This window comes from Pseudomonas sp. MHK4 (assembly GCF_054600775.1).
In genome coordinates this window covers 1-46,504 of sequence record NZ_BAAIAK010000021.1, presented here as the reverse complement: position 1 = coordinate 46,504, position 46,504 = coordinate 1, and the positions used below count along the sequence as shown (strand labels likewise).

Here is a 46,504-nt window from a genome sequence, read left to right as displayed (position 1 = left end):
GCGTACTTGAGGGCGCCTTCGCCGGCAAGCCGGGCTCCTACAGGTATTGATTCACAGCCCACCCATCAAGGTGTATTTGAGTTCCAGGTAATCCTCGATGCCATATTTGGAGCCTTCACGCCCCAGACCCGAGGATTTGATCCCGCCAAAAGGCGCGACTTCAGTGGAGATCAACCCTTCGTTGATCCCGACCATGCCGTATTCCAGGGCTTCACTCATGCGCCAGGCGCGGCCCAGGTCGCGGGTGTAGCAGTAGGCCGCCAGGCCGAATTCGGTGTCGTTGGCCATCTGCACGGCCTCGGCTTCGCTGGCGAAACGGAACACCGCGGCGAGCGGGCCAAAGGTTTCTTCCCGGGCGACTTTCATCTGCGTGGTGATGCCGGCCAATACCGTGGGCTGGAAGAAACCGTGACCCAGGGCGTGACGTTCGCCACCGCACAGCAGCTGTGCACCTTGGGCCAGCGCGTCCTGCACATGGTCTTCAACCTTGGCCACGGCGCGCTCGTTGATCAGTGGGCCCTGGGTGACGCCGTCGGCGAAACCGCTGCCAACCTTGAGTTGCGACACCCGTTCGGCCAGTCGCGCGACGAAGGCGTCGTGTATGCCGTCCTGCACCAGGAAGCGATTGACGCAGACACAGGTCTGGCCGGCATTGCGGAATTTGGCGATCAACGCGCCGTCCACCGCTCGTTCCAGATCGGCGTCGTCGAAGACGATAAAAGGTGCGTTGCCGCCCAGTTCCAGCGAGACCTTTTTCAGCGTCGGCGCGCACTGCGCCATCAGCAACTTGCCAATGGCCGTGGAGCCGGTGAACGACAGTTTGCGCACCAGCGGGCTTGCCGTCAGTTCGGCGCCGATAGCGATGGCATCGCCGGTAATCACGTTGAAAATACCGGCAGGAATACCGGCCTGCTCGGCCAGCGCCGCCATGGCCAGAGCCGAGAATGGCGTCTCCGGCGCTGGCTTGACGATGCACGGACATCCGGCGGCCAGCGCCGGGCCGGCCTTGCGGGTGATCATCGCCGCGGGGAAGTTCCACGGGGTGATCGCCGCGACGACACCGATCGGCTCCTTGCTCACGACAATGCGCGCATCGCCCTTGTGGCTGGGAATGGTGTCGCCGTAGATGCGTTTGGCTTCTTCGGCGAACCACTCGATGAAACTGGCGGCGTAGAGGATTTCTCCCTTGGCTTCGGCCAAGGGTTTGCCTTGTTCGAGGGTGAGGATTTCGGCCAGGGCATCGGCGTTTTCCAGCATCAGCGCGTGCCAGCGCTTGAGTGTGTTGCTGCGCTCTTTTGCGGTCAGCGCACGCCAGCTCGGCCATGCCGTGTTGGCGGCGTCGATGGCCAGGCGGGCGTGTTCGGCGCCGAGGTTCGGCACCTGGCCAATCAGTTCGCCGGTGGCCGGGTTGAAGATGTCCTGTCGCGCACCGTTGGGCGCATCCAGCCATTGGCCGTTGATGTAGGCCTGCTGGCGGAACAGTAACGAGGCTGCTGGGCTCATGCCGGCTCCTGGAGAAGAGGGTGATTACCTGTAGGAGCGAGCTTGCTCGCGATGGACGTTAACGATGACGCGGGCTGTCTGAGTGCCCGCGTTGTCTGGACGTTTTTCGCGAGCAAGCTCGCTCCTACAGGGGGTTGTGTGGAACCGATCAGGCCAGGGCGGGCAGGGGGCCCAGTTTGCCTTTGTGGTAGATCATCGGCGTCACCGGTTGCTCGGGCAGGATCAGGTTCTTCACCGCACCGACGATGATGGCGTGGTCGCCGCCATCGTATTCGCGCCACAGTTCGCACTCGATGATCGCCGTGGCCTTGCGCAGCAACGGGTTGCCCAGTTCGCTCAAGTGCCACTCGATGCCATTGGCCTTGTCCTTGCCTTTGCCGGCAAATGCATAGGCTTCGGCGGTCTGGTCGGCGGACAGCAGGTGAATCGCGAATTGCTTGCTGTCGCGCAGGATCGGGTAAGTGTCAGAGGCGTAGTTGGGGCAGAACAGCACCAGTGCCGGATCGATCGACAGCGCACTGAAGGCGCTGGCGGTAATGCCGACGATGCCGCCAGCCGGGTCCAGGGTGGTGACCACCGTGACCCCGGAAGGGAACGAGCTCATGACGTCTTTGTAAATGCCGGGTTCGATCATTTCTCAGGACTCCTAGCGCATCACGAACGGATCAGGCATCGGTGCCTGGGATAGATTGATCCACACCGTTTTCAGTTCGGTGTAGGCCAGCACGGAATCGATGCCGCTTTCGCGTCCATAGCCACTGTTCTTGAAACCGCCGATCGGCGCCATGGCCGACACCGCGCGGTAGGTGTTGACCCAGATGATCCCCGAACGCACGTCCCGGGCCAGGCGATGGGCACGGCCCAGGTCGCGGGTCCAGATGCCGGCGGCGAGGCCGAACTGCGAGTCGTTGGCGATTGCCAGGGCTTCGGCTTCATCCTTGAAACGGATGACCGAGGCCACCGGGCCGAACACTTCTTCCTGCATGATCTTCATCGAGTTGCGGTCGCATTCGAACAGGGTCGGCTCATAGAACCAGCCGTCGCCCAGATTCTCTGGACGCTTGCCGCCCAGGCGCAGTGTTGCCCCTTCGGCAATGGCATCAGCCACCAGTCCTTCAACCACGGCCAACTGCTGCGCGGTGGCCATCGGGCCCATTTCGCTGCTGTCTTCCTGCGGGTTGCCGATGCGGATGCGCTGGGCGCGGTCCACCAGGCGAGCAACGAATTCGTCATAGATTTCGTCCTGCACCAGCAGGCGCGAACCCGACACACAGCTTTGCCCGGAGGCAGCGTAGATCCCGGCAATGGCACCGTTGATCGCGCTGTCGAGGTCGGCGTCGGCGAAGATGATGTTCGGCGATTTGCCGCCCAGTTCCAGGGACAACTTCGCGAAGTTCTCGGCGCTGCTGCGCACCACATGCCGGGCCGTGGCGGCGCCGCCGGTGAAGGCGATCTTGCGCACCAGCGGATGGCGGGTGAGGGCGGCGCCGGTGCTCGGGCCGTAGCCGGTAACAACGTTGACCACGCCCGGTGGGATGCCGGCTTCCAGTGCCAAACGCGCCAGTTCGAGAATGGTCGCCGAGGCGTGCTCGGAAGGCTTGATCACGATGGTATTGCCCGCCGCCAGGGCTGGTGCCAGTTTGATCGCGGTCAGGTACAGCGGGCTGTTCCACGGAATGATCGCCGCGACCACGCCCATGGCTTCGTGCACGGTGTAGGCAAACAGGTCCGGCTTGTCCAGCGGCAGGGTGCCGCCTTCAAGCTTGTCGGCCAGGCCTGCGGTGTAGTGGAAGAACTCCGGCAGATAGCCGACCTGGCCGCGGGTCTCGCGGATCAGCTTGCCGTTGTCGCGGCTTTCCAACTGCGCCAGTTGTTCCTTGTTTTCAGCGATCAGGTCGCCCAGGCGCCGCAGCAACTTGCCGCGGGCGGTGGCGGTCAGGCCACGCCAGGCCGGGCTGTCGAAAGCGGTCTGCGCAGCCTGTACGGCGCGCTCGACGTCGGCTTCGTCGGCATCGGGCAGTTCGGCCCAAGGTTCGGCCAGGGCCGGGTTCAGGCTTTCGAAGGTCTTGCCCGAGAGGGCATCGACCCATTCACCGCCGATGCACATCTGGAAGCGTGCGAGTGTCATGCAACGATCCCCTTGATCTGGTTTTGTCGGGAGTGCGCAGTGTCGAGAAACTCCAGCAACAGCTGGTTGACCAGGCGCGGCGATTCTACGGGCATCATATGGCGCTGCTCGGCGAGTACGGCAACCTTGGCGCCGGGAATGCGCTGGGCCAGTTGCTCGGCCATTTGCGGAGTCGACCCCGGGTCGAGCTCGCCGGTGGCGATCAACGCCGGTACCTGGATGTTGCCCAGGTCCTCGGCGCGGTACATGTCCTGGGTGGCAAACAGTTCATAGGTGGTCAGGTAACCCTGGGGGTCATTGCCCGCCAGCGTCTGGCGAATCGCGGCGATCTGCGCCGGATTGGCCGCCTGGTATTCGCGGCTGAACCAGCGTGACAACGCGGCTTCTGCGTTGGCATCCGGCCCGTGTTCGGCGGCCTGGCTGGTGCGGGCGATCACGCCGGCGCGTTGTTCAGCGGTGCGATTGAACACGCTGTTGAGCACCACCAGGCTTTGCAGGCGTTGCGGGTAATGCAGGGCGAAAGCCCGCGCCACCAGCCCGCCCATGGAGAAACCGATCACGGCCGCCTTGGGCAATTGCAGATGATCGAGCAGCTCGAGCAACTGGTCGGCATAACCGAGCAGCGGCGTGCCGCTTTCAGGGCGAGGGCTGGCGCCATGGCCCAGCATGTCGTAGGCGATGACGCGGTATTGCGTGGCCAGGCCAACGATCTGGCCGCCCCACATTTCTTTGTTCAGGCCCACGCCGTGGATCAAGACCACGGGCTGGCCTTGGCCGGTCGCCAGGTAACTGGTGCCAGCCGGGGTGCGTTCAGCGGTGAGCCGAATCATGGAGCGCTCCTGCATACCTTTTTGTTGTAGTGACCGACCGGCTTACTGGGCTTTTTCGGCAGCCAGTTCTTCCAGGTCGATGTAGCGATTGCCGATGCGTGGGTGCAGGCGGCCGCCATCGGCGCAACCCAGGACCACGACGATTTCATCGGCACGCGGCGCGTCTTCGATCTGCATTTCCAGGGTGATGTAGTGCGAACGCAGGCCTTCATCGTCCTTGTGCATCATCGGGATCTGGATCGAAGTACCCGGGCCGCCGCGCTTGTTGGTGAAGCTCAGGTAGCTCTTGGCTTTCACCGCTTCGCGGTAGTGGTTGCCAAAGCGCAGGGTGTGGATCACCGCGGAGGCGTGTTCGATTTCACCGTCGGCACCGACCACGGCGGCCTTGCCGTAGGCTTCGATCTTCTCGGCACCGCCGATGATGCCGACCAGGCGCTCGACCATCAGTGCGCCGAGATCGGAGCAGTTGGCGCGGATTTGCGGCTTGAGGTCTTCGACGAAGCCGTTGCCCAGCCAAGGGTTCTTGATCACCACGGCCAGCCCGACCATGGTCACGGGCTTGTCGGTGGCCTTGCCGCCTTCGATGAAGGTTTCTTCGACATAGCTGACGATCTTGCGGATTTCGAAACTCATGAGCTGCTCCGTATCAGGGTGAAAGGTGTCTGTGCGTATGATGGTATACCATAATACCGGATGCGCAATAGCCTGATGGGAGTTTCTGGTCGCAAGGCGATGAAAAGAGGGGGAGGGGGATGGCGATGGCCTTTACGGCCGATGGAAATCCTGCGGCTTGTCGGGTCGCCGCATCGCCAGCAAGCCGGCTCCTACGGATGTGCGTACGCCGCAAATTCAACTTACCTGCACAAAACCTGTAGGAGCTGGCTTGCCAGCGAAGGCGGCATCACGGCCACCATCGCATCGCCAGCTAGCCGGCTCCTACGGATGTGCGTTACGCAAATTCAGCTTGCCCCCACTGCGCACCTCTCGGGCAGTACAACCAAAGTGTCGACGAAAGCTGCGGGTAAACTGCGCCTGGTCGCTGAAACCCCAACGCATGGCCAGCTCGCCGATCGACAGGTGGCAGCCAGGGTCGTGCAGCCCCCTGTTGACCGCCTCAAGACGGCGCAGGCGAATCCATTCCCCGAGGCTATGAGGCGTGCTGCTGAACAGCTTATGCAGATAACGCACCGACAACCCACAGGCGTCGGCGATCATCTGCGGCGCCAGGTCGGGGTTGCCCAGTTGCTGGTCGATGTACTGCTCGATCCGTTGCAGATGCAGGGCGGCCAGGTTCGAGCTTTCGCTGCTGAGCACCCGCTCATCGTCACGCAAGGCCATCAACAGTGTCGAAAGGGCCTGCTCGAGCAGCATGTGCCGAGCGGCCGCGTCGCATTCGTCGAAACGGGCGGCGCACATTGCCAGTTGATCGACAAAGATCCGCCCGAGTGCGCGCCTGGCGTCGAAGCACAGGCGCGTGTAGCGCTCGGCGCCGCGCAGTTGGCCATGCAGCGCGCGTTCGGGGAGCTTGAACACCCACAGATCGTTGTCGCTGGCATAGTGAAAGCGGTAGGGCGCGTCGCCCCGTTCGAAGATGAAGCCGCCGGGCTGGCAATGCAGGGCCCGGCCGTCCTGTTCGAAATGCACTTCGCTGCGCCGCGGGACGGTGACGAGGTAGCAGGCTTCGTGGTCTTCACTGACCTGGGCCTTGCTGCGCGAATAGCCCAGTTGACTGGAGCGCAGGCGCGAAAGGGTCAGCGCGGTGCTGCCGGTTTCCCAGATCTGCAGGCTGCCGCTGAACGGGCTGTTGGGGGCGAATTCCAGGGACAACGGAAAATAGGCGCTGCCAATGGCCTGGGCCCAGAGCGGCTGGCGTTGACTGTCTGGCCAGGAGCGGGTGGAGAGTTTGTATGCCATGGCTGCCCTCGTATCATTTTTATTATGAGGACGATGCCGACGCAAACAGCCGCCGGCACCGTGGGTCTGCCATCATTTGCCAATGCTTACGGGCGGTCAATCACCAGGTGTCAGCCGGTAGGTGGCCGATGGCGCGAGCTCGGCCTGCCAGCCAGGCGGCACGACGATGTTGGTGGTCGCCTCTTCGATGACGCAAGGGCCTTGCACCCTTTGCCCCGCTTGCAGCCGATCACCGTTGTACACCGGCGTCTCCTGCCAGGACGACTGGGTGCTGAACAGCATCGGGCGATGACCGCTGGCCCTGGCCGCGACATCCTCGGCAGGTTGCGGCAGCTCAGGCATGGGAGGTCGTTGCAAGCGCGCAATCACCGAGCACTCAAGGTTGACCAGTTCTGCCGGGCTTTGCGGTTCGCTGTAGGAGAACAGCGCCTTGTGCCGGGTGTGGAACGCCTCGCGCAACGCCACCAGGCCGGCCTGATCCAGTTGATCGCAGGTCAGTTCGACGCTGCATTCGTGGATCTGCCCCAGGTAGCGGATCTCCAGGTTGTACAGGCATTCGACGTTATTGCCAGCGCCGAACCCATCTTCACGCAGGTTGTGCATGCCGCGCTCGCGCAGGTCGCGCAAGGTCTGGTTGAGCAACGGCAGGTCGACCAGTTGGTCGTCCAGGCGCATCGGCAAGGTAGTCAACTGGTCGTAGCGGATGTCCGACAGAATCTGCCCGTAGGCGCATAGCCCGGACGCCACTTTCGGGATCAGCACCACCTGGCTGCCGATCTCCTCGGCCAGGCGCATGACGTGCATGCCCGCCGCACCGCCCGCGCCGATCAGGGCAAAGTCCCGGGGGTCATAACCGCGCTCGACCGACACCCGGCGGATGCCGCTGACCATGTTCAGGTTGACCAGGGTGATGATGCCGAGGGCAGCGCGTTCGACGCTGATGCCCAAGGGCTCGGCGATCTTGCTGCGGATCGCCGCGATGGCAGCCTGGCGATCGAGCCGGATGCTGCCGCCCAACAGCGCGCCGTCAGCCAGGTAGCCCAGGGCCAGGTTGGCGTCGGTGACGGTCGGTTCGGTGCCGCCCTTGCCGTAGCACACCGGGCCCGGGTTGGCGCCGGCGCTGCGCGGGCCGACCTGGAGCATGCCGAAGTCGTCGAGGTAGGCGATCGAGCCGCCGCCGGCGCCGAGGGTTTCCACCTGGATCATCGGCACGCCGATGCGATAGCGCAGGAAGTCGGTGTCCTTGCTGAAATTGGTGCGTCCGGCCTTGCTCAAGGTGATGTCGAACGAGGTGCCGCCCATGTCCACGGTGATCACGTTGTCGATGCCGAACGGCTGCGCCACGCACAACCCGGCTTGCGGCGCGGACGCGGGCCCCGAGTTGATCGCATTCACCGCGCGTTCGCGCATCACCACGCCGGGCGCCAGGCCGCCGTTGGATTGAAAGTAGCGCGTGGGCTGCTGCGCGCCGAGCTCTTCGAACAAGGCGTCGATGCGTTCGATGTAGCGGCCCATGACCGGGCTCAGGTAGGCGTTGACCACGGTGGTCGAAGTGCGGGTGTATTCGCGGATCTGCGGGAACACTTCGTTGCCGGTGCAGACGAATACGCCCGGCAGTGCCGCGCGCACCATCTCGGCGGCGCGTTGTTCATGGCGCGGATTGCGCACCGACCAGACGAACGAAATGGCCACGGCCTTGACGTCCTGTTCGCGGAAATACTCGATGGCTTGGACAATCGCGTTCTCGTCGAGCGGCGCGTATTCGCTGCCGTCACTGATGATCCGCCCGCCGATGGGGCGCCGCAGGTGTCGCGGCACCAGCATATAGGCCGGCGGGTAGCTGGCGTCGTAGCGATGGCCGTCTTCCTTGTGGCCCAGGCGGATTTCCAGGCTGTCTTCATGGCCATCCGTACAGAGCAGGCCCACCTTGACCCCGGTTTTTTCGATCAGCGCATTGAGCGCCACCGTGGTGCCGTTGATGCACAGGTCGCAGTCGCCAATGATCTCGGCGGGTGTGCGGCCGATGGCGTCGGCGATCTGCGCCAGGCCGTTGCGGATGGCGATGGTGCCGTCCTGGGGCGTCGAGGGCGCCTTGAACAGCTGCACGTTGCCGCTGCGGTCGGCCAGGATGAAATCGGTGAAGGTGCCGCCGGCGTCGATGCCCAGGCGATATTGTTGTTTACTCATGATCAGGGATTCCAGATTGCTCAGAGGGGCCGGGCTCGGTTAATGGGGCGAACGGCAGGCGTTGGTCGCGGCGTCATCGACCTGGCCGTGGCTGTCGAGCACCACGCCGTACTCCAGGCGGGCGCCTTCGCGGGACACCAGGCCGTTGCGCACGTCGTTGACCACGCTGGCGACCGGGCGGCGCAGAGGGTTGCCATAACCACCGCCGCCAGGGTTGACGTTGATTACCCGTTCGCCCGGTTGCGCGGTGAGCTGGGCGTTGTAGATGAAGGACTGTTCCTCACCGTCGAGCGTGCGGTGAATCAACCGACCCAGCTTCGGTTCGAGCAGAACGTTGGTCGCGCCCGCGGCACCCGAGGTCGGCAGTTGCCGCCCCTCGCCGAACCCGACCACGGTCATGGCGTGGTTCAGCGGTTCGATTTCGATGCGCGTCCCCGAGCCACCGCGAAATTCGCCGGCACCACCGCTGTCGGTCATCAGGCTGTAGCGATGGATGAGGATCGGATAGGAATACTCCAGCAACTCGATATCACCGGACATCAACGCGCCGAAACAGCACAGCGGACCGCACGCCGGCCAACCGTCCATGGCCTTGTTCGCACCGGCACCGGAGATGATCGAGGCGAGCACCATGGTCACGTACTCGTCGTTGCCATTGCGCGGGTCATGGCCGGCGATGTTGATCCCGCTGGCGTGACCCCAGGAGGCGGTGACACGGTCGGGGGCCGCCTGCTCCAGCGCCTGGCGCACCGCGTCGGCCAGGGTTTCCATCGGCGTGGTGGTGCTGTTGACGTGGGGCGCCGGTTCTTGCGCATTGCACAAGGTTCCCGGCGGGCCGAGGTCGACGGACACGCAGCGGTACAGCCCTTCGTTGTACGGCGGCGGCACCTGGGCGAACATCATCAGCCCCAGGTAAACCCCGGACACAGAGTTACCGGCGTAGGAGTTGATGAAGTAGGGCACCTGCGGCGGGCTTTCGATCAGGATGTGCGCCTCGTCGCCGCGAATTTCCACCTGGGCGGTGATCGACAGTTGCCCCAGCCCATGGCCCGAGTCTTCCAGCACGGCGGTGCCGCTGTAGAAGCCATCTGGCACCTCCCGCAGCAAGGCGCGCATGTGCCGGTCCGCCATGTCCTTCAATTCGGCGATACAGGCGCGCACCTGCTCCACGCCATAACGATCGAGCAATTCCAGCAAGTGGCGTTCGCCGACATTGCAGGCGCCGTACTGGGCGTTGAGATCGCCTTCCTGATAGGCCCGGGCGCGCATGTTGGTCAGCAACAGGTTGATCACGTCTTCTCGGCGCTTGCCTTGGGACCAGAGCTTGACCGGCGGGATCCGTAAGCCTTCGGCGTAGATTTCCCTGGCATCCGGGTTGTAGCCGGCGGGCACGGGGCCGCCGATGTCGGTCAGGTGACCCTTGCAGACCGCCCAGAACACCAGCTCGCCCTGGTAGAACACCGGTTTGTACATGCAGCAGTCGAGGATGTGGCTGCCCATGTAGGCGGGGTCGTTGTGATAAATCACATCGCCTTCCTGGACATCGTCACCGAAGAAACCGGCCACGCATTTCATCGCCGGAATCAGCGAGCCTAAGTGAATCGGGATGTCCTGGCCTTGCAGGATCATTTCCGGCAGGTGGTCGAAGAGGGCGTTGGAATAGTCGTGGGCCAGGTTGAAAACGCTGGAACGACCGGTCTTTTCCAGGGTGATGGTCATTTCGCGCTGCGCGGTTTCGAGGGCGCCGCGCACCACGGCCAGGGTGATCGGATCTACTGTACTCATGGGTCACCAGAAATCTTGTTGTTATCCAGGTGAAGGTCAGGACGAACGTCTAACCCACGAGACAAAACTACGCGCACCTGCCAGGGGCTGGCTTGGCGCCCAGTGCACTGGTTTTTGCGCTCCAGTGCACTGCCGGCCAAACTCTCGCGACTACCCCCGATCCCCTGTAGGAGCTGGCTCGTCGGGTCGCCGCATCGCAGCGAAGGCGGCCTCACAACCGACCCATCTCCCACAGATGCACACCAGTCAAACTGTAGGAGCCGGCTTGCCGGCGATGGCGGCCTTATAACCGACCCATCTCCCACGGATGTACGCCGATCAAACTGTAGGAGCCGGCTTGCCGGCGATGGCGGCCTGACGGCCAACCCATCTCCCACGGCTGTACGCCGATCAAACTGTAGGAGCCGGCTTGCCGGCGATGGCGGCCTGACGGCCAACCCATCTCCCACGGCTGTACTCCGGTAAAACTGTGGGAGCTGGCAGGCCGGTTCCACAATAGATCGGGACAGCCACGAGAGAGAGGGGGCGGCTGTGAGGTCGTCATCGCCGGCAAGCCGGCTCCTACAGTAGATCGAGTACAGCCGCGAGAGAGGGGGGTGGCTGTGAGGTCGTCATCGCCGGCAAGCCGGCTCCTACAGTAGATCGAGTACCGCCGCGGGAGAGCGGGTGGCTGTCAGGCCCCGTCGCCGGGGCTCAAAGATGATCCGCATCGATCACCGCCTTGGCGAATGCCTGAGGATCTTCCTGTGGCAAGTTGTGGCCGATGCCGCCGCTGATCAGGCGGAACTGGTATTTGCCGGTGAAGCGCTTGGCGTAATCCTCGGGGGCGGGGTGGGGCGCGCCGTTGGCGTCGCCTTCCAGGGTGATGGTCGGCACGCTGATGGACGGTGCCGTGGCCAGTTTCTGCTCCAGTGCTTCGTATTGGCTTTCGCCCTGGACCAGGCCCAGGCGCCAGCGGTAGTTGAACACGGTGATGTCGACATGGTCGGGGTTGTCCAGCGCCTTGGCGCTGCGGTCGAAGGTGGCGTCGTCGAAGGCCCATTTTGGCGAGGCCGTTTGCCAGATCAGCTTGGCGAAGTCATGGGTGTTTTTCTCGTAGCCGGCGCGACCGCGGTCGGTGGCGAAGTAGAACTGGTACCACCATTGCAGCTCGGCCTTGGGCGGCAGGGGGTTCTTGCCGGCGGCCTGGTTGCCGATCAGGTAGCCACTGACCGACACCAGGGCCTTGACCCGGTCCGGCCACAGCGCCGAAACGATGTCGGCGGAACGCGCGCCCCAGTCATAGCCACCGAGCACCGCTTGCTTGATCTTCAGTGCGTCCATGAAGTCGATGACGTCGCTGGCCAGCGCGGCTGGTTGGCCATTGCGCAGGGTCTTGTCGGACAGGAAATGCGTATCGCCGTAGCCGCGCGCATAAGGCATCAGCACGCGATAACCCTTGGCCGCCAACAAGGGGGCGACTTCGTCGTAGCTGTGGATGTCGTAGGGCCAGCCGTGCAGCAGAATGACCACCGGGCCATCGGCCGGCCCCGTTTCGGCGTACGCCACGTCCAGCAGGCCGGCGTTGACATGCTTGAGCGGACCGAACGGCGAGGGCGCCGCTTGCGTGGCGCCGGCCGGGGTCGCGGCAGGCTGCGCGGTGGTGGACGTCTGGCCGTGGGCGGCACCCAGCACGCCAAGCAGACTCAGCGCGAGGATCGACGAGCCGACCAGGCGGCGGCGAGGGTTACCGGTTTTGTCGTTGTGCTGTGCCTTCTTCATGCTGATGTCTCCTGTTCAAGCCGCTGGCCAGGGGATCGGGTCGATCCCCTTTAAACCCTGCCTGCATTTGAACGCGGTGACGTATCTGGGCTGTGTCGAAGAGCGGGGCCGGTGTCAGCCCCTGTATCCAGCGGTTGCCCAGATACACAGTGATACACAGTGTCAGGATCAAGCCTGTGCTGCACTCACCTTGCCCGTGACGGTGGCGTTCCTGCGCACCGATTGATACAGCAGGCTGGACACCAGGAAGCCAACGATCGCCAACCCGCTCATCAGGCTGAACACATAGTTATAGCCCTGTTGGCCGGGGAAGTGGTCGAGGATGGCGCCGTAGATCACGTAGGCGAACATGCCCGGCGCATAGCCGATCAGGCAGCCGATGCCGAATGCCGACCCGGTGATGTGCTGGGGAATGCCCACTTCACCCATGGGCGCCCAGAACACGCCGCGCATGGAAAACACGATCAGCGCGAAGGACAGGGTGGCGGCCATGCCGGCATAGATGAAGCTCGGGCTTTTCGGAATCAACAGGATGACGGCCATCAGCGGCAGCAGCGCCAGGAACGCCCACTTCAGGTAGCGGCTGGTGCTCTTGAACTGCTTGTCGGCGATGAAACCGCCGGCAGGGCCGCCGAGGATCTTCAGGAAGTACTGGTTGATGATGCCGTAGGCGCCCACCAGGGCCACGGGCAGGCCGTACATTTCCTTGAGGTAGGGAATGAAATAGGTCAGGCCGCAGTAGACGATGTAGACCATGAACACGTTGAGGCTGACCAGCCAGATGCCCGGCACCTTGATGGCTTCGAACAGGTTCGCCAGGCCGTTGCCGGGCTTGGCGGTGGACTGGGTGCCGCCGCTCTTGAGCAGGAACCAGGTCAGGGTGCCGGCCAGGATGTCGATCACCGAGTAGAACAGGATCGCCGACTTCAGGCCGGCTTCGCCCGAACCCATGGCGACGAACACGCCCAGCGCGCAGAAGGCTACCAGCGTATCGACGACACCACGCCCGCCTTCGAGCAGGCCGAACAGCCGACCCTGTTCCTGGTCGTCACCGAGGTTGCGGATGGCCTTGAGCAACGACGGCCAGAAGAGGCAGTCGGCGCACACCGCCAGCAGGCTGAACACGATCAGCAGGTTACTGAAGGGAGGAAAGGTCGCCAGGTACAGACCCAGGCCACCAGTGCCGATCAGGCCGAGGGGAATGAGCTTGCGGGTGTCGTAGCGATCGGCGAGCAGGCCGCCGACCACGAACAGCGCGGTGGCGATGATCGCGTTGGCGCTGAGCAACATGCCGATTTCAGTGTGGCTCAGGCCCATGAATTCCTGCATGGGCACATAGAAGGCGTCCTTGAGGTTGGCCAGTTTGTAGATGGTGCCGCCACCGAGGATGAGGATCAGGAATCGTAGCCATTTGGCCTTGTTTTGCGTTGTCATTATTGTTCTCCGGGCGTAATCGGTTCGTAGCGTCGGGTTCAGGCGTTGCAGGTATCGGCGAGGGTGAGTTCGGCCAGGGTGCGCAACTCGGCCAGCACGCCGCGGACATAGGCGACCTGGTTGTTCGCCCAGCGGTGTTCGTCGGCCAGCATTCGTTCCAGCGAGAAGCCGTCGGGCAGTGGCGTATCACTCATTTCCCGGTAGGCGATGAAGGGATCGGCCGCCTCAGTGGTCTGGCGGAACGCCGGGGCGACGTAGTGGTTTTCCTGCTCGAGGATGAAGGCGATCACCTGCGGGCGGGTTTCGCCCAGCATCAACAGTTCGAACAGCAGGCGGGCACTGGGCAGGTCGTCTTCGGCACTGCCCTGCAGGACGCCGTAATGGCCGAAACCATTTTGCTCGGGGACCACGCGCACGCCCTTGAGGTGCGCCTGGCGGATGTGCGGCGCCAGGTTACGCAGGGCCTGCAGGGGTTGTTCGCAGGCATTGATCATGTTGCCGAAGTCGAACAGTGCATGCAGGCGAGGGTGGTCGAGGCGGGTCAGCAGTTGCGCGATCTCGTCGCTCTTGAGTTCTTCATGCTGCTCGAAGTCGAAGTACAGGTCGTGCTTGTCCGCCTGCTGCGCGAGGTAGTGCAGGTCGGTTTCGATCACGTCCATCACTTGCGACAGCGTACCCTCGTAGCGCGAGTAGACGCGGATGTTGCGCACGCCCAGGGCGAGGGCGATGGCGATCACCTGGTCGACGTCCTTTTTCAGCGTGCTGCTGATTTCCAGATGCACATCCAGGCCCAGGGCCCTGGCCTTGTCAGCAAACACCTGCAGTTGCGCGGGCGTCATCTGGCTCAGGCTGTTTTGCTCGCCGTCGAGCAAGTGCAGGCTCAGGCCTTGCAGCTCGTGGCGATAGGCGAAGTCGAGCAGGTCGGCGGGGGTGACGCGACCATGGGTGAGGTTGGTCAGCAGCGGGTAGGCGTGGGCGAACAGGCGCAGTTGCGCCAGGCGGTCGAGCAGCTGCCGGGCCAGTGCGTCGGTCAGCACCGGCGCCGTGCCGTCTTCGACCACGTTATGGCCGAGCAAGGCGTTGAATCGTTCCTGGATCTTATTGTTCATTCGAGTCGTTCCTGGTTCAGACACGGGGTCTTGCGACGCAGCCTTTATCGCGCCAGTCAGGAACTCTCGATAGATCCATTATCAGTTAATTGATAAGACCACTTGCGGGCTTCAAGTGGCCTGCGCCAGGCACCCCATCGCGACCAGCGCCCGGGCCAGCGCCGCGACGCGTTCCCGGGCCTGGTGTTCAGGGGTGCCGGCAAAACCGATCAGCAGGGCTGGTGGCAGCACGTGCTCGATGCAGTAGTCGGAGAGGGCATAGGTGTGGATGTTGTGCCGGGCCAGTTGCTTGGCAATGGCGTCGTCATCCAGCGTCGGCGGAAGCCAGGCGATCAGGTGCATGCCGGCGTCCACCGTGGTGATCCTGAAGAACCCGCCAATCTGCTGTTCAAGCTGTTCGACCAGCGCCTGCTGGCGAGCCTGGTACAGCGTGCGCAAGCGACGGATGTGCCCCAGGAAGTGGCCTTCGACCATGAAGTCCGCCGTGGTCGCCTGCAGCACGGTGGGTGGGCTGCGATCCATGACCGCACGCAAGGTGCAGAAGGGTTCGACCAAGGCCTGGGGCAAGATTACGTAGCCCAGTCGCAGCGACGGGAACAGCACCTTGCTGAAGGTCCCGACGTAAATCACCCGGGCCATCTGGTCCATGGCGTAGAGCGCCGGAAGCAGGCGGCCGCTGTAGCGCAGTTCGCTGTCGCAATCGTCCTCGATGATCCAGCTCTGCTGGCGCGCCGCCCAGTCGATCAGGGCCTGGCGTCGCGCATAACTGAGGGTCACGCCCAGGGGATGCTGGCGCGAGGGGGTGGTGAACACCAGGCGCGCATCGGGGCAGCGGGCCAGGCCCTGCTGGACATCGATCCCCTGATCATCGACAGGCAGCGCCACCACCCGCGCGCCCTGGGCCTGCAAGGCGATGCGCGCCGCGATGTGCCCCGGGTCCTCCATCCACACGCTGTCCTGCGGGTTGAGCAGGAGCATGCCCAGCAGGTTGAAGGCTTGCTGCGCTCCGGAAACGATCACCACTTGCCCGGCGTCGCAGTCGATGCCCCGGGCGTCGAAGACGTACTCGGCGATGGCCGTGCGCAACGCCTGCAAGCCTTGCAGCTCGCCATAACCGAGCATGGCCTTGCTCGGCTTGAGCAGGTGACGGTTCATCAGGCGTCGCCAGATCGCTTGCGGGAAGGAATCGTAGGTGCTGTGGCTGGGCAGGAACGAGGTCGGGGTCGACGGGTCCCAGTCGGCATAGGACACCCCGCGAAAGTGATCGCTGCGCAGCGACAGCATCGACTGGCTCAGGTCGGACAGGCGAGGCGGCTGGCGCGCCTGCCCGTCGTCGACCATCGTGCGCTGTTCCCACTCGGTGCCGACGTAGGTGCCGGCCCCGGTGCGCGAGGCCAGGAAACCTTCGGCGATCAATTGATCGAAGGCATTGAGGATGGTGATCCGCGACAGTGCCAGTTCCTTGCTCAGGGTGCGGGTCGACGGCAGGCGCACGCCGCCCTGGATCCGACCGCCGAGGATCTGCTTGCGAATCTGCAAGTACAGCTGGCGGTACAAGGGAATGGCGCTGGCACGGTCCAGCTCGATGGCCGACAGCAACAAACCTGCGGGGGATTTCATGACGCGCTCGTCTGGACGGAGTGTGGGTTGACCCGCGCCGGCTGGCGCCAAGGTATGCAGGGTAGCGAGCGGAATGGAATAAGTCATCCACCGCCGAGAACGCCACGCTGTGCACTGTCATGAAATGAAAAGCCATTGTCGTCTGATGAGAAGCGGCTGTTTGGGCGGCATCCTACAGTCCAATCAGCGCAAATCGACGCAGCAGCCAATATTGCAGACTGGAGAACAAGAAAAATGGCCAAAGCCGTACGCTTCTACGAAACCGGTGGTCCCGACGTCCTTCGTTATGAGGATGTAGAAGTCGGTGATCCCGGTCCTGGTCAGGTACGTCTGCGTCATGTAGCGGTCGGCCTGAACTATGCCGACACCTACTTTCGCAACGGCACCTACCCGATCCCGATGCCCAACGGCATGGGGGTCGAGGCGTCCGGTGTGGTCCAGGCCATCGGCGAAGGCGTGACCAACGTCCAGGTGGGGGATCGTGTCACCTATACCGGTTTCCTCAACACCCTCGGCGCCTACAGCACCGAACGGCTGATCGCGGCCGCGCCGCTGATCAAGCTGCCGGAAACCATCAGCTTCGAAACCGCGGCGGCCATGACCATGCGCGGCCTGACGTCGTCGTACCTGATGCGCCGCATCTACGACTTCAAGGAAGGCGACACTGTCCTGCTGCACGCTGCCGCCGGTGGCGTTGGCCTGATCGTTTCGCAGTGGGCCAAGTTGCTCGGCCTGAACGTGATCGGCACGGTTTCCACCGAGCAAAAGGCTGAAATCGCCCGTGCTCACGGTTGCGACCATACGATCAATTACAGCCATGAAGACGTCGCCGCTCGTGTTCGCGAATTGACCGACGGCGTGGGCGTCAACGTGGTGTTCGACAGCGTTGGCAAGAACACCTTCATGGGTTCGCTGGATTCGTTGAAACCCCGTGGCCTGATGGTCTGCGTGGGTACCGCATCCGGGCCGATCCCGGCGTTCGATCCGGTGATGCTGGCGATGAAAGGTTCGCTGTACCTGACCCGTCCGGCCCTGGCCAACTACATCAGCGACCCTGCGGAAAAAGCCGCCCTGGCCGGTGAGTTGTTCGACCACGTTGGCAGCGGCCGCATCAAGATCGAGATCAACCAGCACTACGCGTTGCAGGACGCGGTGCAGGCGCATCGCGATCTTGAGTCGCGCAAGACTACCGGCTCGTCGATTTTCGTCATTTAAGGAGCTGCCAGCCATGAAAGTCGAACAATTGACCTGCAGCATCGGCGCCGAACTGATCGGCGTGAACCTCGCCGACGCGGTGCATGACGACGGTCTGTTTACCGAGATTCGTGCCCAGTTGCTCAAGCACCGGGTGCTGTTCCTGCGCGACCAGGACATCAGCCGCGCCGACCACGTGGCCTTCGCCCGGCGCTTCGGCGAGCTGGAAGACCACCCGGTGGCCGGCAGCGATCCGGAGCATCCGGGGCTGGTGCGCATCTACAAGAATCCTGACCAGCCGATGGACCGCTACGAAAACGCCTGGCACACCGATGCCACCTGGCGCGAAGTGCCGCCGATGGGTGCCGTGCTGCGTTGTGTTGAATGCCCGCCAGTGGGCGGCGACACCATGTGGACCAACATGGTCCAGGCCTATGCGAACTTGCCGGAAGACGTAAAGCTCAAGATCGCCGACCTGCGCGCCCGCCACAGCATCGAAGCGAGCTTCGGCGCGGCCATGCCGATCGAAAAACGCCTGGGGCTCAAGGCGATGTACCCGGACGCCGAACACCCGGTGGTGCGCACCCACCCGGAAACCGGCGAGAAGGTGCTGTTCGTCAACGCCTTCACCACCCACTTCAGCAACTACCACACCCCTGAGCGGGTGCGCTTCGGCCAGGACGCCAACCCAGGCGCCGGCGAGTTGCTGCGCTACCTGATCAGCCAGGCGTACATCCCTGAGTATCAGGTGCGCTGGCGCTGGAAGCCCAACAGCATCGCCATCTGGGACAACCGCAGTACCCAGCATTACGCGGTCATGGACTACCCGCCGTGCCATCGCAAGATGGAGCGCGCCGGGATCATCGGCGACAAGACTTTCTGATCAACCCTTCTGCATACGCACTCGTAAACACGTCTGCCCGGCCACGACCCGGGCGGACGGGACAATCATAAGAACTGGAGTAAACCATGCAATTCTTCGACGATTCCCTGCACCCCGAAACCATGGAAAAAGTGGTCATCACCGTGGCCCCGTACGGCCCTGAGTGGATGCCTGAAGACTTCCCGGAAGACATCCCGCTGACCATGGACGAGCAAGTCCAGAAAGCGGTCGAATGCTATGAAGCCGGTGCCACGGTCCTGCACCTGCACGTGCGTGAACTGGATGGCAAGGGCTCCAAGCGCCTGTCCAAGTTCAACGAGCTGATCGCCGGCGTGCGCGAAGCCGTGCCGGACATGATCATCCAGGTCGGTGGCTCGATTTCCTTCGCCCCGGAAAGCGATGGTGAAGCGGCCAAGTGGCTGTCCGACGACACTCGCCACATGCTGGCCGAGCTGACGCCGAAACCGGACCAGGTCACGGTGGCCATCAACACCACCCAGATGAACATCATGGAGCTGCTGTACCCGGAATACCTGGAAGGCACCTCCCTGGCCAACCCGATGGTCCAGGCCGCCTACAGCGAAATGACCGTACCGGCCGGCCCGGCCTGGGTTGCCGAGCACCTCAAGCGCCTGATGGACAACGGCATCCAGCCGCACTTCCAGCTGACCGGCATCCATGCCTACGAAACCCTCGAGCGCCTGGTGCGCAAGGGTATCTACAAGGGCCCGCTGAACCTGACCTGGATCGGCATCGGCGGTGGTTTCGACGGTCCGAACCCGTTCAACTTCTTCAACTTCATCCACCGTGTGCCGGATGGCTGCACCCTGACCTCCGAGTCGCTGCTCAAGAACGTGCTGCCGTTCAACACCATGGCGATGTCCATGGGGCTGCACCCACGCGTGGGCAACGAAGACACTATCATTGATCACAAGGGCGAGCGTTTCGGCTCGGTCGCGCAGATCAAGCAAACCGTACGCATTGCCCACGAACTGGGTCGCGAAATCGCCACCGGCAAAGAAGCCCGTGAGATCTATCGCATCGGTGTGCAGTACGACAGCATCGAAGACACCCTGTTGGCCAATGGAATGTCCCCCAACCGCAAGGCTGGGCAGAAGGGTGTGCCGCAACGCGGCTGACCCGTAGTGCGCACGGGAGTCCGTGACCTCTCGTGCGCATTGCAAAACGCTTGATAACAAAAATAAATAAAAGCTTTGAGGAGGCTGCATGGCCTTTCACCCAATCGCCGACGATGACGACGCTGGTTGCGTCAACGTTGCGCGTAAATATGCCTGGATTGTCTTTGCACTGACGTTCGGCCTGTTGATTTCCGATTACATGTCGCGCCAGGTGCTCAATGCGGTATTCCCGCTGCTCAAGAGCGAGTGGTCCCTGAGCGACGGTCAACTGGGCCTGCTCAGTGGCATTGTCGCCCTGATGGTCGGCTTGCTGACCTTTCCGCTGTCGCTGATGGCCGACCGCTTCGGTCGGGTCAAGAGCCTGGCGCTGATGGCGATGCTGTGGAGCGTGGCCACTTTGGGCTGCGCCCTGGCGCAGGACTATCAGCAAATGTTCATCGCCCGGTTCATGGTGGGCGTCGGCGAGGCGGCCTACGGCAGCGTCGGCATCGCAGTAGTGATTTCGGTGTTTCCGAAACACATGCGGGCCACCCTGGCCAGTGCCTTCATGGCGGGCGGGATGTTCGGCTCGGTGTTGGGCATGGCGTTGGGCGGTGCGATCGCCGCCAAGCTCGGCTGGCGCTGGTCGTTCGCCGGCATGGCGCTGTTCGGCCTGATGCTGGCGGTGCTGTACCCGATCATCGTCAAGGAAGCGAAGATTGCGCCCAAGCGTGCAGCCCAGCTGGCGAACAAGGTAGCTGCGGTCAAGCGTCCCTTGAGCACGTTGTGGTCCAGCCGTTCGGTGGTGGCGACCTACATCGGCAGTGGCTTGCAGCTGTTCGTCGGCGGCACGGTGATGGTGTGGATTCCCAGCTACCTCAATCGCTACTACGACATGCCCACGGACAAGGCGGGCGGCATGGCTGCGATCATCGTCCTGTGCAGCGGCGCCGGGATGATCCTGTGCGGCATGCTCAGCGATCGGCTGTGCCGTAATTCGCCGGAGCGCAAGGTCAGCCTGGCCATCGCGTTTTGCCTGGGCAGCTGCCTGCTGCTGTCGGCGGCGTTCGCGCTACAGGCAGGGCCACTGCAACTGGCGCTGATCTGCCTGGGCATGCTGATTGCCACCGGCACCACCGGTCCTGCTGGCGCGATGGTTGCCAACCTGACCCATTACTCGGTCCACGGCACGGCCTTCGCCACGCTGACATTGGCCAACAACATGCTGGGCCTGGCGCCAGGACCGTTCATTACCGGACGGGTGTCGGACCTCATCGGCCTGCATGCCGCGTTCCAATTGGTGCCACTGGTCAGCCTCGCGGCGGCAGCGGTGTTCTTTTTCGCCAAGTGTCATTACCACAAAGATATTGCCCGCCTTCAGGGTCAGAGCGTGCCTGACCCCGTCAGCCAGGCCGGGTTAGAGGTGAAGTTGTGAGTCGTCGTCTACAAGTTGATGTGTTTTTCGATTTTATCTGCCCCTGGTGCCTGATCGGCAAACGCCAGTTGGAGCATGCGCAGGTGCAGTTGCGCAGTCGCCATCCGGATGTGCAGATCAGCACCGTGTGGCATGGCGTGCAGTTGCTGCCGCAGTTGCCGGTAGAAGGCGAGCCCTTCGCCGATTTCTACCGCAAGCGCCTGGGCAATGCCGACGCCATGACCATGCGCCAGGCCCAGGTGCAGCAGGCTGCCGCGGCGGTGGGACTGAGCATCGACCTGAGCCAGATCGAGACAATGCCCAACACCGCAGACGCCCATCGCCTGTTCGAGCGAGCCAGCGCACTGGGCAATCCTGCCCAGCGTGAAATGCTGCTCGAGCGGCTGTTCGCGGCTTACTTTCGCAAGCGTGAAAACCTCGGCTGCCGTGAGACCTTGCTCGCCATCGCCCGCTCCTGCGGTATCGATGCGGATGCGCTGCGCGATTGCCTGAAGGGCGACGCCATGCCTTTCGAGGGATCTCCCGCTGCCACCAGTGGCGTGCCGAGCTTTCAGTTCAACGGCCGCATGACGGTGATCGGTGCCCAACCTGCCCAGGCGCTGCTCGGGGCCATGCACGAAGCACTCAAGGAAAGTGAACGCGAGCGGCAGCCGGCATGACCCGGCGCATTCCCGTACCTGCCGGCAAACACCCGCAGGCCGGCGGCCGGGCGTTGTTCGAGTTCGAGGACAAGAGCCTGGCCTTGTTCAACGTCGACGGCCAGCTGTTCGCCATCGACGACAGTTGCCCGCACCAGGGCGCCTCGCTGTGTGGCGGGCGTCTTGAGGGGCGGGTCATTCAATGTTGCGCCCACGGTTTGCGCTTCGATTTGCACAGCGGTTACCTGCTCAATTCCAGGCAGGTGAAAGTCAACAACTACCCGGTCGAGATCATCGACGGCCAGGCGTTCATCGTCATCGTTCCCGAGGAGGCCGCGCCATGAGCGCCATCGCCCTTACCCGTATCCATAGTCGCACGCGCGAATTGGCCCCGGGGTTTATCGTCAGTCTGATCGTGGCGGCCGCCGCCTCGTTCTTGTCCGAGCACTATGGTGCGCCGGTCATGCTGTTCGCCCTGCTGCTGGGCATGGCGCTGAACTTCCTCGCCGGTGAGGGCGCCTGCAAGGCCGGCATCGAGTTCACCGCGCGGACCGTGTTGCGTATCGGCGTGGCACTGCTGGGCATGCGCATCACCCTCGAACAGATGGCGGCGCTGGGCTGGAAGCCCGTGGCCCTGGTGGTGATCCTGGTGGTGGTGACCATCGGTGTGTCGGTGATCGCGGCCAAGGCGCTGGGCTTCCAACGCTTGTTCGGCATGCTCACCGGTGGCGCCACCGCGATCTGCGGCGCATCGGCCGCATTGGCCCTGGCGGCCGCGCTGCCGAACCACCCGCAAAAAGAGCGCGCGACCCTGTTCACGGTGATCGGTGTCTCGGCGCTGTCGACCATGGCGATGATCGTCTACCCGATGATCGCCAACTGGCTGCAACTGTCGCCACAGGTGGCGGGCGTGTTCCTCGGAGCGACCATCCACGACGTGGCCCAGGTGGTCGGCGCCGGCTACAGCATGTCCACCGAGACCGGTGACACGGCCACGGTGGTCAAGCTGATGCGGGTCGCCATGCTGCTGCCGGTGATCGTCACCGCCGCGATGATCACCCGTATGCAAGGCGCCGATCCGACCGGCAAACGTCCACCGTTGCTGCCATGGTTCGCCGTCGGTTTCCTGATCCTGGCGTGCATCAACAGCACCGGCTGGATTGCCCCGGTGGTGCAGGGTTCGGTCAATGAACTGTCGCGCTGGTGCCTGGTGGTGTCCATCAGCGCCCTGGGCATGAAGACCCAGCTCAAGGAGCTGGCGGCGGTGGGCATCAAGCCGATCCTGCTGATGGTGGGGGAGACGGTGTTCCTCGTCGTGCTGGTGCTGTTGTTGTTGTTGCGCTGGGGGCTCTGAGGGCAGGTCTTCCACAGGTTTTATCGCAGGGCTTCACTGGGCTGGCTCCTCGTCACAGTGAAGCGCTCGACCGGTGTTACCCACACCGGTCTTTACACGGCGACTGTACCAGCAGTCGCCGTTTTTTTTGCTGGGTCATCGAGGGTGCATTCGCACCGGGCACACCCTGTAGGAGCCCGGCTTGCCGGCGAAGGCGGCCTCACAGCCAACCCATCTCTCACGGCTGTACTCAATCCACTGTAGGAGCCCGGCTTGCCGGCGATGACGGCCTCATAGCTGACCAATCACTCGCGGCTGTCCCCACTACTGTGGGAGCCAGCAGGCTAGCTCCTACAGTAGATCGGGTACGGCCGTGGGAGATGGGTCAGCTTTGAGGCCGCCATCGCCGGCAAGCCGGCTCCTACAGTGGATCGGGTAGGGCCGCGAGTGAGGGGTTGGTTGTCAGGCCTCCATCGCCGGCAAGCCGGCTCCTACAGTAGATCGGGTAGGGCCGCGAGAGATGGGGCGGCTTTGAGGACGCCTTCGCCGGCAAGCCGGCTCCTACAGTAGATTGGGTGCGGCCGGGGGAGATGGGGCGGCTTTGAGGCCGCCATCGCCGGCAGGCCGGCTCCCACAGTTGATCGGGTGCAGCTGTGAGAGATGGGTCGACGGTCACGCCGGTTTTTTTGCGCCGCGATATCAGGAGATCTTCGGTGGGACAGCATCCGCCGGGGCTTTTGCCGAACCCTGCTTCTGCGCCCGCCACGCCGCCGGCGGCATGCCGAACTGGCTGATGAACCAGCGGGTGAAGGAGCTCGCCATGGCGTAGCCAAGCATGTCCGCGATCCTCCCCAGCGAGTAGTTCGGATTTTCCAGGTAGCGCAGTACCAGGTCGCGACGCACGTCGTTGATCAGGTCGTTGAAGGCGCAGCCATCGTCCTTGAGGCGGCGTTGCAGGGTGCGCACGTTCATGCCCTGGCTCTGGGCGATCTGCTCGATGGTGGCGCGGCCCATGGGCAGCAGCAGATAGATGGCCTTGCGCACTTCGAACAGCATCGACGTGCTTTCGGTGCTTTGCAACGAGTCGAGGTAGCTCTGGGCGTAGCGGGCCATGGCCGGGTCGGCGTTGGGGTTGGTCATGTCCAGGCTGGCGCCTGCGCAAACGATGCCGTTGAACTCGCTGCCGAACTCCAGGGTGCAGCCGAACAGGCGCCGGTGCAGGTGCAGGTTGTCGGGGGGCTGGTGGGTGAAGTTGACGCTGTAGGGATGCCAGTGGGCGCCGAGCAGGGCGGCGCACAGGCGGAACATCACGCCGATGGCAAGCTCGGTGGCCTGTCGGCTGGCCATCGGCGATTCGGTGACCACCTCTTCGCGAATGATCACCATCTTGCCGGCCTCTTCGATGAAGATCGCCAGCGAATCGTTCATCAAGTGCCGGTAATGCACCACCACCTGCAAGGCATCGCGCAGCGTGCGCTGATGGCTGAGCAGCAAGGCGACCACGCCGAAGTCCGAGAGCTGGCGTGACTCGGCCATGCTCAAGCCGAACGTCTGGCAGCCGCTGGCAACGGCCGAATCCTCCAGCAGGCGCACGGCGGCATCGATAGGGATGCGGTGCCCGGGGGCTTGCAGCTGGGCCTTGGTCAAGCCGACGCCGGCCAGTACATCGTGTGGGTTGAAACCCAGGTATTGGGTGACCTCAAGGTAGTTGGTCAAGACGGCGGCGCGAACAAGCTTGGGCATTCGAAGGTCTTTCCTTAGCCAATTGCGATCAATTGAACCTGGCGACTATATCCAGCACGTTGGCACTTGAACAGTTGTGCGGTTGACGCCGGTGCACGCCCGATTCTGCCCGGCCGACGACTGTTGTCCAAGGGCATTTGACGCTCCCCATTGATTACAGTGACCCGCAGCGATCCCGTGGGGATTTTCGACCAGCGGTTGCCGGCGCCCGGCGGCGCAAAGCGTGTCATCAAATGAAAAGTGCCTGACGTCCAATGAAAAGCGCAAGGGGGGGGCGATCTTTAATGTCAGTCCTACAAAAAGCCCCTGGCCAACGAGCCAGTCGAGTCATCGAGAAAGCGTAGGTGTTGAATTGAACAAACTGCAAACCGCCGCAACCGTTCTGATCGTACCGGGCCTGCGCGAGCACGTTGCCGAACATTGGCAAACGCTGCTTGAAGCCAGGCTGGAAAAGGTACGCAGTGTGCCGCCGCTGGAAACCGACAAGCTCGATTGCAATGCCCGCGTCCGGGCGATCCAGCACGAGCTGGAACAGATCGACGGGCCGGTCATCCTGGTCGCCCACAGCGCCGGTGTGCTGATGGTTGCCCACTGGGCCGCGCAATTTCGTCGTCCGATCAAGGGCGCCCTGCTGGCTGCGCCACCGGATCTCGAGGCCGCCTGGCCCGCCAACTACCCATCCCCTGAAACCCTGCGCAGCAGCGGATGGGATCCTCTGCCAACAGGGCCGCTGCCATTCCGTAGCCTGGTGGCCGCCAGCACCAACGATCACCTGGCCAGCCTGGACGCCGCTACTAAACTGGCCCAAGGCTGGGGCGCCGAATTGCTCAACCTGGGCGATGTCGGCCACCTCAATCCGGCGGCCGGTTTCGGTCACTGGCCTGAGGCCGAAGCACTCATCCTGGAGCTGGACCGCTAGTACAGGAGCCGGTCGGGCCGCATCCCGGCCGGCACTCGCCCTCATCCCTGAATACGCAGGCCTCACCGGGTCGCGCGAGGGCTGCTGCGCTTAAAACAAATACAAAAAGGCGGAGACAACGCAATGCACAACAATAAGAGTCACGGCTTCACCACCGCACGCTACACCTTGTTGGCCTCGGCCATCCTGGCCGCCATCATGCCGGCCGCCCATGGGGCAGAAATCGAGACCGGTAACCCGGACTGGAACGTTCGCCTGGACAACACCGTCAAGTACAACTACGGCGTGCGCACCGAAAGCGCCGACAAGCGCATGTTGGGCACCCCGAACAACAACGACGGCGACTACAACTTCCGCAAGTCCGGCACCAACATCACCAACCGTGTCGACCTGCTGACCGAGATGGACGTGGTCTACCAGAACCACATGGGCTTTCGCGTCAGCGCCGCCAGCTGGTACGACAAGGCCTACGATAACACCGGCTCGAACTCCAACCCGTTCGTCAACGGCAACGGTTCGACTTCGGGCCTGATCGCCAACGACCCGCGCCTGGCCGGGGTCACCAACGACAACGTCGGCAATGGCAGCCCGCACCTGAGCAACTACGCCCAGCGCTACTACTCCGGTCCGTCCGGGGAAATCCTCGACGCCTTCGTGTTCTACAGCACCGAAGTGGGCGAGGAGTCGATGCTCAGCGTCAAGGCTGGCCAGCACAACGTGTTCTGGGGCGAGACCATTCTCAACCCGGTGCATTCGATCAGCTACGGCCAGTCCGGCCTCGACCTGGCCAAGCTCGCCGCGTCGCCGGGCACTGAAGCCAAGGAACTGTTCGTCCCGCGCAACCAGCTGTCGATGACGTTCACCGTCAACCCGGAATTGACCGTGGGCGCCCAGTATTTCCTCGATTGGGACGCCGCGCGCCTGCCGGAAGCCGGCACCTACTACGGTGGTTCCGACCTGGTCGGTTTCGGTGCGCAATCGTTCCTGTTGGGCAACACCAACGCCGTGGTCCCGGGCAGCCCGCTGGGCTGTGGCCTGGCGCCGTGCAACGGTTTGACCAACGTACGTCGCGGCCATGACCTGACGCCGGACAAGCGTGGCGACTGGGGCCTGATGGCCAAGTGGTCGCCCGCCTGGTTGGACGGCACCCTCGGTGTTTACTACCGCGAAACCTCGGAAATCCTGCCGCAAGCGTGGCTGGATGCCAGGGGCATCAGCTCGGCCAACGCCAACGGAACCCGTCCGGCAGGGCAAGTGCCAGCGGTAGTCAACACGCTCAACTCGCTGAACACTGCCACCTATCAAATGGCCTACGCCGACAACATCAAGATCGTCGGCCTGAGCCTGTCCAAGGACGTCGGCGGGGTGAGCGTGGGTTCGGACCTGAACGTTCGCCACAACATGCCGCTGGCCAGTATTCCGGCGGTTGTCAGCACCACCAGTCCGCTGGGTCTGGGCCAGGGTCTTGGCCTGCTGCCAGCGCGTACAGCGGCTACCGGCGTGGTGTATGACACGCCGGAGAAAGGCGACAGCATGGCCGCCACCGGCGACACCCTGCACTGGACGATCAACGGCCTGATGACCCTGCCGAAAACGCCGGTGTTCGACCAGGCAACCGTGCTGGCCGAGTTGTACTACAGCAACTTGCTCAAGCTCGATAGCAAGAACGAGGCGCTCTACAAAGGCAAGGATACCTATCGCGGCATCGACCAGCCGACCCGGGATAACTGGGGTATCGCGGTCAACTTCACACCGACCTGGTACCAGGTGTTTCCCGGTGTCGACCTCAACGCGCCGATGTCCGTCAACCTCGGTCTCGATGGTGTGTCACCGGTCTCCGGTGGCGGTGCCAAGGATACCGGTAACTACGCAGTCGGCCTCGGGGCCGTTGTGTACAACAAATACTTTGTCGACCTGAAGTACGTGGATTCTTTCGGCAAGGCCGACAAGTGCAATGTCAGTGGTGTGAGTACCGGTCCCAACGGAGGTGATGGCGCTGCGCCGAACGCCTTCAGCGGGAACGAAAACTACGCCTGCTACGCCGGTGGCTACTCAGCCTTCTCCGGTGGTGGTGCAACGACTGAGGACCGTGGCGCCGTTTACCTGACGATGAAAACCACTTTTTGATTCACCACTGATTTGCTCAACGCAAGCAGGAGAATAACAACATGAAATTCGTGAAAACCGTGTTGGCCGCATCCCTGGCCATGGTCCTTGCCGCCCAGGTACAGGCCGCTGTTTCAACCCAGGACGCTGCCAAGCTGGGCACCAGCCTGACCCTGGTGGGCGCCGAGAAGGCCGGGAACGCTGATGGTTCCATTCCGGCCTACAACGGTGGCCTGACCACGCCGCCAGCCAGCTTCAAATCCGGCGACAGCATGCGTCCGGACCCGTTTGCCAGTGAAAAACCCCTGCTGGTGATCGACGGCAAGAACGTCGATCAGTACAAGGGCATGCTCACCGCTACCACCGTGGAACTGGCCAAGCGTTTCCCGACGTTCCGTGTCGACGTGTTCCCGACCCACCGCACCGTGTCGCTGCCCAAGGCGATCCTCGATAACGGCGTGAAGAACGCCAGCGGCGCCAAGTCCCTCGAAGGCGGCTTGGCCATCGACAACGTGCTGCCGGGCGTGCCGTTCCCGATCCCGCAGTCGGGCAACGAAGCGATGTGGAACTTCCTGTTGCGTTACCAGGGCGTGAGCATCAACTCCAAGTACGACTCCTGGAACGTGGACTCCGCCGGCGTACCGAGCCTGGCCACCACCGGGCAGGCGTTCATTTCCTACCCGATCTACGAAAACCTCGCGCAGCCGATCAGCAGTGCCGACGTGTACTACCAGATGAAGCTGTCGTACACCGGTCCCGCGCGTCGTGCCGGCGAAGCGGTGATGCTCAAGGACGCCGCCAACCCGCTGACCCAACCGCGCCGCGCCTGGCAATACCTGCCTGGCCAGCGTCGAGTGAAACTGGCCCCGAACCTGGCGTACGACACGCCTAACCCGGGTACGGCCGGCGCTGGTACCTACGACGACGTGTTCGTGTTCAACGGTGCGCTGGATCGCTACGACTGGAAACTGGTCGGCAAGCAGGAAATGATCGTGCCCTACAACACCTACAAGCTGACCTACGTCCAGGATCCGAAGTCGATCACTACTCCGAATCACCTGGCACCGGACTTCGTGCGCTGGGAAAAACACCGCGTGTGGGTCGTCGAAGGCACCCTCAAGGCCGGGGCTCGCCACATCTACGCCAAGCGCCGCTTCTACCTCGACGAAGACAGCTGGACCGCTTTGGCCTCGGATCAATATGACGCCCGTGGTCAGCTCTATCGCGGCTCCTTCGCCTTCCTCAGCCAGAGCTATGACAAGCAGATCCCGGACTCCACGCCGTTCATGATCTACGACCTGGTTGGCGGCTCCTACAACATCAACGGTGTAGTCGGCCCTTACGGCGGCATCAAGTACATCGATCCGCTCTCCAAGGCCCAGTGGTCCTCGGAATCCCTGGCCGGCGCCGGTATTCGCTAAGCCAACCGCAAAAAACGCGCCCGCACGGTGCACTGCTGTAGGAGCGAGCTTGCTCGCGAAAAACCGGAGAGCGCCGCGGGGTGTCAGGTTTCCCCCGTCTTCGTTGACCTCCATCGCGAGCAAGCTCGCTCCTACAAGGCGGTGGAACCGGGCGGGCGCAAGGTTTGAACGTCAGGCACACCGATGTGTGTCCGCGCGGTTTTCCGAAGAGGACGCGGTATGTGTTCATACAAGAATTATTTGCAGGTGGCGTTTGGCGTCGTATTCGGCCTGATGCAGGGCGTCAGCCACGCGGCCGATTACGTCGACGTGCTGGACCTGCCTGCCAGGGTCAGTGCCTTGGCCATCAAGAGTCCGCTGTCCGGCATGGCCCGCGCCGGTGAGCGCGTGATCGCCGTAGGCCAGCGCGGCCATATCCTGTTTTCCGATGATAGCGGTCAGCACTGGCAACAGGCCGCCGTGCCGGTCAGTGCCGACCTCACCGCCGTGAGTTTTCCCACCGACAGCCAAGGCTGGGCGGTGGGCAATGACGGCGTGGTATTGCACACCAGCGACGCTGGCGTGACCTGGAACAAGCAACTCGACGGTCGCCAGATCGGCGATCTACTGGTCAAGCATTACACGGCGTTGTCCACTGCCGAACCCGGCAATGAACAATGGCCACTGCTGGTCGCCGAAGGCCAGCGCCTGGTGGAGCAGGGCGCGGACAAACCGCTGCTCGATGTGTGGTTCGCCAATGACAAAACCGGCTATGTGGTCGGCGTGTTCAACCTGATCCTGCGCACTGACGATGGTGGCCAGAGCTGGACGCCATTGCAGGATCGCACCGACAACCCGCAAGGCTTCCACCTCAACGCCATTGCCTCCACCGGTGATGCTTTGTACATCGCCGGCGAGCAAGGCCTGTTGCTCAAGTGGGATGACAGCGCCCAACGCTTCGCCGCCGTGCCGACGCCTTATCAGGGCAGCTTCTTCGGCGTGGTCGGCAAGCCTGGCGAAGTGCTGGTCTATGGCTTGCGCGGCAACGTGCTACGCAGTACCGACGGCGGCCAGAACTGGACCGCGCTGGACACCGGCCTGCACGTCAGCATCACCGCCGGCCTCATCGATGCCCGTGGCAATTACCGCCTGTTCACCCAGGGCGGCCAGATGCTGGTCAGCCAGGGCGCTGGCGCGCAAATGCATCTGGTGCAGCAACCGGCACGGATCCCGGTCGCCGGTGCCACCCAGTCCTCCACTGGCGCGCTGGTGGTAGCGGGTAGCCGTGGTGCACTGGCACTGTCCGTCGATTAAGACCTCGAAAATTCAGAGCGAGAACCCAGACATGGGCAATATCAAACAAGACGCCATGCCGGTGATCCGCGAGCTGCGTGATTTCGACCGCCGCTCCGGCAACCTGCTGGAACGGCTGGTGTTCAACTATCGGCCCCTGTTCATGCTGCTCATGGCCCTGGCCACCGTGGTCCTGGGCTTCATGGCCGTGACCCGCCTGGAGCTGCGTCCCAGCTTCGAGAAGATGATCCCGCAGAGCCAGCCGTACATCCAGAATTTCCTCGAGAACCGCGCTTCGCTGCGCGGCCTGGGCAACTCGGTGCGGGTGGTGGTCGAGAACACCCAGGGCGATATCTTCGACCCCGAGTATCTGGACGTGCTCAAGCAGGTCAACGACCAACTGTTCCTCACCGAAGGCGTCGACCGTGCGTGGATGAAGTCCCTGTGGAGCCCGGCGGTGCGCTGGACTGAAGTCACCGAGGAAGGCTTCCAGGGTGGCCCGGTAATGCCCGACACCTACTCGGGGCAGCCGGAACAGATCGAACAGCTGCGCCAGAACATCTCTCGCGCCGGGATCGTCGGCAGCCTGGTGGCCAGCGATTTCAAGTCGAGCATGCTGATCGTGCCGCTGCTGGACAAAGCCGCCGCCGGTGGACAGCGCATCGACTACCACGCCTTTTCGCAGATGCTCGAAGAGCAGTTGCGCGACAAGATCGAATATGCCGGCGACAGCGCCGCACGCAAGTCCGGTGTCGAGGGCAAGGGCCACTACAAGGTCCGGGTGATCGGTTTCGCCAAGCTGATGGGCGACCTGATCGATGGCCTGATCCAGGTGATGATGTTCTTCGGCCTGGCGGTGGTCACTTCGCTGGTCATCATCTACGCCTACACCCGTTGTGTACGCAGCACCTTGCTGGTGGTCGGTTGCTCGTTGATTGCGGTGGTCTGGCAACTGGGCATCGTCGCCTGGCTGGGCTACGCCATCGACCCGTATTCGGTGCTGGTGCCGTTCCTGATCTTCGCCATCGGCGTGTCCCACGCGGCGCAGAAGATGAACGGCATCATGCAGGACATCGCCCGTGGTACCCACAGACTGATCGCCGCGCGCTACACCTTCCGCCGCCTGTTCATCGCTGGCGTTACCGCGTTGTTGGCCGACGCGGTGGGCTTCGCCGTGTTGATGCTGATCGACATTCCGGTGATCCAGGACCTGGCAATCACCGCCAGTATCGGCGTCGCGGTGCTGATCTTCACCTCGCTGCTGCTGATGCCGGTGGCGCTGTCCTACGTCGGTGTCGGGCGCAAGGCCGCCGAGCGCGCGCTGAAAATCGACAGCCGTGCCGAGCACCATAAAGGCCTTGGCAAACTGTGGGACCTGCTCGATCGTTTCACCACCCGCAAGTGGGCCACCGGGGCGGTATTAGTCGCGGTGCTGATGGGCGTCGGCGGTTTCGTGGTCAGCCTGCAGTTGAAGATCGGCGACCTTGAAAGCGGGGCGCCGGAGTTGCGTGCCGACTCGCGCTACAACCGCGACAACGCCTACATCACCAGCCACTACGCGCTGTCCAGCGACCTGTTCGCGGTGATGATCAAGACCGCGCCGGAAGGCTGCCTGAACTACAAGACCCTGGTCCTCGCCGACCGCCTGGCCTGGGAGCTGCAACAGTATCCGGGCGTGCAGGCGACCGCTTCGCTGGTCAATGCGGTACGCCAGATCACCGCCGGCACCTACGAAGGCAACCCCAAGCTCAACAGCATCCAGCGCAACCAGGACGTGCTCAACTATGCCGCGCAACAAGCCTCGGTCAACTCGCCGGAGCTGTTCAACAACAACTGCTCGCTGATGCCGGTGATTGCGTTCCTCAAGGACCACAAGGCCGAGACCCTCGACGCCGTGGTGGCGATTGCCGACAAGTTTGCCAAGGAAAACAGCACCGACGATCGCCAATTCCTGCTGGCGGCCGGCAGTGCCGGGATCGAAGCGGCGACCAACATCGTGGTGCGCGAGGCCAACCACACCATGTTGCTGTACGTCTACCTGGCGGTAACACTGTTCTGCCTGATCACCTTCCGCAGCTGGCGCGCCACGCTGGTGGCGCTGCTGCCGCTGGTGCTGACTTCGATCCTCTGCGAAGCACTGATGGTGGCCATGGGCATTGGCGTGAAAGTCGCGACCTTGCCGGTGATCGCCCTGGGCGTGGGGATCGGCGTCGACTACGCCTTGTACCTGCTCAGTGTGCAATTGCACTTCCAGCGTCAGGGCCTGCCGCTGTCCCAGGCCTACCGCAACGCCGTGTCGTTCACAGGCCGGGTGGTCGGGCTGGTGGGCATCACCCTGGCAGCCGGCGTGGTGTGCTGGGTCTGGTCGCCGATCAAGTTCCAGGCCGACATGGGCATCCTGCTGACCTTCATGTTCCTGTGGAACATGCTCGGCGCGCTGATCCTCATTCCGGCCCTGTCGTACTTCCTGCTGCGTGAACGGGCGCCTAAGCCCGGCTCTGTCGCGGCAGGCGAAAACACTGAATCCACTGAACGTCCTGGCATGCCTCATGCCGTGACCACTTCCGAGTAAGCCACGATGTCTGATTACAACGCTCCCCTGCGCGACATGCGCTTCGTACTCAACGAGGTTTTCCAGGTATCCCGGCTCTGGGCCAATCTGCCTGGCCTGGCCGAGGTGATCGATGAAGAAACCGCCGCCGCGATCCTCGAAGAAGCCGGCAAGATCAGTGGCGAAGTCATCGCCCCCTTGAACCGCGCCACCGACGAGCAGGGCTGTACCTGGAGCAATGGTTCGGTCACCGCGCCAGAAGGTTTTGCCCAGGCCTATCAAGCCTTCGCCGAAGGTGGTTGGGTCGGTGTCGGCGGTGATCCGCAGTACGGCGGCATGGGCATGCCCAAGGCCATTTCGGCCCAGGTCGAAGAGATGGTCAACGCGGCCAGCCTGTCGTTCGGCCTGTACCCGATGCTGACGGCCGGTGCCTGCCTGTCGATCAAGGCCCACGCCAGCGAGGAGCTCAAGGAGCGTTACCTGCCGAACATGTACGCCGGCACCTGGACAGGTTCGATGTGCCTGACCGAGGCCCATGCCGGCACCGACCTGGGCATGATCCGCACCAAGGCCGAGCCCCAGGCCGATGGCAGCTACAAGGTCAGCGGCAGCAAGATCTTCATCACCGGCGGCGACCACGACCTCACCGAGAACATCATCCACCTGGTCCTGGCGCGCCTGCCGGATGCTCCCGCCGGACCGAAAGGCATCTCGCTGTTCCTGGTGCCGAAAGTGCTGGTCAATGCCGACGGTTCGCTGGGTGAGCCTAATTCGCTGTCCTGCGGCTCCATCGAACACAAGATGGGCATCAAGGCCTCCGCCACCTGCGTGATGAACTTCGACGGCGCCACCGGCTACATCATCGATGCGCCGAACAAGGGCCTGGCGGCGATGTTCACCATGATGAACTACGAGCGCCTGGGCGTGGGCATCCAGGGCCTGGCCCAGGGCGAACGCTCCTACCAGAATGCCCTGGCTTATGCCCGTGACCGCCTGCAGAGCCGTGCACCCACCGGCGCACAGAACAAGGACAAGGCCGCCGACCCGATCATCGTCCACCCCGACGTGCGCCGCATGCTGTTGACCATGAAGGCCCTGAACGAGGGCGGTCGCGCGTTCTCCAGCTACGTCGCCCTGCAACTGGACATCGCCAAGTTCAGCGAAGACCCGACCGAGCGCAATCGCGCCCAGGACCTGGTGGCCTTGCTGACCCCGGTGGCCAAGGCGTTCCTCACCGACATGGGCCTGGAAACCACCCTGCACGGGCAAATGGTTTTCGGCGGCCACGGCTACATCCGCGAGTGGGGCCAGGAACAGCTGGTGCGCGACGTGCGCATCACGCAGATCTACGAAGGCACCAACGGCATCCAGTCCCTCGATCTGGCCGGGCGCAAGATCGTTGGCAGCGGCGGGGCGCTCTATCGCCTGTTCGCATCCGAGATGCGCGACTTCACCGCCAGCGCCAGCGCTGACCTCGGCGAGTTCACCCAACCGCTGAACGCGGCCGTGGACACCCTCGACGAGCTGACCGCGTGGCTGCTCGATCGGGCCCAAGGCAACCCGAATGAAATCGGCGCCGCCTCGGTCGAGTACCTGCAGGTATTTGGCTACACCGCCTACGCCTACATGTGGGCGCGCATGGCCAAGGCCGTCATGAGCGGCGATGCCGAGGACGATTTCTACATCAGCAAACTGGCCACCGCGCGTTTCTACTTCGCAAGGTTGCTGCCGCGTATCCACTCGTTGAGCGCATCGGCCAAGGCCGGCAGCGCCTGCCTCTACGAGCTTCAAGCCGATCAGTTCTGATCGAAAGGACAAGGAATCTTTATCATGATGGCGACAAAAATAATTCCACCCGCCGACGGCGCCTACGCCTACCCCTTGCTGATCAAGCAATTGCTGCTGTCCGGGGTGCGCTACGAACCGGGCCGGGAAATCGTCTACGCCGACAAACTGCGCTACAGCTACGAGACCCTCAACAAGCGTATTCGCCGTTTGGCCAATGCGTTGACCGCGGCCGGGGTCAAGGCCGGGGACACCGTGGCCCTGCTCGACTGGGACAGCCACCGTTATCTGGAATGCTTCTTTGCCGTGCCGATGATCGGCGCGGTGCTGCACACGGTGAACATTCGCCTGTCGCCGGAGCAGGTGCTGTTCACCATGAACCACGCCGAAGACGACCTGGTGCTGGTGCATGACGATTTCCTGCCGCTGGTGGAGCAGATCCAGGGGCGGCTGACCACGGTCAAAGGCTTTGTCCAGCTCACCGATGACCAGGCATCCGACACTTCACTGCCGTTGCTGGGCGAGTACGAGCAGCTGTTGTCCCAGTGCGCGGACCAGTACGACTTTCCCGATTTCGACGAGAACTCGGTGGCCACGCTGTTCTACACCACCGGCACCACCGGCGACCCCAAGGGCGTGTATTTCACCCATCGCCAGCTGGTCCTGCACACCCTGAATGCCGTGGGCTCGTTGGGTGTCTACCAGGGTGCGCCATTGCTGCGCTCCGACGACGTGTACATGCCAATCACGCCGATGTTCCACGTGCATGCCTGGGGCGTGCCTTACGTCGCCACCCTCATGGGCATCAAGCAGGTGTACCCCGGCCGCTACGAACCCAACAGCCTGGTGCGGCTGTATCAGGAAGAGAAGGTGACCTTCTCCCACTGTGTGCCGACCATCCTGCAGATGATCCTCAGCTGCGAGCAAGGCAAGTCCGCCCGTTTCGACGGCTGGAAAATGCTCCTGGGTGGCAGCGCGCTGCCCCTGGGGATTGCCAGCGAAGCCAGCGCCAAGGGCATCGTGGTGCACGCCGGCTACGGCATGTCCGAGACCTGCCCGTTGCTGTGCCTGACCTACCTGCGCGACGAAGACCTCAAGCAACCCATGCAGGCGCAACTGCCGATGCGCATCAAGACCGGCACGCCGGTGCCGATGGTCGACCTGAAAATCATCGACGCCAGTGGCAATGACGTTGCCCATGACGGTGAATCCCTGGGCGAGATCGTGGTGCGCGCACCTTGGTTGACCCAAGGCTATCTGAAGGAGCCGCAAAAGGGCGCCGAACTCTGGCAGGACGGCTGGCTGCACACCGGCGACATGGCGTCCATCGACCCGTTGGGTGGGGTGGAAATCAAGGACCGGATCAAGGACGTGATCAAGACGGGCGGGGAGTGGATCAGCTCGCTGGAACTGGAAAGCCTGATCAGCGAACACGAGGCGGTGCTGTCGGTCGCGGTGGTCGGCATTGCCGATGACCAATGGGGCGAACGGCCCATGGCGCTGGTGGTGTGTACGCCTGGGCAATACCTTGACCGCAAGATCCTCGAGGCGCACCTGCAAGGGTTTGTCGAACTTGGCCGCATCAACAAATGGGCGATCCCCAAGCAGTTCAAGTTCGTCGCCGAGATTCCCAAGACCAGCGTCGGCAAGATCAACAAGAAGCTGATCCGGGAACAGGAGCTTGTCTAGGGTTTTGCGCTTGACTTGAGCAAAGACGGCCGTTCGCGGACCTGTAGGAGCCCGGCTTGCCGGAGAAGGCGATCTGGCGGGTGCCTTCGCTGGCAAGCCAGCTCCTACAGTTTTTATGTGGGGCATGGATCCGTGGTCGTTCTCGGACCTGTAGGAGCTGGCTTGCCAGCGAAGGCGATCTGCTGGGCGCCGCTTGATCCACCCGCCGCCCCCCTCAGTAGACATCCCGCAAATACCGCTTCTGCTCACTCATCTGCCGCCAATAATCGGCGGCGCCTTGCGGGTCCAGGCCGCCATGGCGTTGCGCGACCTGGCGCAAGGCCTGGTCGACGTCCCTGGCCATGCAGCTGGCATCGCCACAGATGTACAACCGGGCGCCGTCCTGCAGCCAGCGCCAGAGTTCGGCGCCTTGTTCGCGGATGCGGTCCTGTACGTAGATTTTCTGCGCCTGGTCCCGGGAAAACGCCAGGCTCAGGTGCGTCAGCAGGCCATCGTGCTGCATGCCTTGCAGTTCATCGCGGTAATAGAAATCGCTGGCAGCGTGCTGTTCACCGAAGAACAGCCAGTTCCTGCCCTGGTCGCCTCGCGCGCGGCGCTCCTGCAGGAAGGCGCGGAAGGGTGCGACGCCGGTGCCGGGACCGATCATGATCATTGGCACGTCGCCTTCGGTAGGCACGCGAAAGTGTTTCGACGGCTGGACGAAAACCGGTACGTCAGCGTTTTGCGCGCGGTCGGCGAGGAAGGTCGAGGACACGCCCTTGCGTTTGCCGTAGCGCACCGCGGCCACGGTGAGATGGACTTCCCGTGGATGCGCCTTGGCGCTCGAAGCGATGGAATACAAGCGCGGTTGCAGGCGTTTGAAGGTGCCCAGCAGCTCGCTCGCCGAGCAGTCGAGCGGATAGGCCTGCAGCACGTCCGCCAGTTGCCGTCCCCACAACCATTCTTTCAGTTGAGCCTTGTGTTCATTGCCCAACAGCTGCTTCAGGCCGGGGTTGGCGCTGCGTTCGGCGATGAAGGCCAGGGTGTCGCTGTTGGGACGGGCGATTTCAAAATGTTCGGTCAGGGCCTGGCGTAACGACACCTCGCCGAATTTATCGAGGCTCACCGTCGCCTCGGCATTCAACCGGGTCAGGTCAAGCAGCTCGTCGACCAGTTCAGGGCAGTTGCGCGGATGGACGCCCAGGGCATCACCTGCTTCATAGCCCAGTGCCGAATCCGCCAGGTCCAGGGAAAACAGGCGGGTTTCCTTGTGCGGGCTCTGGCTGTTGAGGTGAAGGTTGACCAGCAACCGCGAGGCATGGGGCTTGGCCTTGCCGGGTGTTTCAGCGGGGCTGGCGGCACCCTGCGCCTCGACAACGGGCGCAGGCTCTGGCTTGAGGGTCTCCTGCAATTGCGCCAGCCAGGTATCGGCGCGCTCTTCGAATTCGGTGTCGCAATCGACCCGTTCCAGCAGGCGGGTGGCACCCAGTTCCTGCAGGCGCAGGTCGAGTTGCTTGCCGTGCCGGCAGAACTGGTCGTAGGCCGGATCACCCAGGGCCAGCACGGCAAAGCGCAGCGATTCCAGACGGGTCTGGGTGGTGCTGAGGCTGTGCCAGAAACCTTCGCCGTTGTCCGGCGGGTCGCCATCGCCGAAGGTGCTGCTGATCAGGGCCAGATTCTGCGTGCTGGCCAACTTGCTGGCTGGAAAGTCGGCCATCGCGCTCAGCTCCACGGCGAAACCGCCGTCACGCAGGCGCGCGGCCAGACGCTCGGCAAGGGTTTCGGCATTGCCGGTTTGCGAGGCCCAGAGCACTGTCACCGTGGGTGCTTCAGCCTGGCTGGCCACTTGCGCAACCCCCGCATCGACCCGGCTGAACAACCCGCCCAGCAGCCCGTCCAGCCACAGGCGAGTCTCGCTTGCCAGCGGCGCGCTGGGCGGTAGCACCGGCACGCCGGGCGCCTGGCGACCGGCGGCGGATTGCAGGCCACTGAGGAAACCGGCGAGGTAGGTGCGTTCACTGTCGTTCAGTTGTGGCGAGGGCAGGCGCTGGATGCCCGCCAGATCAGCGAAGGTCTCGATGCTCGACATGGCGAGTTCCTCTGGCAAGGGGGAGGGGGCAACGGCGGCAGGCACTGGGGATTGCAGGAACTGATGGTCGATCAGTTCGACCCGCTGCAAGGCGACCGCGCAGAATTTGAATTCCGGCTGCTGGGAGATCGGGTCGACGGCATCGTTGGTCACGGCATTGATCGCCAGGTGCTCGCCAAACACATCGTTCCAGTGAAAAGGCGCAAAACAATTGCCCTGGCGCACGCGGTCGGTCACCACCGCCGGCAACACGGCCCGACCCCGCACGGAACGAACTTCGACCGGGTCCTTGTCCCTGATGCCCAGCGCGCTGGCATCCTCGGGATGGATCTCGACGAAGGGGCCCGGGTTGAGCTTGTTCAGGGTCGCCACCTTGCCGGTCTTGGTCAGGGTGTGCCACTGGTGCTGCAAGCGCCCGGTGTTGAGCACGAAGGGAAAGGCATCATCGGGCATTTCCGCTGGTGCCATATGCGGTCGGGCGAGGAAGATGCCTTTGCCGCGCTCGGTGGCAAACACGATCGCCGGCTGGCTGCCATCGGCTTCGACCTTGAGCGTCTGGCTCACGCCATTGTTGAGGTAGCGAATCGGATTGCGCTCCGGGGCGGCCTCGGACGCGCAGGGCCATTGCAGCGGTTGGTCACGCAGGCGCGGGTAACTGGCGCCACGAATGTCGTAGCCGGTCCTGGGGTTCCAGGCGTGTTTGATCTCTTCGAACACCTCGTCGGCAGCGCTGTAGGTGAACGCGTCGGCGAAGCCCATCGCGCAGGCCACCCGGGCGATGATCTGCCAGTCGGGCAGCGTCTCGCCCGGAGGCTCCACGGCTTTTTGCATCAGGGTCAGGTTGCGCTCGGAGTTGATCATCACGCCCTCGGCCTCGGCCCAGAGCGCGCCGGGCAGGAGGATGTCGGCGTAGCGGTTGGTCTCGGTGTCGAGGTAGGCGTCCTGGGTGATCACCAGTTCGGCCGCCTGCAGGCCGTCGATGACTTTCTGGCGGTTGGGGCCCGACGCGACCGGGTTGGTGCAGATGATCCAGCAGGCCTTGATCTTGCCTGCATTCATGTCTTCGAACAGGGCCACGGTGCCGCCGCCGACGTTGCGCGGAAGGCTGTCGCGGGGGATGCGCCACAGATCCTCGATGAACGCCCGGTCCGCCTCGACCAGCGCCGAACGCTGGCCGGGCAGGCCTGGCCCCATGTAGCCCATCTCGCGACCGCCCATGGCGTTCGGCTGCCCGGTCAGGGAAAACGGCCCGCTGCCTGGCCGGCAGATCGCACCGGTAGCCAGGTGCAGGTTGCACAGGGCGTTGGTGTTCCAGGTGCCGTGGGTGCTCTGGTTCAGGCCCATGGTCCAGCAGCTCATCCACTCGGCGGCCTCGCCGATCCATGACGCAGCCTTTCGAATGTCCGCCTCGGGCAGGCCGGTGATGTGTGCGACCCTGGCCGGCGGATAGTCCTCGAGGAAGTCGGGCATGGCCTCCCAGCCTTCGGTGAACGCGGCGATGAAGGCCGGGTCGGTATGGCCGTTTTTCACCAGCAGGTGCAGCAAGCCATTGAGCAACGCCAGGTCGGTTCCAGGCTTGATCGGCAGGAACAGGTCGGCTTTGTCTGCCGTGGCACTGCGCCGTGGGTCGACCACGATCAGCTTCGCCCCGGCCTTGACCCGGTCCAGCATGCGCAGGAACAGGATCGGGTGACAGTCGGCCATGTTGGCGCCGATGACGAAAAACAGGTCCGCATTATCGAAGTCCTGGTACGAACCCGCAGGGCCGTCAGAACCGAGGGACAGCTTGTAGCCGCTGCCGGCGCTGGCCATGCACAGGCGGGAGTTGGACTCTATGTTGTTGGTCCCGACAAAACCCTTGGCCAGCTTGTTGATCAGGTATTGGGCTTCCAGCGACATCTGCCCGGACACGTAGAACGACAACGCATCGGGGCCGTGCTTATCGAGTGTGTCGCGCAGGCGGCTGGCCGTCTCGCTGATGGCCTTGTCCATGGCGATGCGCACCGGGTCGCGCTGGCGTTCCTGGCGCAGGTAGGCGTGTTCCATCCGGCCCGACTCGGCGATGGCCTGGCCGCAGGTGGTGCCTTTGGTACAGAGCCGGCCGGCGTTGGTCGGGTGGGCCTTGTCGCCGCTGACCTTGACGACCCGGTTGTTTTCCACCTGCATGACGATGCCGCAGCCCACACCACAATAGGGACATACACTGCGTACGGTTTTGCTTGCCATCCTCGCCCCTCGAATCTCTTGCCGGCCGTTGCCGATGCCGTAAACAAAAAAGGCGCCATGCGGCCCACCGTCAGAAAAAACGGGGGACACACGGCGCCTTTGTCGTATGTATGCAATCAGCGTTGACTGCAGGGTTGAGGTGTACCTAGCAAGTCACGCGCCAGAAATGCGTTTCAGGTCGTGATGGTTGCTGATATCCGGGCGGGGAAGGGAGAGGGTTGAGCTTCGGGGCAAATCAACGAGGCATCCTGCACTTTTATAAAGCGCTACTTGCGTCCGGGTGCACCAGTCGGTGGCGGGACTGGCGCCAATAGCGCGCCAGTCCCGCCCGCGTTATCACTTGCCCAGCGCTGGGGTGCGCGGCGGGATCAAGCGCTTCGAGCCTGTGGCCTCGAACGCCGACGCCAGGCGCAGCAGGGTCGAATCGTCATAGGCGCGACCGGCAAAGGTCAGCCCCACGGGCATGCCGATGTCCGCCATGACCCCCATCGGCACGGTGACCGTCGGAACCCCCAGATGGCGTATCGCGAGGTTGCCGTTGGCCACCCAGACGCCGTTGCTCCAGGCGATGTCCGCCGCTGCCGGGTCGACGTCGGCATTGGCCGGGCCGACGTCGGCGACGGTCGGGAAGATCACCGCATCGAGCCCCAGCCGATCCATCCACTGTTCGAGATCGATCTTTCGGGTCTGTTCCAGGCCGCGCAGGCCATCCGGTAACGTCGGGATCTGGTCCCAGGGAGTGATGCCGCGCTCGGCCATGCGCACGTACTCGTCCATCCCGGCGGCAAGGTCGCCCTCGCGGTTGGGCAGGGTGCCCGGGTCATGGGGGAAAATCAGTGGTCCGTCGACGTCGACCAGGCGGTTCAATTCTGGATCGCCGTTGGCCTGCAGGAAATCATCGAACGCCCAGGCTGTCAGGTCCCACAACTCGTGATGCAGGAACTCCTTGGACACGATCCCGCGATTGAACACGGTCGGCGCACCGGGACGATCGCCTTCGCAGTTGGAGACCAGCGGGAAATCCACCTCGATGACTTCGGCGCCGGCGGCTTGCAAGGCCTGGCGGGCCTGCTCCCACAACCCGATCACCGAAGGCCGGGTGTGGATGCGCTGTCCGGTCGGGCCGCCGATGCCAGGGGCCTCGCTGGTGCCGGCTTCAGGATCGGCGTTGATGTACATGCGCGGAACACCCAGGCGCTTGCCGGCCAGTGCCGCGGCGTTGGCGGCCAGGTCCTGGTAGGAAGCAGGGCGCACCGAGGCGACAGGCGGAATCGGCACCCAGGGTTGCAGGCGCCACAGGTCGCCGCGGGTGTCGGAGTCTTCGGCGACCACCACGTCGAGCACTTCGAGCAGGTCCGCCATGGTCCGGGCAAACGGCACGACCACGTCCATGGTCGGCGTCAACGGCCAGTTGCCGCGCACCGAGATCACCCCGCGCGAAGGCGTGTAGGCACACAAGCCATTGTTGGAGGCCGGGCCACGACCGCTCGACCAGGTTTCTTCCGCCAGGCCGAAGGCGGCAAAACTGGCGGCGGTGGCCGTCCCGGCGCCGTTCGACGAACCCGAGGCGAAGGGGGCGGTGAGGTAGTCGGCGTTGTACGGGCTTTCAGCGCGGCCGTACACGCCACGCTGCATGCCGCCGTTGGCCATCGGCGGCATATTGGTCTTGCCCAGGCAGATGGCGCCGGCGGCGCGCAGCCGTTCGATGGTGAAGGCATCGCGATAGGCGACCAGGTCCTTGAAGGCCGGACTGCCGGAGGCGGCGGTCAGCCCCTTGACCAGATAACTGTCCTTGGCCGTATAGGGAATGCCATCGAGCGGGCCCAGGGCCTGGCCCTTGGCGCGCCGGGCATCGCTGGCCTGGGCCTCTTTCAGCGCTTCGGGGTTGCGCACCACTACCGCGTTGAGCGCGGTGGGCGTCTGGGGCGTGTCGTAGGCATCGATCCGCGCGAGATAGGCCTGGACCAGTTCAACGGCGGTGGTCTGGCCGGATTCGAGCGCAGCGCGCAGTTGGGCTATGGAAACTTCGGTGACTTCGATCATGCGATGACTGCCGGCTGTTGATGGAGGATGCGCTGATTGAGGCATCCGGGTACGCCCGTCATGTTAGCACCGCGATTGCCGATGTCAGCTGCCGGCTTGAACAACCAGGCGCGGGCTTGCCGGACTGAAGGAGGCACGCAAGCGCTCGATGACCTGGTCGATCGAAGGGCCTTCAATGGCCGGCGGTTGCGGGCTTTCGCCGAATTCACGCCAGATGAACAGGGTCATTTCCGCGCCATCGGTCAGCGTGTGGGCGCTGGCGTTGTCTCCGAAATTTTCCAGCAGCCGGTAGCGCTCATCCTGCCAGAACAGTTCTTCGACCCACGGGTACACCGGGATGTAATGGAAATGGATAGGGAAGCGCGGATCGTGGCCGAATCGGCTGATGTAGAGCCACTTGGGCTGCAACTCCGCTTGCAGGGTTTTCTGGACTCTGGCGAGCAGCCCGCCCATTTCGGCCAGGGCCTGCTCGGGAAGGTCGGACAATGAATTGGCGTTGTGCCGGGTGCCCAGGACCAGATAGCCGGGGAGCGCCGAAGACATATGGTGGTTGAGGATCCAGTGGGCGGTTTCATGGATGATGAAACGGGGTGCGATGTCCATGGGTCAATGTCCGTTGGCGAAGCTGCCAAAAGGGGCGGGTAGGTTGGCCACGATCGATTCTAAATCCAGCATGACGCAGTGCGATACGCTTTTTGCGCCGGGGCCACTAGCGCGGGCAATGTAGGGGCAAATCCTGCCGCTGACCACCAGACCTGGGTGTAGCAGGTTAACGCTTTGGTATGAGGCCGGGGTCACAGCTCCAGGTCAATCACATGAGCCGCCTCGAATCGAGAATTCTCATTGACGCCATTCCTGGCATAGCCCCGTGCATTGCACACAACCCGGGTGTTGCCGATCCGGTAATCGAAGCTGCCGTGGGTATGGCCATGCAGCCAGAGTGCCGGCTGCCACTTCTTGATCCGCGCTTCGAGGTCCGACACGAAACTGGCGTTGATCGGCGAATCGGCGAACGCCGGGCTGATGCTCGACCGGGTCGGTGCGAAATGCGAGATCACCACCGTGGGGATGCTGCGGTCGGCGGCAAAACACTCGTCCAGCCAGGCGACCGTCTGCAGGAAAATCAGCTGGGAAATAGCCGGGGTGAACAGGTCTGGAAAGTCAGGCGCAACCCTGATGCGGCTGAAGTCGCGCATGAGCCGGGTGGCCATCTCGATACCCTGGGCCCGATCTTGCGCTTGATCAAACAGGCGATAGTCGGACCACAGGGTACAGCCGAGGAAGCGTACGCCGTCGTGAATGTGAGCGGTGCGCTCCAGCACGTGGATCGATGTGCCTTGCGCCAGACTGCGCAACTGCGCGTAGGTTGTGATCAGGTCGCTGCCGTAGAATTCGTGATTGCCGGCCACGTACAGCACCGGCGTCAGGCAGGCCCTTGCCCATTCGATGGCGGCTTCCGGACGGGAGATGTCTCCGGCCAGGACCAGGATATCGGCGTCCACCGCCGGGAACGGCAGGGCATCGACGGACAGATGGATATCGGAAAGCAGGGCGATGCGCATGGAACGGTTCCTGGTATTCAGTGGCTATTCACTTGAGGGGATGACGCACCAGAATCGATTCGTTGATCTGGTCGATGGAGGTGACCCCCGTCAGGGTCATGGCCACGCGCATCTCCTTGGCGAAGATATCCAGCATGTTTTCCACCCCGCGTTGACCATCGGCCGCCAGCGCATAAGCCATGGAGCGTCCCAGCAGGACCCCTTTGGCCCCCAGTGCCAACATGCGCACCACATCCAGCCCCGAGCGGATCCCCGAGTCGACCAGCACCTTGAGGTCATTGCCCACCGCTTGCATGATTGGCGGCAGGGCCTGGACCGTGGAGAGCACGCCGTCCAGCTGCCGGCCGCCGTGATTGGAGACGATAATACCGTCCGCGCCAAAACTGATCGCATCCCTGGCGTCCTCGGGATCGAGAATGCCCTTGATGATCATCGGGCCCTTCCAGAAATCGCGAATCCACTCCAGGTCGCTCCAGCTGATCGACGGGTCGAAGTTGTTGGCCAGCCAGCCGATGTAATCTTCGAGCGTCACCGCCTTGCCCAGGTACTTCGAGACATTGCCCAGGTCATGGGGCCGCCCCATCAGGCCGACGTTGAAGGCCCAGTCGGGCCGGGTGATGGCCTGCAGCATTCGCCGCGACGATGCATAGGGACCGGACATGCCGGAATGGGCATCGCGATAGCGGGCACCGGGCGTCGGCATGTCGACCGTGAACACCAGGTTCTGCACGCCGGCGGCCTTGGCGCGCTCCAGCGCGTTTCTCATGAAGCCCCGGTCCTTGAGCACATACAGCTGAAACCAGATGGGCTGCTGGGTGTTGGCGCGGACCTCTTCGATCGAGCACACCGACACGGTGGACAGGCACAGCGGGATACCTTTGTTTTCGGCGGCCTTGACCGCCTGCACCTCACCCCGGCGAGCGAACATGCCGGTCAGGCCTACCGGCGCCAATACGATGGGCATCGACAGGCGTTGATCGAACAGGGTCGTCTCCAGGCTCAAGGCTTCGACATTCTTGAGGATGCGCTGGCGCAGGCTGACGTCCGCCAGATCGGCGCTGTTGGCCCGCAGCGTATGCTCGGCATAGGCTCCGCCATCGATGTAGTCGAACAAAAAACGCGGGAGCTTGCGACGGGCTGCCTCGCGATAATCGGATGCGGACGAAATGATCATATTGCCGATGCCTTGAGCTGATGAGGGACGGTGACGCCTGTCGAGCCTGAAGGCAGATTAGCCCATGCCATCGCAAACCAGTTGAAAAGCCGTACAAACCTTTTGTGGCTGCAACACAGACGAAACATAACGCGCCTAAGATCCGCCTCAACCAAAACCGAGGGAGCGACCCATGAACCGGCCATCAAGAAGCATCCGCAAACTGCTCGACTCCGTGGCCTCCAACAACGAGGGCGCGGCGCTGGACGTCATGCGCGCCGCTGAACAGCTCAAGGACGAGGTGCTGCGCCAACGCTTGCTGAACCTTATTCATCGGCTCAACCAGGACGCCACCGACTTGCGGATCGCCCGTGACGAGATCCAGGGAGGCGCCATCAAGCTTGCGTGACGGCTTGCCTCAACCTGCGTTAGCCAGGTAATAGGCAACCAGAGCATTGGCGTGGCCATGACCCAGGCCGTGCTCGGTCTTGAGCCAGGCCACCATCTCCATGTGCTTCTTGCTGCTGACGGTCTTGAGCAGATCAAGCCAGTGGCTGACCGGGTGGCCGTACTTTTTTTCGATGGAAGGGAAGTACGAGGCGGGTCCTTTGGTTTTTGTATCTTCAGTCACGTTGCAAACTCCCTTTTTGCCGGGTTATCCGGGGCAGTGTCGACGCAGCACCGGTAAGGTTACTTTTTAGCTTGCACTGAATCCGCCGTCCACTCCTGGCATCGCTTCGCATCGCCGCGATGGCGTCCTGACAACCAACCCATCTCGCGCGGACACACTCGATCCACTGTAGGAGCTGGCTTGCCAGCGATGACGGCCTGACAGGCGACCTATCACTCGGGGCTGTACCCGATCAACTGTAGGAGCGAAGGCGCACGAAAGACCTGCGCAATGTTCAAAATCGCCTTCGCCGGCAAGCCGGCTCCTACAAGGTATATGTCGTCCACAAGATCAAGGCATGGGCGCGCTTTTGTAGGAGCTGGCTTGCCAGCGAAGACGGCCTGACAATCAACCAATCTCTCGCGGCTGTACCCGATCAACTGTAGGAGCGAAGGCGCACGAAAGACCTGCGCAATGTTCAAAA

35 protein-coding genes are annotated in these 46,504 nt (G+C 63.3%); 15 read left to right on the top strand and 20 right to left on the bottom strand.

The window, feature by feature from the left end:
- Positions 1 to 51: 51 nt before the first annotated feature.
- From ACYP2Q_RS29930 to pdxR, 12 genes are all read right to left on the bottom strand, one after another.
- Entirely contained in the window at positions 52 to 1,503 is a 1,452-nt protein-coding gene (locus ACYP2Q_RS29930) for an NAD-dependent succinate-semialdehyde dehydrogenase (RefSeq protein ID WP_459733781.1), read from the bottom strand.
- 148 nt (positions 1,504 to 1,651) lie between these two features.
- Positions 1,652 to 2,137, bottom strand: a complete 486-nt coding sequence (locus ACYP2Q_RS29925) for a flavin reductase family protein (protein WP_459733780.1) — start codon at positions 2,135 to 2,137, stop codon at positions 1,652 to 1,654.
- Positions 2,138 to 2,149: 12 nt separating this feature from the next.
- Positions 2,150 to 3,631, bottom strand: a complete 1,482-nt coding sequence (locus ACYP2Q_RS29920) for an aldehyde dehydrogenase (protein ID WP_459733779.1) — start codon at positions 3,629 to 3,631, stop codon at positions 2,150 to 2,152.
- Positions 3,628 to 4,461: an alpha/beta fold hydrolase gene (locus ACYP2Q_RS29915; protein ID WP_459733778.1), complete on the bottom strand. Its 834-nt coding sequence runs from the start codon at positions 4,459 to 4,461 to the stop codon at positions 3,628 to 3,630. Before ACYP2Q_RS29915 ends, ACYP2Q_RS29920 begins: the two co-directional genes overlap by 4 nt.
- Before the next feature lie 42 nt (positions 4,462 to 4,503).
- Positions 4,504 to 5,094 carry an amino acid synthesis family protein gene (locus ACYP2Q_RS29910; RefSeq protein WP_459733777.1) on the bottom strand — a complete coding sequence of 197 codons (591 nt, stop codon included), beginning with the start codon at positions 5,092 to 5,094 and terminating at the stop codon, positions 4,504 to 4,506.
- Positions 5,095 to 5,397: 303 nt separating this feature from the next.
- The gene (locus ACYP2Q_RS29905) at positions 5,398 to 6,375 is read right to left on the bottom strand and encodes an AraC-like ligand-binding domain-containing protein (protein ID WP_459733776.1); all 978 of its coding nucleotides are present in this window, start codon (positions 6,373 to 6,375) and stop codon (positions 5,398 to 5,400) included.
- Between the two features lie 96 nt (positions 6,376 to 6,471).
- Positions 6,472 to 8,562: a caprolactamase subunit alpha gene (gene capA, locus ACYP2Q_RS29900; RefSeq protein WP_459733775.1), complete on the bottom strand. Its 2,091-nt coding sequence runs from the start codon at positions 8,560 to 8,562 to the stop codon at positions 6,472 to 6,474.
- Between the two features lie 39 nt (positions 8,563 to 8,601).
- A complete protein-coding gene (capB, locus tag ACYP2Q_RS29895; protein WP_459733774.1) occupies positions 8,602 to 10,347 on the bottom strand; it encodes a caprolactamase subunit beta in 1,746 nt (581 codons plus the stop codon).
- Between the two features lie 693 nt (positions 10,348 to 11,040).
- The gene (locus tag ACYP2Q_RS29890; protein WP_459733773.1) at positions 11,041 to 12,108 is read right to left on the bottom strand and encodes an alpha/beta fold hydrolase; all 1,068 of its coding nucleotides are present in this window, start codon (positions 12,106 to 12,108) and stop codon (positions 11,041 to 11,043) included.
- Between the two features lie 168 nt (positions 12,109 to 12,276).
- Positions 12,277 to 13,542: an MFS transporter gene (locus ACYP2Q_RS29885; RefSeq protein ID WP_459733772.1), complete on the bottom strand. Its 1,266-nt coding sequence runs from the start codon at positions 13,540 to 13,542 to the stop codon at positions 12,277 to 12,279.
- 38 nt (positions 13,543 to 13,580) lie between these two features.
- The gene (locus ACYP2Q_RS29880; protein WP_459733771.1) at positions 13,581 to 14,651 is read right to left on the bottom strand and encodes a sugar phosphate isomerase/epimerase family protein; all 1,071 of its coding nucleotides are present in this window, start codon (positions 14,649 to 14,651) and stop codon (positions 13,581 to 13,583) included.
- A 111-nt stretch (positions 14,652 to 14,762) separates the two neighbouring features.
- Positions 14,763 to 16,271 (bottom strand): MocR-like pyridoxine biosynthesis transcription factor PdxR, encoded by a 1,509-nt coding sequence (gene pdxR / locus ACYP2Q_RS29875; RefSeq protein WP_459733770.1) that lies wholly within the window; start codon positions 16,269 to 16,271, stop codon positions 14,763 to 14,765.
- A 234-nt stretch (positions 16,272 to 16,505) separates the two neighbouring features.
- On the opposite strand from pdxR, the gene ACYP2Q_RS29870 reads away from it, so the two are divergent.
- The 7 genes from ACYP2Q_RS29870 (at position 16,506) to ACYP2Q_RS29840 (ending at position 22,893) form a co-directional block, all read left to right on the top strand.
- Positions 16,506 to 17,486 (top strand): quinone oxidoreductase family protein, encoded by a 981-nt coding sequence (locus ACYP2Q_RS29870; RefSeq protein WP_459733769.1) that lies wholly within the window; start codon positions 16,506 to 16,508, stop codon positions 17,484 to 17,486.
- 13 nt (positions 17,487 to 17,499) lie between these two features.
- Positions 17,500 to 18,348 (top strand): TauD/TfdA dioxygenase family protein, encoded by an 849-nt coding sequence (locus ACYP2Q_RS29865; RefSeq protein WP_459733768.1) that lies wholly within the window; start codon positions 17,500 to 17,502, stop codon positions 18,346 to 18,348.
- Positions 18,349 to 18,434: 86 nt separating this feature from the next.
- Positions 18,435 to 19,487 carry a beta-keto acid cleavage family enzyme gene (locus ACYP2Q_RS29860; protein ID WP_459733767.1) on the top strand — a complete coding sequence of 351 codons (1,053 nt, stop codon included), beginning with the start codon at positions 18,435 to 18,437 and terminating at the stop codon, positions 19,485 to 19,487.
- An 88-nt stretch (positions 19,488 to 19,575) separates the two neighbouring features.
- Positions 19,576 to 20,901 carry an MFS transporter gene (locus ACYP2Q_RS29855; protein WP_459733766.1) on the top strand — a complete coding sequence of 442 codons (1,326 nt, stop codon included), beginning with the start codon at positions 19,576 to 19,578 and terminating at the stop codon, positions 20,899 to 20,901.
- A complete protein-coding gene (locus ACYP2Q_RS29850; RefSeq protein ID WP_459733765.1) occupies positions 20,898 to 21,560 on the top strand; it encodes a DsbA family oxidoreductase in 663 nt (220 codons plus the stop codon). The genes ACYP2Q_RS29855 and ACYP2Q_RS29850 overlap by 4 nt, the downstream gene beginning before the upstream one ends.
- Complete coding sequence (locus ACYP2Q_RS29845; RefSeq protein WP_046817492.1) at positions 21,557 to 21,883, top strand: Rieske (2Fe-2S) protein; 327 nt, start codon at positions 21,557 to 21,559, stop codon at positions 21,881 to 21,883. The genes ACYP2Q_RS29850 and ACYP2Q_RS29845 overlap by 4 nt, the downstream gene beginning before the upstream one ends.
- On the top strand, positions 21,880 to 22,893 hold the full coding sequence (locus ACYP2Q_RS29840; protein WP_459733764.1) for a YeiH family protein: 1,014 nt from the start codon (positions 21,880 to 21,882) through the stop codon (positions 22,891 to 22,893). Before ACYP2Q_RS29845 ends, ACYP2Q_RS29840 begins: the two co-directional genes overlap by 4 nt.
- Positions 22,894 to 23,571: 678 nt before the next feature.
- Here the strand turns inward: ACYP2Q_RS29840 and ACYP2Q_RS29835 are convergent.
- Positions 23,572 to 24,615 (bottom strand): AraC family transcriptional regulator, encoded by a 1,044-nt coding sequence (locus tag ACYP2Q_RS29835; protein WP_459733763.1) that lies wholly within the window; start codon positions 24,613 to 24,615, stop codon positions 23,572 to 23,574.
- 352 nt (positions 24,616 to 24,967) lie between these two features.
- Between ACYP2Q_RS29835 and ACYP2Q_RS29830 the strand changes: the two genes are divergently transcribed.
- The 7 genes from ACYP2Q_RS29830 to ACYP2Q_RS29800 all read left to right on the top strand — a co-directional run bounded on the left by ACYP2Q_RS29830 (position 24,968) and on the right by ACYP2Q_RS29800 (position 36,358).
- Positions 24,968 to 25,534, top strand: coding sequence for an RBBP9/YdeN family alpha/beta hydrolase (locus tag ACYP2Q_RS29830; RefSeq protein ID WP_459733762.1), 567 nt, complete (start codon positions 24,968 to 24,970; stop codon positions 25,532 to 25,534).
- 123 nt (positions 25,535 to 25,657) lie between these two features.
- Positions 25,658 to 27,661, top strand: a complete 2,004-nt coding sequence (locus ACYP2Q_RS29825) for a DUF1302 domain-containing protein (protein WP_459733761.1) — start codon at positions 25,658 to 25,660, stop codon at positions 27,659 to 27,661.
- A gap of 41 nt (positions 27,662 to 27,702) precedes the next feature.
- Positions 27,703 to 29,061: a DUF1329 domain-containing protein gene (locus ACYP2Q_RS29820; protein ID WP_459733760.1), complete on the top strand. Its 1,359-nt coding sequence runs from the start codon at positions 27,703 to 27,705 to the stop codon at positions 29,059 to 29,061.
- Between the two features lie 219 nt (positions 29,062 to 29,280).
- A complete protein-coding gene (locus tag ACYP2Q_RS29815; RefSeq protein ID WP_459733759.1) occupies positions 29,281 to 30,354 on the top strand; it encodes a WD40/YVTN/BNR-like repeat-containing protein in 1,074 nt (357 codons plus the stop codon).
- Between the two features lie 31 nt (positions 30,355 to 30,385).
- Positions 30,386 to 32,905, top strand: a complete 2,520-nt coding sequence (locus ACYP2Q_RS29810; RefSeq protein WP_459733758.1) for an efflux RND transporter permease subunit — start codon at positions 30,386 to 30,388, stop codon at positions 32,903 to 32,905.
- A gap of 6 nt (positions 32,906 to 32,911) precedes the next feature.
- Entirely contained in the window at positions 32,912 to 34,690 is a 1,779-nt protein-coding gene (locus tag ACYP2Q_RS29805; RefSeq protein ID WP_459733757.1) for an acyl-CoA dehydrogenase C-terminal domain-containing protein, read from the top strand.
- Between the two features lie 24 nt (positions 34,691 to 34,714).
- Entirely contained in the window at positions 34,715 to 36,358 is a 1,644-nt protein-coding gene (locus ACYP2Q_RS29800; protein ID WP_459733756.1) for a fatty acid--CoA ligase, read from the top strand.
- A gap of 214 nt (positions 36,359 to 36,572) precedes the next feature.
- Here ACYP2Q_RS29800 and ACYP2Q_RS29795 read toward each other — a convergent pair whose 3' ends face one another.
- The 5 genes from ACYP2Q_RS29795 to lldD all read right to left on the bottom strand — a co-directional run bounded on the left by ACYP2Q_RS29795 (position 36,573) and on the right by lldD (position 45,431).
- The gene (locus ACYP2Q_RS29795; RefSeq protein WP_459733755.1) at positions 36,573 to 40,652 is read right to left on the bottom strand and encodes a molybdopterin-dependent oxidoreductase; all 4,080 of its coding nucleotides are present in this window, start codon (positions 40,650 to 40,652) and stop codon (positions 36,573 to 36,575) included.
- Positions 40,653 to 40,988: 336 nt separating this feature from the next.
- The gene (locus tag ACYP2Q_RS29790) at positions 40,989 to 42,695 is read right to left on the bottom strand and encodes an amidase (RefSeq protein WP_459733754.1); all 1,707 of its coding nucleotides are present in this window, start codon (positions 42,693 to 42,695) and stop codon (positions 40,989 to 40,991) included.
- Between the two features lie 84 nt (positions 42,696 to 42,779).
- On the bottom strand, positions 42,780 to 43,298 hold the full coding sequence (locus ACYP2Q_RS29785; protein WP_459733753.1) for an HIT family protein: 519 nt from the start codon (positions 43,296 to 43,298) through the stop codon (positions 42,780 to 42,782).
- Between the two features lie 191 nt (positions 43,299 to 43,489).
- Entirely contained in the window at positions 43,490 to 44,257 is a 768-nt protein-coding gene (locus tag ACYP2Q_RS29780) for a metallophosphoesterase (protein ID WP_459733752.1), read from the bottom strand.
- A 28-nt stretch (positions 44,258 to 44,285) separates the two neighbouring features.
- Entirely contained in the window at positions 44,286 to 45,431 is a 1,146-nt protein-coding gene (lldD, locus tag ACYP2Q_RS29775) for an FMN-dependent L-lactate dehydrogenase LldD (RefSeq protein ID WP_459733751.1), read from the bottom strand.
- Between the two features lie 172 nt (positions 45,432 to 45,603).
- Here lldD and ACYP2Q_RS29770 point away from each other — a divergent pair, with 172 nt between their 5' ends.
- A complete protein-coding gene (locus ACYP2Q_RS29770; protein WP_459733750.1) occupies positions 45,604 to 45,819 on the top strand; it encodes a hypothetical protein in 216 nt (71 codons plus the stop codon).
- Positions 45,820 to 45,828: 9 nt separating this feature from the next.
- Here ACYP2Q_RS29770 and ACYP2Q_RS29765 read toward each other — a convergent pair whose 3' ends face one another.
- Together ACYP2Q_RS29765 and ACYP2Q_RS29760 are read right to left on the bottom strand one after the other, a co-directional pair.
- Positions 45,829 to 46,041 (bottom strand): DUF4287 domain-containing protein, encoded by a 213-nt coding sequence (locus ACYP2Q_RS29765; RefSeq protein WP_459733749.1) that lies wholly within the window; start codon positions 46,039 to 46,041, stop codon positions 45,829 to 45,831.
- A 212-nt stretch (positions 46,042 to 46,253) separates the two neighbouring features.
- Positions 46,254 to 46,504: hypothetical protein (locus ACYP2Q_RS29760; RefSeq protein WP_459733748.1), on the bottom strand; the 251-nt coding region annotated here is incomplete at its 5' end.

Excerpts from the sequence above, each read along its gene's own strand:
- ACYP2Q_RS29930 (WP_459733781.1), bottom strand. The coding sequence starts at position 1,503 with ATGAGCCCAGCAGCCTCGTTACTGTTCCGCCAGCAGGCCTACATCAAC.
- ACYP2Q_RS29870 (WP_459733769.1), top strand. The coding sequence starts at position 16,506 with ATGGCCAAAGCCGTACGCTTCTACGAAACCGGTGGTCCCGACGTCCTT.
- ACYP2Q_RS29890 (WP_459733773.1), bottom strand. The coding sequence starts at position 12,108 with ATGAAGAAGGCACAGCACAACGACAAAACCGGTAACCCTCGCCGCCGC.
- ACYP2Q_RS29880 (WP_459733771.1), bottom strand. The coding sequence starts at position 14,651 with ATGAACAATAAGATCCAGGAACGATTCAACGCCTTGCTCGGCCATAAC.
- ACYP2Q_RS29805 (WP_459733757.1), top strand. The coding sequence starts at position 32,912 with ATGTCTGATTACAACGCTCCCCTGCGCGACATGCGCTTCGTACTCAAC.
- ACYP2Q_RS29885 (WP_459733772.1), bottom strand. The coding sequence starts at position 13,542 with ATGACAACGCAAAACAAGGCCAAATGGCTACGATTCCTGATCCTCATC.
- ACYP2Q_RS29840 (WP_459733764.1), top strand. The coding sequence starts at position 21,880 with ATGAGCGCCATCGCCCTTACCCGTATCCATAGTCGCACGCGCGAATTG.
- lldD (WP_459733751.1), bottom strand. The coding sequence starts at position 45,431 with ATGATCATTTCGTCCGCATCCGATTATCGCGAGGCAGCCCGTCGCAAG.
- ACYP2Q_RS29795 (WP_459733755.1), bottom strand. The coding sequence starts at position 40,652 with ATGGCAAGCAAAACCGTACGCAGTGTATGTCCCTATTGTGGTGTGGGC.
- ACYP2Q_RS29920 (WP_459733779.1), bottom strand. The coding sequence starts at position 3,631 with ATGACACTCGCACGCTTCCAGATGTGCATCGGCGGTGAATGGGTCGAT.
- ACYP2Q_RS29810 (WP_459733758.1), top strand. The coding sequence starts at position 30,386 with ATGGGCAATATCAAACAAGACGCCATGCCGGTGATCCGCGAGCTGCGT.
- ACYP2Q_RS29770 (WP_459733750.1), top strand. The coding sequence starts at position 45,604 with ATGAACCGGCCATCAAGAAGCATCCGCAAACTGCTCGACTCCGTGGCC.
- ACYP2Q_RS29845 (WP_046817492.1), top strand. The coding sequence starts at position 21,557 with ATGACCCGGCGCATTCCCGTACCTGCCGGCAAACACCCGCAGGCCGGC.
- ACYP2Q_RS29905 (WP_459733776.1), bottom strand. The coding sequence starts at position 6,375 with ATGGCATACAAACTCTCCACCCGCTCCTGGCCAGACAGTCAACGCCAG.
- ACYP2Q_RS29865 (WP_459733768.1), top strand. The coding sequence starts at position 17,500 with ATGAAAGTCGAACAATTGACCTGCAGCATCGGCGCCGAACTGATCGGC.
- ACYP2Q_RS29825 (WP_459733761.1), top strand. The coding sequence starts at position 25,658 with ATGCACAACAATAAGAGTCACGGCTTCACCACCGCACGCTACACCTTG.
- ACYP2Q_RS29820 (WP_459733760.1), top strand. The coding sequence starts at position 27,703 with ATGAAATTCGTGAAAACCGTGTTGGCCGCATCCCTGGCCATGGTCCTT.
- ACYP2Q_RS29780 (WP_459733752.1), bottom strand. The coding sequence starts at position 44,257 with ATGCGCATCGCCCTGCTTTCCGATATCCATCTGTCCGTCGATGCCCTG.
- ACYP2Q_RS29855 (WP_459733766.1), top strand. The coding sequence starts at position 19,576 with ATGGCCTTTCACCCAATCGCCGACGATGACGACGCTGGTTGCGTCAAC.
- ACYP2Q_RS29815 (WP_459733759.1), top strand. The coding sequence starts at position 29,281 with ATGTGTTCATACAAGAATTATTTGCAGGTGGCGTTTGGCGTCGTATTC.
- ACYP2Q_RS29925 (WP_459733780.1), bottom strand. The coding sequence starts at position 2,137 with ATGATCGAACCCGGCATTTACAAAGACGTCATGAGCTCGTTCCCTTCC.
- ACYP2Q_RS29835 (WP_459733763.1), bottom strand. The coding sequence starts at position 24,615 with ATGCCCAAGCTTGTTCGCGCCGCCGTCTTGACCAACTACCTTGAGGTC.
- ACYP2Q_RS29910 (WP_459733777.1), bottom strand. The coding sequence starts at position 5,094 with ATGAGTTTCGAAATCCGCAAGATCGTCAGCTATGTCGAAGAAACCTTC.
- pdxR (WP_459733770.1), bottom strand. The coding sequence starts at position 16,271 with ATGAAATCCCCCGCAGGTTTGTTGCTGTCGGCCATCGAGCTGGACCGT.
- ACYP2Q_RS29860 (WP_459733767.1), top strand. The coding sequence starts at position 18,435 with ATGCAATTCTTCGACGATTCCCTGCACCCCGAAACCATGGAAAAAGTG.
- capA (WP_459733775.1), bottom strand. The coding sequence starts at position 8,562 with ATGAGTAAACAACAATATCGCCTGGGCATCGACGCCGGCGGCACCTTC.
- ACYP2Q_RS29800 (WP_459733756.1), top strand. The coding sequence starts at position 34,715 with ATGATGGCGACAAAAATAATTCCACCCGCCGACGGCGCCTACGCCTAC.
- capB (WP_459733774.1), bottom strand. The coding sequence starts at position 10,347 with ATGAGTACAGTAGATCCGATCACCCTGGCCGTGGTGCGCGGCGCCCTC.
- ACYP2Q_RS29915 (WP_459733778.1), bottom strand. The coding sequence starts at position 4,461 with ATGATTCGGCTCACCGCTGAACGCACCCCGGCTGGCACCAGTTACCTG.
- ACYP2Q_RS29785 (WP_459733753.1), bottom strand. The coding sequence starts at position 43,298 with ATGGACATCGCACCCCGTTTCATCATCCATGAAACCGCCCACTGGATC.
- ACYP2Q_RS29790 (WP_459733754.1), bottom strand. The coding sequence starts at position 42,695 with ATGATCGAAGTCACCGAAGTTTCCATAGCCCAACTGCGCGCTGCGCTC.